Annotated in this window: 57 protein-coding genes (1 of these 57 only partly in view); 31 read left to right on the top strand and 26 right to left on the bottom strand. The window is 66.3% G+C overall.

The window, feature by feature from the left end:
• Positions 1-794, top strand: the 3' portion of a protein-coding gene (locus AC5Y7V_RS24850; protein WP_499882698.1) for an SDR family NAD(P)-dependent oxidoreductase. The gene continues 64 nt to the left of window position 1, outside the view; only the last 794 of its 858 coding nucleotides appear in the window; its start codon lies off the left edge, out of view; it ends in the stop codon at positions 792-794.
• Between the two features lie 3 nt (positions 795-797).
• On the opposite strand, the gene AC5Y7V_RS24845 is transcribed toward AC5Y7V_RS24850, so the two are convergent.
• The 7 genes from AC5Y7V_RS24845 to AC5Y7V_RS24815 form a co-directional block, all read right to left on the bottom strand.
• Positions 798-1,910, bottom strand: coding sequence for an acyl-CoA dehydrogenase family protein (locus AC5Y7V_RS24845; protein WP_499882697.1), 1,113 nt, complete (start codon positions 1,908-1,910; stop codon positions 798-800).
• 16 nt (positions 1,911-1,926) lie between these two features.
• Positions 1,927-2,568 carry a nuclear transport factor 2 family protein gene (locus tag AC5Y7V_RS24840; RefSeq protein ID WP_499882696.1) on the bottom strand — a complete coding sequence of 214 codons (642 nt, stop codon included), beginning with the start codon at positions 2,566-2,568 and terminating at the stop codon, positions 1,927-1,929.
• Positions 2,565-4,205: a class I adenylate-forming enzyme family protein gene (locus AC5Y7V_RS24835; RefSeq protein WP_499882695.1), complete on the bottom strand. Its 1,641-nt coding sequence runs from the start codon at positions 4,203-4,205 to the stop codon at positions 2,565-2,567. The genes AC5Y7V_RS24840 and AC5Y7V_RS24835 overlap by 4 nt, the downstream gene beginning before the upstream one ends.
• An 18-nt stretch (positions 4,206-4,223) precedes the next feature.
• Positions 4,224-4,991, bottom strand: coding sequence for an enoyl-CoA hydratase-related protein (locus tag AC5Y7V_RS24830; RefSeq protein WP_499882694.1), 768 nt, complete (start codon positions 4,989-4,991; stop codon positions 4,224-4,226).
• Between the two features lie 70 nt (positions 4,992-5,061).
• Entirely contained in the window at positions 5,062-5,811 is a 750-nt protein-coding gene (locus AC5Y7V_RS24825) for an SDR family NAD(P)-dependent oxidoreductase (protein WP_499882693.1), read from the bottom strand.
• Entirely contained in the window at positions 5,801-6,439 is a 639-nt protein-coding gene (locus AC5Y7V_RS24820; RefSeq protein WP_499882692.1) for a TetR/AcrR family transcriptional regulator, read from the bottom strand. The genes AC5Y7V_RS24825 and AC5Y7V_RS24820 overlap by 11 nt, the downstream gene beginning before the upstream one ends.
• 2 nt (positions 6,440-6,441) lie before the next feature.
• Positions 6,442-7,269 (bottom strand): MaoC/PaaZ C-terminal domain-containing protein, encoded by an 828-nt coding sequence (locus tag AC5Y7V_RS24815; protein WP_499882691.1) that lies wholly within the window; start codon positions 7,267-7,269, stop codon positions 6,442-6,444.
• 103 nt (positions 7,270-7,372) lie between these two features.
• Between AC5Y7V_RS24815 and AC5Y7V_RS24810 the strand changes: the two genes are divergently transcribed.
• The 5 genes from AC5Y7V_RS24810 to AC5Y7V_RS24790 are packed head-to-tail and all read left to right on the top strand — an operon-like array spanning position 7,373 to position 11,892.
• The gene (locus AC5Y7V_RS24810) at positions 7,373-8,446 is read left to right on the top strand and encodes an LLM class flavin-dependent oxidoreductase (RefSeq protein WP_499882690.1); all 1,074 of its coding nucleotides are present in this window, start codon (positions 7,373-7,375) and stop codon (positions 8,444-8,446) included.
• On the top strand, positions 8,443-9,942 hold the full coding sequence (locus AC5Y7V_RS24805; RefSeq protein ID WP_499882689.1) for a class I adenylate-forming enzyme family protein: 1,500 nt from the start codon (positions 8,443-8,445) through the stop codon (positions 9,940-9,942). The genes AC5Y7V_RS24810 and AC5Y7V_RS24805 overlap by 4 nt, the downstream gene beginning before the upstream one ends.
• Positions 9,939-11,105 (top strand): acetyl-CoA acetyltransferase, encoded by a 1,167-nt coding sequence (locus tag AC5Y7V_RS24800; protein ID WP_499882688.1) that lies wholly within the window; start codon positions 9,939-9,941, stop codon positions 11,103-11,105. Before AC5Y7V_RS24805 ends, AC5Y7V_RS24800 begins: the two co-directional genes overlap by 4 nt.
• Entirely contained in the window at positions 11,102-11,497 is a 396-nt protein-coding gene (locus AC5Y7V_RS24795) for a Zn-ribbon domain-containing OB-fold protein (protein WP_499882687.1), read from the top strand. The genes AC5Y7V_RS24800 and AC5Y7V_RS24795 overlap by 4 nt, the downstream gene beginning before the upstream one ends.
• The gene (locus tag AC5Y7V_RS24790) at positions 11,494-11,892 is read left to right on the top strand and encodes a nuclear transport factor 2 family protein (RefSeq protein WP_499882686.1); all 399 of its coding nucleotides are present in this window, start codon (positions 11,494-11,496) and stop codon (positions 11,890-11,892) included. The genes AC5Y7V_RS24795 and AC5Y7V_RS24790 overlap by 4 nt, the downstream gene beginning before the upstream one ends.
• On the opposite strand, the gene AC5Y7V_RS24785 is transcribed toward AC5Y7V_RS24790, so the two are convergent.
• Both AC5Y7V_RS24785 and lipL read right to left on the bottom strand, forming a co-directional pair.
• On the bottom strand, positions 11,889-12,332 hold the full coding sequence (locus AC5Y7V_RS24785; RefSeq protein WP_499882685.1) for a nuclear transport factor 2 family protein: 444 nt from the start codon (positions 12,330-12,332) through the stop codon (positions 11,889-11,891). The genes AC5Y7V_RS24790 and AC5Y7V_RS24785 overlap by 4 nt on opposite strands.
• Before the next feature lie 58 nt (positions 12,333-12,390).
• Positions 12,391-13,665: an esterase/beta-lactamase LipL gene (lipL, locus tag AC5Y7V_RS24780; protein WP_499882684.1), complete on the bottom strand. Its 1,275-nt coding sequence runs from the start codon at positions 13,663-13,665 to the stop codon at positions 12,391-12,393.
• Between the two features lie 116 nt (positions 13,666-13,781).
• Here lipL and AC5Y7V_RS24775 point away from each other — a divergent pair, with 116 nt between their 5' ends.
• From AC5Y7V_RS24775 to AC5Y7V_RS24755, 5 genes are read left to right on the top strand one after another with little or no spacing between them, the layout of a single operon-like run.
• Complete coding sequence (locus tag AC5Y7V_RS24775; protein ID WP_499882683.1) at positions 13,782-15,800, top strand: alpha-ketoacid dehydrogenase subunit alpha/beta; 2,019 nt, start codon at positions 13,782-13,784, stop codon at positions 15,798-15,800.
• A complete protein-coding gene (locus AC5Y7V_RS24770; protein WP_499882682.1) occupies positions 15,797-16,030 on the top strand; it encodes a lipoyl domain-containing protein in 234 nt (77 codons plus the stop codon). Before AC5Y7V_RS24775 ends, AC5Y7V_RS24770 begins: the two co-directional genes overlap by 4 nt.
• The gene (locus AC5Y7V_RS24765) at positions 16,027-16,878 is read left to right on the top strand and encodes an enoyl-CoA hydratase/isomerase family protein (protein ID WP_499882681.1); all 852 of its coding nucleotides are present in this window, start codon (positions 16,027-16,029) and stop codon (positions 16,876-16,878) included. Before AC5Y7V_RS24770 ends, AC5Y7V_RS24765 begins: the two co-directional genes overlap by 4 nt.
• Before the next feature lie 6 nt (positions 16,879-16,884).
• On the top strand, positions 16,885-17,685 hold the full coding sequence (locus tag AC5Y7V_RS24760) for an enoyl-CoA hydratase/isomerase family protein (RefSeq protein ID WP_499882680.1): 801 nt from the start codon (positions 16,885-16,887) through the stop codon (positions 17,683-17,685).
• Positions 17,682-18,440 carry an enoyl-CoA hydratase/isomerase family protein gene (locus tag AC5Y7V_RS24755; protein WP_499882679.1) on the top strand — a complete coding sequence of 253 codons (759 nt, stop codon included), beginning with the start codon at positions 17,682-17,684 and terminating at the stop codon, positions 18,438-18,440. The genes AC5Y7V_RS24760 and AC5Y7V_RS24755 overlap by 4 nt, the downstream gene beginning before the upstream one ends.
• A gap of 2 nt (positions 18,441-18,442) precedes the next feature.
• Here the strand turns inward: AC5Y7V_RS24755 and AC5Y7V_RS24750 are convergent, their stop codons facing one another.
• Together AC5Y7V_RS24750 and AC5Y7V_RS24745 are read right to left on the bottom strand one after the other, a co-directional pair.
• A complete protein-coding gene (locus tag AC5Y7V_RS24750) occupies positions 18,443-19,645 on the bottom strand; it encodes an acyl-CoA dehydrogenase family protein (RefSeq protein ID WP_499882678.1) in 1,203 nt (400 codons plus the stop codon).
• Between the two features lie 2 nt (positions 19,646-19,647).
• On the bottom strand, positions 19,648-20,460 hold the full coding sequence (locus tag AC5Y7V_RS24745; protein WP_044508157.1) for an enoyl-CoA hydratase-related protein: 813 nt from the start codon (positions 20,458-20,460) through the stop codon (positions 19,648-19,650).
• Positions 20,461-20,560: 100 nt separating this feature from the next.
• Between AC5Y7V_RS24745 and AC5Y7V_RS24740 the strand changes: the two genes are divergently transcribed.
• The 5 genes from AC5Y7V_RS24740 to AC5Y7V_RS24720 all read left to right on the top strand — a co-directional run bounded on the left by AC5Y7V_RS24740 (position 20,561) and on the right by AC5Y7V_RS24720 (position 24,945).
• Positions 20,561-21,757 carry a cytochrome P450 gene (locus AC5Y7V_RS24740; RefSeq protein WP_499882677.1) on the top strand — a complete coding sequence of 399 codons (1,197 nt, stop codon included), beginning with the start codon at positions 20,561-20,563 and terminating at the stop codon, positions 21,755-21,757.
• Between the two features lie 32 nt (positions 21,758-21,789).
• Positions 21,790-22,551 (top strand): enoyl-CoA hydratase/isomerase family protein, encoded by a 762-nt coding sequence (locus AC5Y7V_RS24735; RefSeq protein ID WP_499882676.1) that lies wholly within the window; start codon positions 21,790-21,792, stop codon positions 22,549-22,551.
• Between the two features lie 129 nt (positions 22,552-22,680).
• Positions 22,681-23,496 carry an SDR family NAD(P)-dependent oxidoreductase gene (locus AC5Y7V_RS24730; RefSeq protein WP_499882675.1) on the top strand — a complete coding sequence of 272 codons (816 nt, stop codon included), beginning with the start codon at positions 22,681-22,683 and terminating at the stop codon, positions 23,494-23,496.
• Positions 23,497-23,500: 4 nt separating this feature from the next.
• Positions 23,501-24,037, top strand: coding sequence for a nuclear transport factor 2 family protein (locus tag AC5Y7V_RS24725; protein ID WP_499882674.1), 537 nt, complete (start codon positions 23,501-23,503; stop codon positions 24,035-24,037).
• Positions 24,034-24,945 (top strand): SMP-30/gluconolactonase/LRE family protein, encoded by a 912-nt coding sequence (locus AC5Y7V_RS24720; RefSeq protein WP_499882673.1) that lies wholly within the window; start codon positions 24,034-24,036, stop codon positions 24,943-24,945. Before AC5Y7V_RS24725 ends, AC5Y7V_RS24720 begins: the two co-directional genes overlap by 4 nt.
• 18 nt (positions 24,946-24,963) lie before the next feature.
• Here the strand turns inward: AC5Y7V_RS24720 and AC5Y7V_RS24715 are convergent, their stop codons facing one another.
• Positions 24,964-26,259 carry an amidohydrolase family protein gene (locus AC5Y7V_RS24715; RefSeq protein WP_499882672.1) on the bottom strand — a complete coding sequence of 432 codons (1,296 nt, stop codon included), beginning with the start codon at positions 26,257-26,259 and terminating at the stop codon, positions 24,964-24,966.
• A gap of 117 nt (positions 26,260-26,376) precedes the next feature.
• Between AC5Y7V_RS24715 and AC5Y7V_RS24710 the strand changes: the two genes are divergently transcribed.
• A complete protein-coding gene (locus AC5Y7V_RS24710) occupies positions 26,377-26,595 on the top strand; it encodes a hypothetical protein (protein WP_499882671.1) in 219 nt (72 codons plus the stop codon).
• Between the two features lie 10 nt (positions 26,596-26,605).
• On the opposite strand, the gene AC5Y7V_RS24705 is transcribed toward AC5Y7V_RS24710, so the two are convergent.
• The 6 genes from AC5Y7V_RS24705 to AC5Y7V_RS24680 are packed head-to-tail and all read right to left on the bottom strand — an operon-like array spanning position 26,606 to position 32,922.
• The gene (locus tag AC5Y7V_RS24705) at positions 26,606-27,745 is read right to left on the bottom strand and encodes an acyl-CoA dehydrogenase family protein (protein ID WP_499882670.1); all 1,140 of its coding nucleotides are present in this window, start codon (positions 27,743-27,745) and stop codon (positions 26,606-26,608) included.
• Positions 27,746-27,747: 2 nt separating this feature from the next.
• Positions 27,748-28,791 carry an acyl-CoA dehydrogenase family protein gene (locus AC5Y7V_RS24700; RefSeq protein ID WP_499882669.1) on the bottom strand — a complete coding sequence of 348 codons (1,044 nt, stop codon included), beginning with the start codon at positions 28,789-28,791 and terminating at the stop codon, positions 27,748-27,750.
• A gap of 2 nt (positions 28,792-28,793) precedes the next feature.
• A complete protein-coding gene (locus AC5Y7V_RS24695) occupies positions 28,794-29,987 on the bottom strand; it encodes a cytochrome P450 (RefSeq protein ID WP_499882668.1) in 1,194 nt (397 codons plus the stop codon).
• A 51-nt stretch (positions 29,988-30,038) separates the two neighbouring features.
• Entirely contained in the window at positions 30,039-30,488 is a 450-nt protein-coding gene (locus AC5Y7V_RS24690) for a VOC family protein (protein WP_499882667.1), read from the bottom strand.
• On the bottom strand, positions 30,485-31,654 hold the full coding sequence (locus AC5Y7V_RS24685; protein ID WP_499882796.1) for a CoA transferase: 1,170 nt from the start codon (positions 31,652-31,654) through the stop codon (positions 30,485-30,487). Before AC5Y7V_RS24685 ends, AC5Y7V_RS24690 begins: the two co-directional genes overlap by 4 nt.
• A 29-nt stretch (positions 31,655-31,683) precedes the next feature.
• On the bottom strand, positions 31,684-32,922 hold the full coding sequence (locus AC5Y7V_RS24680) for a CaiB/BaiF CoA transferase family protein (RefSeq protein WP_499882666.1): 1,239 nt from the start codon (positions 32,920-32,922) through the stop codon (positions 31,684-31,686).
• Between the two features lie 108 nt (positions 32,923-33,030).
• Between AC5Y7V_RS24680 and AC5Y7V_RS24675 the strand changes: the two genes are divergently transcribed.
• The 4 genes from AC5Y7V_RS24675 to AC5Y7V_RS24660 all read left to right on the top strand — a co-directional run bounded on the left by AC5Y7V_RS24675 (position 33,031) and on the right by AC5Y7V_RS24660 (position 37,730).
• Entirely contained in the window at positions 33,031-34,233 is a 1,203-nt protein-coding gene (locus tag AC5Y7V_RS24675; RefSeq protein WP_499882665.1) for a cytochrome P450, read from the top strand.
• An 11-nt stretch (positions 34,234-34,244) separates the two neighbouring features.
• The gene (locus AC5Y7V_RS24670; RefSeq protein ID WP_499882664.1) at positions 34,245-35,465 is read left to right on the top strand and encodes a CaiB/BaiF CoA transferase family protein; all 1,221 of its coding nucleotides are present in this window, start codon (positions 34,245-34,247) and stop codon (positions 35,463-35,465) included.
• A 53-nt stretch (positions 35,466-35,518) separates the two neighbouring features.
• A complete protein-coding gene (locus AC5Y7V_RS24665) occupies positions 35,519-36,376 on the top strand; it encodes a mycofactocin-coupled SDR family oxidoreductase (RefSeq protein WP_499882663.1) in 858 nt (285 codons plus the stop codon).
• Positions 36,377-36,440: 64 nt separating this feature from the next.
• Positions 36,441-37,730 (top strand): phosphotransferase, encoded by a 1,290-nt coding sequence (locus tag AC5Y7V_RS24660; RefSeq protein ID WP_499882662.1) that lies wholly within the window; start codon positions 36,441-36,443, stop codon positions 37,728-37,730.
• 122 nt (positions 37,731-37,852) lie between these two features.
• On the opposite strand, the gene AC5Y7V_RS24655 is transcribed toward AC5Y7V_RS24660, so the two are convergent.
• From AC5Y7V_RS24655 to AC5Y7V_RS24625, 7 genes are all read right to left on the bottom strand, one after another.
• A complete protein-coding gene (locus tag AC5Y7V_RS24655; RefSeq protein ID WP_499882661.1) occupies positions 37,853-38,971 on the bottom strand; it encodes a thiolase family protein in 1,119 nt (372 codons plus the stop codon).
• The gene (locus AC5Y7V_RS24650) at positions 38,968-39,198 is read right to left on the bottom strand and encodes a hypothetical protein (RefSeq protein ID WP_499882660.1); all 231 of its coding nucleotides are present in this window, start codon (positions 39,196-39,198) and stop codon (positions 38,968-38,970) included. The genes AC5Y7V_RS24655 and AC5Y7V_RS24650 overlap by 4 nt, the downstream gene beginning before the upstream one ends.
• 3 nt (positions 39,199-39,201) lie before the next feature.
• Complete coding sequence (locus tag AC5Y7V_RS24645) at positions 39,202-41,304, bottom strand: CoA transferase (RefSeq protein WP_499882659.1); 2,103 nt, start codon at positions 41,302-41,304, stop codon at positions 39,202-39,204.
• A 14-nt stretch (positions 41,305-41,318) separates the two neighbouring features.
• Positions 41,319-42,281, bottom strand: a complete 963-nt coding sequence (locus AC5Y7V_RS24640) for an acyl-CoA dehydrogenase family protein (protein WP_499882658.1) — start codon at positions 42,279-42,281, stop codon at positions 41,319-41,321.
• Positions 42,282-42,393: 112 nt separating this feature from the next.
• Complete coding sequence (locus AC5Y7V_RS24635) at positions 42,394-43,590, bottom strand: acyl-CoA dehydrogenase family protein (RefSeq protein ID WP_499882657.1); 1,197 nt, start codon at positions 43,588-43,590, stop codon at positions 42,394-42,396.
• Complete coding sequence (locus AC5Y7V_RS24630) at positions 43,587-44,906, bottom strand: amidohydrolase family protein (protein WP_499882656.1); 1,320 nt, start codon at positions 44,904-44,906, stop codon at positions 43,587-43,589. Before AC5Y7V_RS24630 ends, AC5Y7V_RS24635 begins: the two co-directional genes overlap by 4 nt.
• Positions 44,907-44,939: 33 nt before the next feature.
• Positions 44,940-45,371, bottom strand: a complete 432-nt coding sequence (locus tag AC5Y7V_RS24625; protein ID WP_499882655.1) for an SRPBCC family protein — start codon at positions 45,369-45,371, stop codon at positions 44,940-44,942.
• A 77-nt stretch (positions 45,372-45,448) separates the two neighbouring features.
• Here AC5Y7V_RS24625 and AC5Y7V_RS24620 point away from each other — a divergent pair, with 77 nt between their 5' ends.
• The 3 genes from AC5Y7V_RS24620 (at position 45,449) to AC5Y7V_RS24610 (ending at position 48,729) form a co-directional block, all read left to right on the top strand.
• Positions 45,449-46,345: an enoyl-CoA hydratase/isomerase family protein gene (locus AC5Y7V_RS24620; RefSeq protein WP_499882654.1), complete on the top strand. Its 897-nt coding sequence runs from the start codon at positions 45,449-45,451 to the stop codon at positions 46,343-46,345.
• 78 nt (positions 46,346-46,423) lie between these two features.
• Positions 46,424-47,329, top strand: coding sequence for an SDR family NAD(P)-dependent oxidoreductase (locus AC5Y7V_RS24615; protein WP_499882653.1), 906 nt, complete (start codon positions 46,424-46,426; stop codon positions 47,327-47,329).
• A gap of 11 nt (positions 47,330-47,340) precedes the next feature.
• The gene (locus AC5Y7V_RS24610) at positions 47,341-48,729 is read left to right on the top strand and encodes an aromatic ring-hydroxylating oxygenase subunit alpha (RefSeq protein WP_499882652.1); all 1,389 of its coding nucleotides are present in this window, start codon (positions 47,341-47,343) and stop codon (positions 48,727-48,729) included.
• A gap of 86 nt (positions 48,730-48,815) precedes the next feature.
• On the opposite strand, the gene AC5Y7V_RS24605 is transcribed toward AC5Y7V_RS24610, so the two are convergent.
• Positions 48,816-49,409 (bottom strand): TetR/AcrR family transcriptional regulator, encoded by a 594-nt coding sequence (locus tag AC5Y7V_RS24605; RefSeq protein WP_499882651.1) that lies wholly within the window; start codon positions 49,407-49,409, stop codon positions 48,816-48,818.
• A 264-nt stretch (positions 49,410-49,673) separates the two neighbouring features.
• Here AC5Y7V_RS24605 and AC5Y7V_RS24600 point away from each other — a divergent pair, with 264 nt between their 5' ends.
• The 7 genes from AC5Y7V_RS24600 to AC5Y7V_RS24570 all read left to right on the top strand — a co-directional run.
• Positions 49,674-50,528, top strand: coding sequence for an SDR family NAD(P)-dependent oxidoreductase (locus AC5Y7V_RS24600; protein ID WP_499882650.1), 855 nt, complete (start codon positions 49,674-49,676; stop codon positions 50,526-50,528).
• Positions 50,529-50,584: 56 nt separating this feature from the next.
• Positions 50,585-51,451 carry an alpha/beta fold hydrolase gene (locus tag AC5Y7V_RS24595; protein ID WP_499882795.1) on the top strand — a complete coding sequence of 289 codons (867 nt, stop codon included), beginning with the start codon at positions 50,585-50,587 and terminating at the stop codon, positions 51,449-51,451.
• Positions 51,448-52,314, top strand: coding sequence for an alpha/beta fold hydrolase (locus tag AC5Y7V_RS24590; RefSeq protein ID WP_499882649.1), 867 nt, complete (start codon positions 51,448-51,450; stop codon positions 52,312-52,314). Before AC5Y7V_RS24595 ends, AC5Y7V_RS24590 begins: the two co-directional genes overlap by 4 nt.
• 50 nt (positions 52,315-52,364) lie before the next feature.
• On the top strand, positions 52,365-53,339 hold the full coding sequence (locus AC5Y7V_RS24585; RefSeq protein ID WP_499882648.1) for an enoyl-CoA hydratase/isomerase family protein: 975 nt from the start codon (positions 52,365-52,367) through the stop codon (positions 53,337-53,339).
• The gene (locus tag AC5Y7V_RS24580; protein WP_499882647.1) at positions 53,336-54,253 is read left to right on the top strand and encodes an alpha/beta hydrolase; all 918 of its coding nucleotides are present in this window, start codon (positions 53,336-53,338) and stop codon (positions 54,251-54,253) included. Before AC5Y7V_RS24585 ends, AC5Y7V_RS24580 begins: the two co-directional genes overlap by 4 nt.
• A 107-nt stretch (positions 54,254-54,360) precedes the next feature.
• Positions 54,361-55,380 (top strand): NADP-dependent oxidoreductase, encoded by a 1,020-nt coding sequence (locus AC5Y7V_RS24575; protein ID WP_499882794.1) that lies wholly within the window; start codon positions 54,361-54,363, stop codon positions 55,378-55,380.
• The coding region (locus tag AC5Y7V_RS24570; protein ID WP_499882646.1) for a GMC family oxidoreductase N-terminal domain-containing protein at positions 55,377-56,673 on the top strand (1,297 nt) is incomplete at its 3' end. The genes AC5Y7V_RS24575 and AC5Y7V_RS24570, both read left to right, overlap by 4 nt.

Raw genomic sequence — 56,673 nt, 5'->3', positions numbered from 1 at the left:
CGGGGCGCAACTTCGTTCTCGTCGGCGGCACCACCGGGATGGGGTTCGCCGCGGCCGAGCAGCTCGCCGCCAATGGGGCGAACGTGGCGCTGCTGGCTCGTGACGCAGAGCGGGCCCGAGCGCGTGCCGAGCGCCTGACCGAAGACTACGGGGTGGGTGCGGTCGGCATCGCCGTCGACGCCGCCGCCACCGGCGATGGCGTGGGTCGCGCCGTCGACCGCGCGGCCGCGAGCCTGGGTCCGTTGCGCGGGCTGGCCGTCACCGCGGGACCGATGAACCAGCAGGGGCCGTTCCTCGAACACGGCGACGAGTCGTGGGACTGGTATTACCAGTTGATTTTGATGGGGACAGTGCGGTCCTGCCGCGCCGTCATCCCGCACCTGCAACGCAACGGCGGCGGAACCATCGTGACGACGGCCGCGTACTCCGTTCGCGCGCCCAAGATCCTGATTCCGCCGTATAACGCGCTGAAGGCGGCGGTGTTGACGTTGTCGAAAATCCTGGCGAAAACGCATGGTCCGGACGGCATTAGGGTGAACACCGTGTGCCCGGGGCTATTCGACACCGAGGTGAACGACTTCATTCGCGCCCAGCGGGCAGCCGAGTACGGGGTGGCGCTTCAGGACGCGATCTACACGCACCTGGCCAGCAACCCGGACTGGAATATGCGGGTCGCCCTCGGCCGCGGCGGCCGTCCCGAGGAGGCGGGTGAGCTGATCGCGTTCCTGCTCAGCGACAGGGCGGCGTTCATGACGGGCGCGGCCATCAACATCGACGGGGGCACGGATTTCTGACGCTCAAATCCCGATCTCGTCGGCGAGCAGTCGCCGGTGAAAGGAGGCGTCGCCCAGCAGGTGCCCCGACGATTGAGCACGCTTGAAGTACAGATGAGCGGGATGTTCCCAGGTGAACCCGATGCCACCGTGGATCTGGATGTTGGCGGCGGCGGCCCGGGCGTACGCCTCCGAACTGCACGCCTTGGCCAACGACGCCACCGCCGGCAATTCGGGCGAGCGTTGGGCCGCGGCTCGGACCGCGTAATAGGCCGCCCCGCGGGCACATTCGATGTCGAGGAATACATCTGCGCACTTGTGGCGGATGGCCTGGAATGAGCCGATGGGCTTGCCGAACTGTCTGCGGGCCTTCGCGTAGGCAACGGCCATCTCGAGGCAGCGTTGCGCGCCACCGACCTGTTCGGCGGCCAGCGCGGCGCAGCCGAGCGCGAGGGTCAACCGCAACACCGCCTCCGCGCCGCCTTCACGGCCGACGAGCGACGCCGGCGTAGCGCTGAATTCGATACGGGCCTGCTTTCGGGTCTGGTCCAGGGTGGACAGCGCGCGCCGGGCGACGCTGTCAAAGCGTTCGACCGCGAACAGCGACAGTCCGGAGTCAGTCTGGGCGGCCACCAACAGCACATCGGCGCTGCAGCCGTCGAGGACATAGGCTTTGGCTCCGTCCACCACCCACCCGTCGGCCGTTTCTCGCGCCCGCGCTTGGATCGCGCCGGCCTCCCAGCGGCCCGACTCCTCGGTGACCGCGAGGCTGGCGATCGTCGCCCCGGACGCGATGCCCGGCAGGTATCGCCGCTGGGCCGCGTCGTCGCCGGAACCGAGGAGCGCGCTCGACGCCAGTACCGCCGAGGCGAAGTACGGAGAGGGAACCAGGGCCCGCCCCAGCTCCTCGGCGACGACGCCGAGTTCGACGAAGGTGGAGCCTTGTCCGCCGAATTCTTCCGGGATCGCGAGTCCCACCAGGCCCAGTTCGTCGGACATCTGCGCCCACAACAGCGGGTCGTAGCCCAGCGGTGACTCCATGTGGCGGCGCACCTGCGCCTCGTCGGACTTGCTCTCGAAGAAGCTGCGCACGACGCGGCGCAACGCGTTCTGCTCGTCCGTGAAGCCGAATCCCATTGCATTACTCAACATTTCAAGACTTCGCGGTTCCGCGTCCGGTCGGGCTGACCCGCGGCGCCGCGGCGCCCCGGCGCAAAGTGCGCAGCCACTCACCGACGGCAGCGGGGGCCGGCACCGGCGCGTCGAAGCGTCCGGGATCGGCCGCCCAGAACTCTTCCCACGAGGGAAACGCGTCGTGAAACGAGCCGTCGTGGTCGGGGCTGCCGGGCCAACGCACCTTCTGCGGACCGACCGGCGGGTCGGTGATGTCGCTCCGGTACCAGAACAGCGGGGTGCGGCGGGCGAAATACCAATGGCCGTCGCGCCGTTCGTAGCGGTCCAGATAGGCCAGCATCTCGATGAACCATGCGGCCTCGGTTTCCAAGTCGTTGCGCGAGTACACAAGTCCGCTCGCGGTATCGGCGCCATGGACGTCGATGACATGACCGAGGACACCGTGCGCGCTGCCCAGCAGCGTCGGACGCACCTCTGCGTCGTACCATTGGCGCATCGCGTCGCGGCCGCGGCGTTTGCCCGGCAACCCGACATCATCGACGAAAAGATTTGCCAGGGAATCGAAGTCACGCATGTCCAACGCCACCGCGTACCGCGCCGCCAGCTGACGAATTTCCTCGATGGCCTCCAAGCGGGAGATTCGCTCCTCCAGTCCGGTCACGCCAGCTCCCCCGACGTCAGCAACTGCACCAGGCGGGGCTTGTCGATCTTGTTCGTGGTGGTGTACGGCAGCCTATCGGCGTCGGAGAGGATCACCCACCGCTTGGGAATCTTGTATGCGGCCAGTTCCTTTCGGCACACGGCCGCAAGCTCGTCCTGCGACGTGCGCCGCCCTTGATTGAGCACGACCACGGCGCAGACGAGCGCACCCTTGTCCGGGTCGGGAACACCGACGACATAGGCGATCCGGATGCCGTCGACGCCGCCGATCACCGACTCGACCTCCACGGGCGCGACGTTGGCGCCCGAGGTCTTGATCATGTCGTCGGTGCGCCCGGCGAAATACAGAAACCCGTCGTCGTCGAGGTATCCGGCATCCTTGGTGTGATACCAGCCGTCGGCGTCGAACAGGGCGCTGTGCTGCCGTCCGACCATGCCGCGCATCATGGCCGTTCCCCGCACGCAGATTTCCCCTACCGTCCCGTTGGGCACCTCCACGCCCGACTCGTCGACAACCTTGTGCTGATAGCCGGGTGCGGCTACCCCGAGCGACCCGCGCTTGGATTCCGGCACCGGTTCGTGTGGTGGCCACCAGGTGTGCGAACTGCACGTTTCGGTCATCCCCAACTGCGTGACCAGCAGCGACGGGTCGACCGCGCGCAGCTCCGGCGGTAGCAGGACCTGGTGGTATCCCGCGCGCAGACTTGACAGATCGGCGTTCGCAAAATCGGGATGATCCGCCAGTGCGCGGCCCACGTGGGGGAATCCCGTTGCGTAGGTGGCCTGTTCGGTTTCGAGCAGGCGCAGCACGTCGCCGGCGTCGAACTTGTGCTCGGTGAGAATGGTGGCGCCGGTCTGCATCGGTCCGAGCAGACCGAAGACCAACCCGGCAACCCAGAAGAACACCATCGGGATGTAGACCCGGTCGTCGGGCTTCCACTCGTGCTGCGTGGCGACGAAGCGAGAGTGTGTGATCACGGTGCCGTGCGTGTGGATGACGCCCTTCGGGTCCGAGGTGCTTCCCGATGTGTAGATGACGACCAGGTCGTCCGAAGGGCGGACGGTCGATTCGCACGCGCGCAGAAACGCTTCAGGCGCCGGGTCCGGCCATGTGGTTGGCCATGGCCGGTCAGTATCGCCGAGGGGAAAGACGTTGCGCAACTGAGGTAGTCGTTCCAGGGCCAGCTGCGCGCCCGAGGTCGGAAAATCACCCGCGGCCTCCGTGACCCGCGCCAGCATGTCCTTGCCGAGCAGTGAGTCGACCGACAGCAGGGTGTGGATATCGGCGTCGCGGAGCAGCCACCTCAACTCCGGCGGCTGAAAGAAAGTGTTGATCGGCACCGCGACTGCGCCGATCCGCGTGGCCGCCAGGAAGGCAACCGCGAAATCGGGTCCGTTGGGCGCCAAGATTCCGACCCGAACGCCTTTGGTGATCCCCGCCGCCAGCAGCCGCCGCGCCATCTCGGCGGACCTAATATCGGCCTGCGCGTACGTGATCCGCTCGATCGTTCCCCCGCCGGCCGCGCTGACGACGAAGTCGTTGTCTCCGTACGCCGCGACCAGGTCGGCCAGCATCGACGGGACGACGGGTGCGTACGGCAGCGGGTCGTAGCTGAACGTTCGTGCGGATTCAGCCATGGCGCGTCATTTCATAACTCATTCCACTACCCACCGCGGTTCCCGCTTCTCCGCGAACGCGAGCATCCCTTCCCGGTAGTCGGGGTGGGTCAGCTGGTGTTGCAGCACGTAGCGATACGCGACGTCGTTGGCCGCCCGCAACCCGACATCGAGGCTGCTCCACATCGCCTTGATCGATGCCTGGACCGTCGCCGGCGAGAGTTTCGCGATGTCCAAGGCGATTTCGCGCGCCCGCTGTTGCAACCGGTCCGCGGGCACGACCTCGTTGATCAGGCCGATCTCGTAGCCCCGCTGCGCGCTGATCCGGCCCTGCTTGGTCATGAGACCCAGCTGCATCACCATTGACAGCGGCATTCTGCGCAGCAGCACCGCGGGCTCGAGCGCGAACACGTTGCCCACTGCCAAATGCGTGTCGATCAGCTCGGCATGCTCGGCGGCGATGATGAGGTCGGCGTCGGCGACCTGGTGCAGGCCGCCGCCGACGACCATTCCGTTGAGGGCGCAAATGACCGGCTTCCACACGTTGTGGTGCAGGCGCGAGCCGGGAATCTTGTTGCGGATGCCGCCCTCGGCCGTCGCCCGGATGTCCTGGCCCGCCGAGAATGCGCGGTCGCCGGCCCCGGTGATTATCGCGACCCGGATGTTCGGGTCCTCCCGCACCCGTGCCCAGGCGATGCCGAGTTCGGTGCGGGTCAGGTCGTCGGTGGCGTTGAGCCGCTCCGGTCGGTTGATCGTGATGGTGGCGACCTGCTCGCTGACGTCGAACAGGATTCTTTTCAGCTCCACGACATCCCCTGGCATCGATTCGTAGCAGTAAACACTACATCAGCATCTGTCTTGTCGTTCCGCGTCGGCCTCATGGCATCCACTGCCCACCCGACACCGAAATCAGCTGGCCGGTGATGTGTTTGGCCGCGGATGAACACAAAAATGCCACCACGCCGGCGACGTCCTCCGGTTCTCCGATGTTTCCGGTCAACGTTGTCCGGCGCATCTGTGCCAACTCGTCCTCGGTCTTGCGTGACAACAGCCACGGTGTCGCGGTGGTCCCGACCACGACGGTGTTGACCCGGATGGCGTGGACACCGAGTTGGACGGCCATCAACCGGCTCAACCCTTCAACGCCGGCCTTGGCCGCCGCATAGGCCGGCGGGCCGGTGCGTACCCCGTGGGCGGACACCGAGCTGACGTTCACGACGACCCCGCCGCCGTGGGCGACCATCTGCCGGGCGACGACCTGCGCCATCACGAAGGTGCCCTTGAGGTTGACGTCGACGATGCGGTCCCAGTCCTCGTCCGTTTGCTCGAGAAATGTTCCGGGCAGCGTCATACCCGCGTTGTTGACCAACGCCCGTACGGGCCCATACCGGTCAGCCAAGGTGCTCAGCGCGTCCTCGACCGCGTCACGGTCGGTGATCGATACGTTCATCGGGACGAGCAATCCCGATCTCGCCTCATCCGAATCCTCCGCTCGCGCAATGGCCTTCGCGTTCACATCGATCGCGGCCACTCGGTGCCCGCTGCACATGAGCGCGGCCACAATCGATTCACCGATGCCTCGCGCTCCCCCGGTGACGACCGCGAGGGGACGGGAATCACCCGACACGCTTGCCACCCCCCTGCCCCGGCCCGGAGGTGGCGCCGGTGCGCTCGATCGCGGCGATCGAGGGCCGCACCAACTCCACGGATTCGGCCATCAGTTGCGACAACTCACCCCGACCACCGGCGGCGACCCACGAATCGATCGCTGCGCGGTTGGCGGCGTTGATCAGCGTGGCGGCCAGCCGAGGCCGCAAGTCTTGTTGGGTGTCGCTGCCCAGCCAGCGCGCAACCTCGGCGGTGAGCTGATCGATCCAGTTCTCGTTGATCCGCAGCATGGTCGCGCGCAGCGCCGGCAGGCTGTGGTACATCCGCGCTCGGACCAGGAACATTTCGGGCTGATCGACGATCGCCCGCGCCACGGCCATCGACGTCTCGGCGAGGGCGTCCCACAGGGAGTCCGAGCGCGCGGCGCGGAAGCGGCGGATGGCCTCCTGCAGCCGCTCGGCGTAGCCGTCGAACAGGATGTCTTCCTTGCTGGCGAAGTGATGGAAGAACGTGCGCGGCGCGACCCCGGCCGCCGCCGAAATCTGGTCGACGGTGGTCCCCTCATAGCCCTGAGTGGTGAACAGCTCGATCGCCGCATGGATGAGCGCCTCTCGGTTGCGCAACCCGCGGGCCCGTCGTTGGTCCATGCTCATACCCCTGCCAGCGTGGCGGTTCCGGAGCTCAGGGCGACGACGTCACCCTGCAGCGTCCGGAAACGCACCGAATCTTCGGTTCGCCAGATCTCCGTCCGCAGCGGGGCATCGAGCTTTACCTGCTTGGAGAACCGGCACGCCAAGGATGTCAGCGACCGGGGGTTCCCGTCGCCGATCCGGTCGATCACCGCCCGCGCGGCGAATCCCAGCGTGCACAGCCCGTGCAGGAAGACGTCGTCGAAGCCGTACTTGCGGGCCGCCGCCGGGTCGATGTGCAGCTGGTTTCGGTCGCCCGAGAGCCGGTAAAGGGCGGCCTGCTCGGGCCGGACGACGTCGTCGAACACAGCATCCGGCGGTCCGTCGGGGTCCGGATCGGCAGCAGGTCCACGCTCACCGCCGAACCCCCCCGCACCGAGGACCATGGTCTGGGACCTGGCGACGAACACGATCCCGTCCGGGTCGGCGCCGCGGCTGGTCAACTCCACGGCGGCGTGTTTGCCCTTGTCCCACACGGCCGACACCTCGGCTCGCACCGAGATTTCCCCGCTGGCGCCGATCGGCCGGTGCAGTTCCAGCGACTGTGCGGAGTGCACGATCGGGTACGTCCCCAGGTCGAGCACACTGCGCAGGTCCTTGACGGCCCACCAGTTGGCCACCAATGCGAACGTCGGCAGCACATCGGGACCGCAGGCCTCGTTGAGCAGCCTCAGGTCAAAAGGTGGGCGAGCGCCCACCCCCAACGCATACAGGATCACGTCGGTCTCGCCCCAGCGGAAGGTGCTCGCCGGCAACGCCGTTCCGACCGCCGAATCGGACAGAGCCACGGCACCTCCTACTAAACGGATTGACGATATATGTTCAATCGTGCAGTATTGTCGCAGTGAGTGCAACTACTCTTTACCGATGCGAACAGCGGGAGGGACCGACATGAAGTTCGGCGTGTTCATCCTCGGCGACAAGCCCAACCACCTCAGCGAGCGGGAGGTGCTGGCCAACGTGCTGGAGGAGGCGCGCTGGGCGGAGGAACTCGGTTACGACGAGATCTGGCTGGCCGAGCACCACTTCTCCCCCTACGGCATGCTCCCGGACCTGCCGCAGATGGCGACCGCCATCGCCGCGCAGACCGAACGCATCCGCATCGGCACCGCGTGCATGGTGGCGCCCTTCCACGAGCCGATTCAGTTGGCCGAACGGATCGCCTTGGTCGACGTCCTGTCCGGCGGGCGCTTCGACGCCGGCTTCGGGCGCGGCTATCAGTCTCATGAGTTCAAGGGTTTCGGCATCTCGATGGACGAGGCCACCGGTCGATATCAGGAGTGCGTGGAGATCGTCAGTCGCCTTCTGACCGAAGAGAACGTCAGCTTTCAAGGCAAGTACTTTCAACTCGAGGACGTCACCATTTACCCGCGGCCGGTGCAGCAGCCCATCCCCGTGTGGGGCACCGTGATGAAGACGCCGTCGAGCTTCGAGTGGCTGGCAGAGAAGGGCTTCGGGGCGATCATCGGCAATCCCTACCAGGTGGACCCGGACCTCCAAGGAGCGCTGGACATCTATCTGAAGGTGCAGTCCCAGAAGGGACTTGACGCCGCCACCGGCAACGTGTGGGCGCTGCTGAACGCCTTTTGCCACCAGGACGACGCGTTCGCCCGCAGCTATCCGCGCGAGAGTGTTGAGTTGTCCATTCAGACCCATCGCAAGTATTCGAGCCCGTTCGAGCGGGGCGGGGAAATTCCGGCCGACTACAAGGCTTACTCGGACTGGTTTGAGAAGCACGACAAGCAAAGCTATGAGCAGGTGCTGAATTCGCACCTGACGCTGATGGGCGACCCGGACCGGATCGTCGGCAAGATGCGTACCGTCATCGACATGGGCTGGCGCAACATCATTTTGCGCATGTCGCGCGGCGGAGCCATGGACCGCACAAAAGTGTACGAGTCGATGAAGTTGTTCGCCCAACAGGTGATCCCTGCGGCGACCGAGCTCGCGGCAGCCGCGGCTTGAGCCAGCAACTCGCCGAGCGCATCCGCGCGGTTCTCTCACTCGATCCGCGAGCGCCCGCGATCGAGTTTCAGGGCCGATGGGTGGATTGGCAGGAATTGTCGGACGTTGCCGCGGGCGTTCAAAATTGTTTGGGACCAGCCGGTTTGGGTCAGGGTTCCCCCGTCGGCCTGGTGCTGCGCAATCATCCCGCAATGGTCGGGGCCGTGCTCGGCGTGTTGGTGGCCGGTGGTTGCGTGGTCACGATCAACCCGTCACAGGGCGACGCCGGGCTCTGTGCGGACATTGGCGAGCTGCGGTTGCCCGCAGTGGTGGCATTACAGACGGACTGGGAGCGCTTGGGCGTCGTCGACGCTGCGGCCGGGTCGCTGGGCGTCAGGGTATCGAGTGCGCCAGCCGGCGTCGCCGCTGTGGACGGTCTCGAACATCCCGGACCGGGTCCGTTCCGCCCACCCGCCGAGGGTATCGCCGTCGAGATGCTGACGAGCGGCACCACCGGTCCCCCCAAGCGAATACCGCTGTCCTACAGCTCCTTCGAGCACACCGTCGCAGCGGCGGGCGCACATTACAGTGTTAGGCCCGGGCATGCCTCGGAGCTGAGACTGCGTTCGGGCGTCGCCATCGTCTCATCTCCCCTGGTGCATATGTCCGGGCTGTTCCGCACCCTGCTCAACATCTGCGAGGGAAGAAAGATCGCGCTCCTGGAGCGATTCCGGGTTCCGGACTTTGTGGATTTGCTACTCCGGCACCGACCGAAGGCCGTGAGCCTGGTGCCGGCGGCGATGGCGATGGTGCTCGACGCGGGCGTGGATCCGGAGGCCTTTTCGAGCGTCGAGGTGGTGACCTCGGGTACCGCACCCCTGCCGGTCGACCTACAGACACAGTTCGAGTGTCGCTACGGCGTCGCGGTGCTGCCATCCTACGGCGCAACGGAATTCGCCGGCGGCGTGGCCGGCTGGAATCTCGCCTTGCACCGGCAGTGGGCGACCGCCAAGCGCGGAAGTGTGGGACGCCCGCAACGCGGCCGGGAGATCCGCGTCATGTCCCTCGAGGACGACACGGAGATGCCGCCCGGCGAGCCGGGCCGCATCGAGGTTCGCACGACGGGCGGGGACTGGGTGCGGACCACCGACCTCGGCCGAGTCGATGCCGACAGTTTCGTGTTCATCGACGGGCGCATCGACGACGTCATCATTCGCGGGGGTTTCAAGGTCAATCCGGCCGAGATCGTCGGCGTGCTCCGGAGCCATCCGGCTGTCCGCGATGCCGGCGTGACCGGCCTGCCCGATGAACGGCTCGGCCAGGTGCCGGTCGCGGCGGTCGAGTTGACCGACGGCGCGCACGCCACGCCGGAGGACCTGCTCGCCTACGTGCGTGAACGGGTGAGCCGTTACTGCGTCCCCGCCCGGGTGATCGTGGTCGAGGAGTTGCCCCGCACGCCGTCGCTCAAGGTCAGCCAACCAACTCTGCGCGAACTCTTCGAAGGGACAGCAAGTTGACGACCCGAAGTGTGGCCGCGATTGTCGGTGTCGCCGAAGAGGTTTCGGCCAGCGGGGTGATCGATGTCCCACTGCGCCAGCTCGAGGCGCGCGTGATCACCGCCGCCCTGGCCGATGCGGGGTTGTCGCTGCGCGACGTAGACGGGCTGTGCACCTGCACCGGCGGAACGCTCATGCATTCGGTGGAGATGGCCGAGTACCTGGGGATAGTTCCGCGCTTCACCGACGCGACGCAGACCGGCGGCGCCAGCTACGGGTTGTACGTCGAGCACGCCGCCGCGGCGATCGCGGCCGGCGAGGCGGAGACGGTGGTGATCGTCTATGCGTCGACGCCGCGCGCCGCCCGCAAGCGTGGCGAAAAGGGCCTCGGCGTCTTCGCCACGCCCGAGCGGCTGGAATGGGAGACGCCGTTCGGGGTGATGCTACCCATCAGCGCCTACGCCCTGGCGGCCAACCGACACATGGCGACGTACGGGACGACGCCCGAACAGCTGGCGCAGATTGCCGTCGACACCCGGCGGTGGGCGGCGCTGAACGAGCGGGCTCACCTGCGCGAGATGATCACCGTCCAGGACGTCCTGGACTCCGGCTTCATCGCAGAACCCGTGCACAAGCTGGAGTGCTGCCTGGTCACCGACGGCGCTGCGGCACTGGTGGTTACGAGCGCCGAGCGCGCCCGCGAGTTGGCCAAGCCGCCGGCCTTCGTCCTGGGTGCGGCGTCCGCGGCCTCGCACGCGATGATCTCGCAGATGCCCGACCTCACCGTCACCCCGGGGGCGGTGTCCGGGCCGGCCGCTTTCAGAACCGCGGGGTTGACGCCTGCCGACATCGACGTGGTCGAGCTCTACGACTCTTTTACCATCACGGTGTTGCTGGCGCTCGAAGACCTGGGCTTCTGCCCCAAAGGCGAAGGCGGACCCTTCGTCGGTGACGGCGCATTGGGCCCCGGCGGTACGCTGCCCGGTCAAACGTCCGGCGGCGGCCTCGCCTACACCCACCCCGGGGCCTTCGGGGCCTTCCTGCTCGTCGAAGCCACGCGCCAATTGCGTGGCGAGTGCGGCGAACGTCAGGTCCCAAACGCGAAAACGGCTGTGGCACATGGCACCGGCGGAGTGCTCTCGGCGACATCGACGGTGATTCTGGGAACCGAGGCCGCGCTATGAGCGAAACCGTCCCGGTTCCCGCGCCCAGCCCGGCGCCCGCCCCCTTCTGGGACGCCACCCGCCGACGCGAGCTCACGGTCCAGCGATGCGAATCCTGCACTCGGCTCGTCTGGTATCCAAGGTTCGTCTGCCCGCACTGTGGCGGATCGTCGCTGCTGTGGGAGAAGTTGAGCGGTGACGGGGTCGTCTACGCGGTCAGCGTGCACCATCGGGCCGCGATCCCGGCACTGGCCGACAAGGTTCCCTACTCGGTGGTCCTGGTCGATCTGGACGAAGGAGTTCGCCTGATGTCGAACGTGTTCGGTCCACCTCCCGCGGTCGGTGACCGCGTCACCGTGGCGTGGGTGCCGCTCGAAGACGGCCGCAACCTCGCGGTCTTCGAACCGAAGTGAGTCCCGATACCGCGCTGCGCAAGTTCCGCGAAGAACTGGTGCTGCGGCACGTCGCCGCCGAGAATGCGCGAGACCTGGAGGCGGCGATGGCCACGTTCACTCATCCCCGCTACGAGATCATCCCTACCGGAATGGTTTTCGATGGTGACGAGGCGGTACGCGCCATGCTGCTGCAGCAGTGGGAGGATCTGCCGATGCTGCAATACTCCGCGGCGGCGATCTACCACGGGGAGGACGGGCTTGCCGTTGAGACCCGAACCACCGCGCCCGGCACGCCGCTCGACATGCTGAGCGTCAACCTCTTCGGGTTCCGTGGGCCGGATCTGGTCTTGGAACGTTGCTATTTCGATCGGATGCTGCTCGCTGCGCAGCTCGATGCGATCCGCGCGCCCTAGCCGATCGACGCAGGTCGGTCTTCGGTGGCATCGACGACGACCCTGCGGTGCACGATCCGCCACCGCCCCCCGCCGTCGAGCGCATATTCGTCCACGTAGCGGATGTGCATGACGTGGTTGCGGCCGCCCGGCTCGCCTCCGCGAAAGTGATTGGCTGTGCAGTAGATTTCGCCGACCGCCGACTCTCCCTCGACAACATACAGGCCCTGGGCGATGAGGTGCGCCGTGCGCGGCCAGCGCGCAACGATGTCGATGACTCGCTTGATCTCTTCGTGGCCGGTCAGCGTGCCCGGTTCGCGTCCGGGCCTTTCGACGAGCATCGAAGCGTTGGGCGCGAACACCGCCAGGAGCGCGTCGCGGTCTCGACGGTCGACCGCCGCCGCATACCTGCGGGACAGCGCTTCGAGCTCCGCATGGGGAACTGCCCGCGAGATATCCATCTGCTTCCCGTGCCGGCCGGATAGAGACCCGTAGACGATACCGCCCGGGGTTGTCGAGTCAGCGGCCGGCGGTTTCAGTGCGCGCCTCGTCGGACATTCGTGCACCGAAGCGTGGCACGCTGACGAGATCACTGCCGTGCGCCTCGTTGACGGCACGCTGCAGCGGTATCAGCAGCGGCACGAAGAGGAGCTGGTCGGCAACCATCGGCGTCAGCAGCCGGTTGTGTACGAAGCCGAATGAGCTCTTGCTGATCGGGTCGGCCCAGCCGATGGTCCCGCCCAGACCGGCATGCCCAAAGCCCCGCAGCAGTCCCGGCACCGGTGATCCGTGGTAGCCCAGATGAAATGACATTGGAAAGAAGACGTTGAGGTCCGGCCGCAGGCTGCGCCTGCCCGTGAGCGACGCGACCAAACCCTCTGAGAGGAAACGCCGGCCGTCGATACTTCCGCCGTTGGTGAGCGCTCCGTACATCTTGGCCAGCCCCCGCGCGCTCACCACCGCGTTCACCGCGGGAATCTCGCTGTCCAGCAGCGCCATGTCGCCCTGCACCAGCGAGGTGATACCGGGTACGTAGGTCGCGCCGAGCGGACCCGGAAGCGGCAGTCTGGCCATCAGCGAGATCAGCCGGCCGAGCACCGGGCCGCCCGAGAAGCGTTGCGGGAACATCGTTTGCGCGGCCTTCGTGGGCCCGTCGGCCGGCGGCCGCCCCAGGTGAATACCGTCGGTGTCCAGTGGTCCCGCGATCTCCGTGCGGAACAGCTCCCGCATGCCTTTGCCGGTGATCGCGCGGGCCAATCCGGATACCAACCATCCGAACGTAAACGCGTGATACGCCGCCCGGCCGGCGAGGCGGTCGACCGGCGCCGCGGCCAGTCGCTCTTCCATGTAGCGGTGATCGAGCAACTGCTCGGTGGTGATTGTGCCGAGCCGGGACAGGCCCGTCGTGTGACGCATCATGTCACGCACGGCGATGCCGGCCTTACCGTTGGCGCCGAACTCGGGCCAGTAGTGCGCGATGGGGTCGTCGTAGGACAGCAACCCACGGTCGGCGAGCCGGTGCAGGACCGTCGACGCCACGCCCTTGCCCGCGGAGAAGACCATCGCGCCGGTGTCCGCCGACCAGGGCACCCGTCCCTCGCGATCGGACCAGCCGGTCCACACGTCGACGACGGGTTCCCCATCGACATACACGGACAGCGCCCCACCGCCATACCGTGGGCCGGGAAACAGCGTGGCGAAGGTTTTCACTGCGCAGGCAAATCGAGGGTCGGCGGCACCGTTCACGTGGGTGGGCAGACCATCACCGGCCCGCAGGGCTGGTCGCTCGGGCATAGCGGTCGACGTTCTCCTCAACTGACGCTTGAGTCGCCCCCATCGAACGACTGAACAGATATCGTCATATTGTATTGTATGCTCGTCGGCGGAGTGCACATCGCGAAGGAGTGGTGATGGCCACGCAAGTAGACACCGGAACCCGGGCCCTGAGCAGCGACCGTGCCGTCGAGTTGTACCGACTCATGAGCAAGGTGCACCACAGCGACCAGCGCGTCCGAAAGGGCCTGTCTTCCGGTGAAATCGCGATGAGCTACTGGCCGGTGGACGGCCAGGAGGCGATGTCGGCCGGGGCCGCGCTCGCCCTGTCAAGCACCGACCAATTGGTCACCACGTATCGCGGACTTGGCGACGTGGTGGCCAAGGGCATCGACCTGCCTGGGTATTTCGCCGAGATCTTGGGCCGCGGCACCGGCCTGTCGAAGGGCAAGGCCGGCGCCATGGGCATTTACGACCCCGACCACGGCATCGCGTGGACCACCGGCATCGTCGGTGCGGGCCCGCTGATCGCGAACGGGATCGCATTGGCGGAGGCCATCAAGGGCAGTGACCGCGTGGTGCTGGTGAGCTTCGGCGACGGGGCGACCAGCATCGGCTACGTCCACGAAGCCATGAACATGGCGGCGCTGTGGGCGCTTCCGGTGGTGTTCTTCTGCCAGAACAACGCGTGGGCCGAATGCACGCCGGTGGCGGGGTATACCCGATCGACGCGGCTGTCCGACCGTGCCGCCGGGTACGCGATGCCTGGCGTCACGGTCGACGGCACGGACCCGCAAGCGGTGTACCAAGCCGTGGCCGAGGCCGCCGAGCGCGCACGTTCCGGAGCCGGCCCGTCGTTCGTCGAAGCGGTCGCCTACCGCCTGCAGGGGCACTACTTCGGCGACCAGATGCCGTACGCCGACCCGGACGAACTGGCAGCCAAGCGCGCCGACCCGCCCTTCGCCCGGTATCGGCAGCGGCTCATCGACGCGGGTCTGGCCGATGAGGCCGACCTTGATCGCCTCGACGCGGATCTCGTTGCCGAGATCGACGCAGCCTTCACCGCCGCGCGCGACGCCGAGTTCCCCGACGCCGACGAACTGACCCGCGACGTGTTCGCCTCGCACGGCGTCGAGATCGCGGCACCGGTCACAGAACGTGCCGCGATTCCCGACGGCGAAACGGAGACCCTCGGCCTCGTGCAGGCGATTCACCGCACTCTGGACCGCGCGATGGCGGCCGACGATTCGGTCGTGCTCCTGGGCGAGGACATCGCCGACCCGTCGGGCGGCATGTTCAAGATCACCGCGGGGTTGTCCACCAAGTACGGCGCCCACCGGGTGCGCGACACTCCGATTGCCGAGTCCTCGATCATCGGCGCCGCCGTGGGTGCTGCCCTGGGCGGGCTCCGTCCCGTGGCGGAGCTCATGTTCGTGGACTTCCTGGGCGTGGCGATGGACCAGATCGCCAATCACGCCGCGAAGATCCGCTACATGTCCGGCGGCCGACAGGGCGCACCGCTCGTCATCCGCGCGATGGTGGGCACGGCAGCCGGCCCGCAACACTCCCAAGCGTTCGAGGCCTGGGCGATGCACACACCGGGCATCAAGGTCGTGTGGCCGAGCACCGCCGCCGACGCGGTCGGGCTGCTCAATGCCTGCCTGGCAGAACAAGACCCATGCCTGTTCATCGAGTCGATGAAGCTTTACTACGGCGGCGGCAAGGGGCCCGTGCCCACGGCCGACTATGTGATCCCCCTCGGCCAGGCCGACGTCAAACGCGCCGGCACCGACGTCACGATCTGCACTTACGGCAGCCTGGTGCACGCCGCGCTCGATGCCGCCGATCAGCTTGCCGCCGAGGATGTTTCGGTGGAGGTGGTCGACCTGCGCAGCCTGGTGCCATTGGATCTGGGGACGGTCCTCGACTCGGTACGCAAGACCCGTCGCCTGGTGGTGGCCCACGAGTCCGTCGGCTTCTGCGGGCCCGGTGCCGAAATCGCAGCGGCGGTCGGGACAGAGCTTTTTGGCGTGCTGGTGAGCCCGATTCAGCGCGTAGCGGGAACGTACACGCCCGTTCCCCGGGCGGCGACATTGGAAGCCGCCTGCCGTCCGGACGCCGCGCGGCTTGTCGAAGCGGTCAGGAGGATCGCGTGACGGAGGTGCGGATGCCGAAACCGGGCGACGCAATCACCGAGGCCGAGGTCACCGACCTCTACGTAGCGGACGGTGCGCACGTCTCCGTGGGGGATCCCCTGTACCAGATCGCCACCGACAAAGTCGAGATGGACATCGAAGCACCGGCCAGTGGCATCGTTACATGGAAGATCAGCGCCGGGACGACCTATGACGTCGGCGAACTGGTCGCAGTGATCGAGGCACGGTGAACGCGCTACCGGATTCCGTCGACGTCGACCTCTGCGCCCCAGAGCTCGAAGGCAGGATCGACGGCGACACCCTGACCGTCACCATCAACCGACCGGAGAAGAAGAACGCCGTCACCGCGGACGGCTACCACGGGATCAAACGGGCAGCGATGATCGTCGCCGACGAACCGGACCTGAACTTCCTGGTGATCACCGGGACGGGCGACGTGTTCTGCGCGGGCGGCGACATGAACGCGGTGCAGAATCCCGACCGCAGGTGGGACGCGTTCACCGAGTCCTACGACGGAACACCGTTCGAAACGCTGGGCAAGATACCGAAACTCGTCGTCTGCGCGGTCAACGGCATTGCCATGGGTGGCGGGTTGGTGATGACGTTGTTCGCCGATCTGGTCGTCGCCTCCGATCGCGCCCGGTTTCGCGTCCCGGACCTTACCCGCGGCGTATATGAGGCGTTCGTCGCCGCCCGCCTGCCGCAGCGGCTGGGTACCCTGCGCGCCAATCACCTGATCTACGGCAATGATTGGATCGACGCAGTTGAGGCCGAGCGTCTCGGGCTGGCCGGCAAGGTCGTTGCGCACGACGCCCTGCGGTCGGAGGTCGATGCGTTGCTTGAAAGGGTCCGGAAGACGGGCCCGGCCGCGCGCGCTGCCGTCAAACGCGAAATGGCGCGCGCGTTACCGCCCGTCGACGTGACGGGCTACTGGTCCTCAATAGGAACCGCCGAACAGATCGAGGCCTTCACGGCGTTCCTGCAGAAGCGATCTCCAGATTGGGCCGTCAACCATGATCGCGACGCGTTCGTCCAAACCAGACGATCGGCGTGGCTGGCGCCGCAAGAGGACGGCTGACCGCCCATGACCGAGCTACCGCAGGGCACGTCGGAACTGACCGGCTGCGAAGAGATCCTCGTGGCCGCCGACGGTCCCGTCCGGATCGTGACGCTGAACAATCCCGACGACGCCAATGCGGTCAACAACACGATGCACACGGCATTTACGAGACTATGGGCGACCTTGGCTGAGGATCCCGAAGCGCGCGCGGTGCTGATCACCGGCACGGGCGATTACTTCTCCGCCGGTGGAAATTTGGTGGAGTGGCTGGAAACCCATGTCAATAATCCGGTCACTCGCCGTGCCGGGATGCGCGACGCCCGACGCATCGTGCGCGACATGATCGACTTTCCGCTGCCCGTCGTCGCCGCTGTCAACGGGCCCGCGGTCGGGTTCGGGTGCAGCATCGCGGTCTTGTGCGACATCGTCCTGATGTCCGACCGGGCGTTCTTCGCCGATACACATGTCGCGAGCGGGCTGGTGGCCGGCGATGGCGGTTCGGTGCTGTGGCCGTTGCTGATGAGCCTGTTGAAGGCCAAGGAGTACCTGATGCTCGGCGAACGCATCAAGGCCGACAAGGCGGTCGAGTTAGGCTTGGCCAACCGGGTCGTGCCGCACGCGAATGTCAAGCAGGAGGGGCTGTCGATTGCTCACCGCCTCGCCGCGTTGCCGCCACGGGCCGTGCAGGACACGAAGCGGACGCTGAACTTGCACGCCCAGCGCGCGATCACCGGCATCCTCGAATACGGGATCTCCGCGGAGACTGAGTGTTTCACCACGCCCGAACACCGGGCCGCCATCGACAAGTTCCTCGGCCGACAGTGACATTCAGCGATCCATTGATCCGCCGCGAGGACCGCGACGGCATCGCCGTCGTGTTGCTCAACCGGCCGCGGCAGCGCAACGCCCTGCGCTACGAGTCGTGGACCGAACTTTCGCATGTGCTTTACGCCGTCGTCGACGATAACGTGCGCGGCGTGGTGTTGGCGGGTTCGGATGGATTCTTCTGTGCGGGTGGCGATTTGAAGACCGGGCCGGCTCACGGACCTGGCCCGTTGGGCCCGGCAGGCCGCGTCGAACATGCCCAACGGGTGATGGAGCAACTCAAAGCACTGCCGGTGCCGACCATTGCCGCGGTCGAGGGCGCGGCCGTCGGCCTCGGCTGGAGCCTTGCCCTGTCATGCGACCTGGTTGTGTGCGCTTCCGACGCCTTCTTCGCCGCGCCGTTCGTGGCGCGCGCCGTTGTTCCCGACGGCGGGTTGGCGTGGCGCCTTACTCAGCAGTTGGGGAAGCATCGCGCGGCCTCGCTGCTCCTGCGCGGAGTCCGAGTGACGGCAGCCGAAGCCGAGACGCTCGGACTGGTGACTGACGTGGTGGCGCCAGGATCGGCGATTGCGCGTGCGCAGGCCATCGCCCTTGAGCTGGCGCAAGCCGACACCGGGGCGGTCGAAATGACCAAGCGGCTGATCAATTCGGCCGAGGCCGCGCAGCTCGCCGCCTTTCATCCGCTCGAGCTGGCGATGGCGACCGTGGCGCAGCAACGCTCGGCGGCCGCCCAAGGGCGAGCCGCCTACTCCTGACATCAGCGTGGCAGTCCCAACCCGACCGTCGAGATCAGGTCGCGTTGGATCTCGCTGGTGCCCCCGCCGATCGTGTGCAGCAACGACAGCAAGAGGCCTTCTGAGAAGTGCCCGTCGAGCACGGCGTCCGGATCGTCCGGCATGAGTTCGCCTGCCGGACCGAGGATTTGGGCCCCGAGTCCGCGCAGCTCGGCGGTCAATTCGGAGTGATAGAGCTTCGACAACGACGGCAACACGGGGTCCAGCGCGCCCGCCGCCTGCAGGTGCGCCACGCGATACGACAGGGCGCGGCCCACCTCGACGCGCTCGACGGCGCGGGCCAGCGCGATGCGGTTGGCCGGGTCGGACAGGGGGTCGTGCGCGGATCCTTTCTGCGCGTGGCACCAGTCGACGAGCTCGTCGAGATAGCGCTGCGCCTGGGATGCCCGGGTGATGTTCGACCGCTCGGCGTCGAGCAACGCCTTCCCCACCGTCCAACCCTCCCCCTCCGCCCCCACGAGGTTGGTGGCGGGCACGCGCACAGCGTCGAAGAATTCCTCGGCAAACGTCGGATAGCCGGTCATGGCTCGGATGGGCCGGCGCGTGATCCCCGGACTATCCAGGTCCACGAGGAAGAACGAGATTCCGGCTTGGCGCTTGTCCGCCACGGGCGAGGTGCGCGCCAGGACGAAGATCCAATCCGCGAGCACGCCGTTGCTCGTCCAGGTCTTCTGTCCGTCCAGGACGTACTCGTCGCCGTCCCGCCGGGCCGTCATGCGCAGCGACGCCAGGTCGGAACCGGCCTCCGGCTCCGAATAACCCTGTGCCCACATCCTTTCCGAGCGTGCGATGGCCGGCAGATGCTCCGCTTTTTGTTCGGGCGTCCCGTATCTGAACAAGACCGGCGCCAGCATGTTGACTCCGTTGGTGTTCACCAGCGGTGCGCCCGCATAAGCGAGTTCCTCACGAATGACCACCTGTTCGACGATCCCGCGTCCGCCGCCTTCGTACTCGGCGGGCCAGTGCGGCACGAACCATCCCTGCTCGTGCAACTTTCTGCAGAACGAGACCGCACGCTCGTGGGCGTCGCGCGGCAAGTAGTCGGGATTCGCGGCGCTGCGGCGGAACTCGTCGGCCAGGTTGTGCGCCAGCCACTCGCGGATCGAAGCCCGCAGTGACTCGGTGCTCTCGTCACCGCCGAATTGGATGATGGGCTTGCACGGCATGGCTAGATGCGCTCGGTGGGTTTGGAGCCCTTCTTCATCAGCTCCGCCATGAACTGCTGGAACTCCTTGCTGCCGGTCACCATCGCCTGCAGGTCGTTGGTGGCCTGCTGATGGGTCCGGAACCCCATCGTCTCCCACGCGCGGATGACGCCAGACTTGACGGCCTGCAACGTGATCAGCGGCGCCTTGGCGATCTGTGCGGCAAGTTCCTCCACCGTGGCCTCGAGCTGGTCGGCAGGCACCACACGGTTGACCAATCCGAATTCGAGCGCTTCCGCCGCGCTCAACCGCTGGGCGGTGTACAGGTATTCGGCGGCCCGCTTGTAGTTCATGAAGACCCATGGCTCGAACATGGTCTCGGCGCCCGGCAAGCCGAACCCCGGCACCAGGGGCATCTGAAACCACGCGTCCTCGGAACACACGGTGATCTCGGGGATCAGCGCCCAGGTGGTACCTCCGCCGATCGCGTACCCGTGCACCTGGGCGATCACCGGCTTGGGGAATTCCCACAACTTGAGCACCGGCCACAGGAACAATTGCGCGGCGGAGCGCCACACCTTTCCGGACGCTTGCAGTTCGGCCATGAACTCCGGATACGCGCCGGTGGGGATGTGACCGGAGCAGAACCCCTTGCCGTTGGCCTTGATGATGACGACCTTGATGTCGTAGTCGTACTGCGCGTCGTCAAGCGCCTCGTTGACACTGTGGACCATTTCCGAGCTCTGGGCATTGGCGGCGTCCGGGTTGTTGAGGATGATCCGCGCGATCGGGCCGTCCTTCTGGTAGATCACGTGCTCGAGTTCTCGCGTTTCCATCGTTCGTCCTCCTCAACACCGGGCAGACGATCGCCGCGCCGTCAGCATGGTGCAACTATACAGATAATGTATTAGTGTTCTCCGGGAAGGGACGATGCCGATGACGACGATCGAGTTACGTTGGGATCCGTTCGACCGCGCGTTGCACCAGAATCCGTACGGAGTCTGGAAACGGCTGCGCGACGAAGCGCCAACTTACTACAACGACCAGTACGGCTTCTACGCTTTGAGCCGGTTCGCTGACGTGTTGGAAGCGTCGCTGGATACCGAGACGTTTTCCTCGTCGCACGGGATCACCCTCGACGCGATCACCGACGAGCCGTGGCCGTCGCCCCGGGCGATGATCATGATGGATCCACCCGACCACACCGCAATGCGAAAAATGGTCAATCGCACATTCTTTCGCACCCAGATCGCCCAGCTCGAGGACCGGGTGCGCTCGCTGTGCTGCGACTACCTGGATGCTTTTGTGGGAACGGACGGTTTTGACTACGTGCGCGACTTCTCGATGAAGCTACCGGTGATGGTGATCAGCTCGCTACTCGGCTTCCCCGAGGAAGACCACGACAACCTGCGCGAGTGGTCGGATGCCCAGCTACACCGCGACGAGGGCGCGACCCAGCTGAGCGAGGAGGGCCAGCAGGCCAACGCGAAGCTGCTGGGCTATTACGCCGATCAGATTCAGCGACGGCGGGCCGCACCGACCGACGACATCGTCGGCAACCTGATGACTTCCGACCTGGTCCAGGCGGGCCGCGAGACCCGTCGCCTGGACGATGGCGAAGTGTTGATGTTCATCGCGATGATCAACGTCGCCGGCAACGAGACCGTTGCGCGCCTGCTGGGATGGGCCGCGCTGACGCTGGCGCAGTACCCCGACCAGCGGGCCAAGCTGGTCGACCGCCCTGACCTGATCGGCAACGCCGTGGAGGAACTGCTGCGTTACGACGCCCCGTCGCCCGTGCAGGGCCGCTACACGGAACGCGACGTCACCTACAACGGGACGCTCATCCCGGCGGGTTCGCGCGTTGCGCTGCTGACGGGGTCGGCGGGCCGCGACGAACGCCAATACGAGAACCCCGACGTGCTTGACGTCGAGCGCACGGGGATCCGGCACATCAGCTTCGGCCATGGTTCACACTTCTGCCTGGGCGCGGCGCTGGCCCGCCTCGAGGCCCGGGTAGCGCTCGAGGAGACGTTGAAGCGTTTCCCGACCTGGGACGTCGACCGCGGCGCGGTGACGTACGTGCACACCAATTCCGTGCGCGGCCCCGCCAGCGTGCCGATGCGGCTGTGACCCCCGGCCTTACTGTCCGCACGGAAGGCGCGGTGCTCTGGTTGGTCTTGGACCGCCCCGAGGCCGGCAATTCGGTGACGCGGGCGGTGCAGCAGGCCCTCATCGAAAACCTGAGGTCGGCCTCCGACGAGCCAGGTGTCAGGGCGGTGGTCCTGACCGGCCGCGGGGACAAGCATTTCTGTACGGGACCGAATCTGCGGGACCCCGGAATGCAGCCCAAGAAAGATCGGGTTGCGGGCGACGCCGCCCGCATCTTGCGTACCGGGTCTCAGGCGGTGGTGTCCGCGTTGCTCGACTGCGAGAAGCCCGTTGTATGCGCGCTCAACGGGATCGCCGCCGGCGTGGGCGCGAGCATGGTGCTGGCGTGCGATCTCATCGTGGCCTCCGAAAATGCCCGAATCATCGAGCTTTTCGCGCGGCGCGGGCTCGCCCCCGACGGGGGGGCCGCCTATCTGCTGGCGCGCAAGGTCCCCTTCAACGTCGCAAAGCAGCTGCTGTTCTTCGGCGAGGAGCTGTCCGCGGCGGAGGCCGAACGCCTCGGCTTGGTCAACAAGGTCGTCGCCGCCGCCGACCTCGAAGCCGAGACCGCCGCCTGGGCCCGCCGCCTCGCCAGCGGGCCCACCCGCGCGCTGGCGGCGGCCAAGGCGATGCTGAATCAGGCGTTCGACGTCGACCGCGAAGCCGCGTTTCGGACCGAGGCGCTGTTGGTGGAGCAGGTCGCCGCGACCGACGACGTCGCCGAGGGCATGGCGGCTTTCACCGAGCGACGCGACCCGAACTTTCGTGGACGCTGAGCTCTCGCGGTTGCCCGATGCCGCGATGACTCGATTGGATAATGGAACACTCAGTGTTAATCTGTCACTCGCCGCGAGCCGGTGGAGGCCCGCTCCCCGATGCCGTCCCGTGGGCGTGAGGAGAAGCGAATGACGCTGCACCGGAACGCCGCTTCGCTCGACGGCCGCGTTGCCGTGGTGACGGGCGGTGGGGGCGGGATCGGAAGCGCGATCGCCCGGGCCTTCACGGAATTCGGTGCTCGGGTGGCCATCTGGGAGAAGGATGCGCAGACGGCGACGTCCGTGGCCGCGCAGGTCGGCGGCCTCCCGTGCGTTACCGACGTACGTAACGCCGAGCAGGTCGACGCCGCCCTCAAGGCCACGGTCGAGGAGCTGGGAATACCAACCGTTCTGGTCAACAACGCCGGCGGCGTCTTCTGGTCTGGCCTTCTCGAAACGTCACTGAACGGCTGGGAGGCCCTGATCAGGGTCAACCTAACCCAGGTCCTGCTCTGCACCCAACGGGTCGCGCGCGCCATGGTCGAGGCAGGACAGGGCGGCAGCGTCATCAACATCAGCACGATCGAGGCGGTACGGGCCGCGCCCGGGTTCGCCGCCTATGCCGCGGCCAAAGCCGGGCTCGTCAACTTCACGAAAACCGCGGCGCTGGAGCTCGCGCAGCACAATATCCGCGTCAATGGGCTCGCGCCCGACTTCACGCTCACCGAGAGCCTGCAGCAGATGGCCCCCAACGGCGTCGAGAACGCCAAACTCATGGTGCCGATGGGCCGGGCCGGCCACGTCGACGAAATGGCCGGAGCCGCAATATTCCTCGCCAGCGACCTCAGCGCTTACGTGACCGGGCAGACGCTGCACGTCGACGGCGGGACATCGGCGGCCGGCGGCTGGTATCACCACCCGCAATCGGGGCACTACATACTCGGCCCGCCGACGCCGGTGCCGTAGCCCCATGCACGACGCGCAAGTCCGAGACCTGTTGGCGAAGGAAGAGATTCGTCAACTGCCCTACCGCTACGCCGTCGCGATCGAAACGCGGGACGTCGATGCGATGGCCGAATTGTTCGTCCCGCACGCCCGGTTCGGCGACCACGGAGAGGGCCCCGAGGCGCTGCGCCGGCTGATGTCGGCCAGCGTCGACGGTAGCGTATTCGCGGTCATCCTCATCGCTAACCACCTCGTCGAGCTGGACACAGCGGATCGCGCCCGTGGACAGGTTTGGGCCCAGTGTTTCGCCCAGACCCACGCCGAGGGGTTTGTCGAACAGCTCATCAAGTACGAGGACCGCTACGAGCGGCACAGCGGGCGTTGGCTTTTCCTGCATCGACGGCATCGCCTGTTCTACGGCGTGAGCCGCCGGCCGTCGCCCCTGACGCAAGAAGCCGCAGCCTGGCCACGAAACCAGACCGGCGTCGGTGACCTGCCGCTGGCCGACCCGGTCTTCACGGCTTGGTGGCAGAGCAAGGCCGACGGGGAAACGCGGCCGTGAGCTCCGGCCGCTGCCTAGCCGAGGGGCTGGCCTTCCCCGAAAGCCCGATCGCATTCGACGACGGCTCCGTCGTGGTGTCGGAGATGGCTGCCGGCAGGATCACGCGCGTCCGCCCGGACGGCGTCACCGAGACGGTTGCCGAGACCGGCGGCGGCCCCAACGGGGTGGCCCGGCTTCCGGACGGGCGGCTGGTGGTATGCCAGAACGGCGGCTCCACCTTCGGGCTCGGCCCGTGGCCGTACGACTTCGCCGGCTGCGCAACCCTTTTCCGGCCGGTGGGGCCGCCCGACCACCCCGTCGCTCCCGCGCTGCAGCTGGTCGAAGCCGGCGGTCAGGTCAGCACCCTGTTCACCGAATTCACCACGCGCTCCGGCAGCACGCTGGCGCTGATGCGGCCAAGCGACATCTGCGTCGACGGCGATGGTGGCTTCTATGTCACCGACGGCGGAGCCACGCGCAACCGCAACCGCGGCATGACCGGACTGCTCTACGGCACCGTCGACGGTGGACTTCGCGAGATCGTCTACCCACTCGAGATGCCCAACGGCGTGGCCCTATCCCCGGACGGGGCGTTGCTCTACGTGGCCGAGACGCGCACGCGCCGGGTCTGGGAATTCACCCTCGACGGGCCCGGAGTGGTGTCCCGGGCGCGCGGTCTGGCAACAGTGCCCAGCGGCGGTCCGCTGAATGTCGGAGGGGCCGACGGGCTCTGCGTGGACGCTGCCGGCCGGATCCTCGTCGCAACGCTCGGGACGGGCGGGGTCACCGTCTTCTCCCCGGCCGGCGAACTGCTGGACGCGATTCCCGCCGACGACCCGATGACCACCAACGTCGCACTGAGCCCCGATGGCCGCACCTTATTCATGACGCTCGCATCGTCGGGACGATTGGTCAGCGTCGAGACCTGACTGGGCGCGTGAGCCAGATCAAACCTTATGCGACTTCTGCTCTTCCATCTTGTTCAGAAAGGCCTCCAAGCCGATGCCACCGTGGTCGGCCATGACCTCGTCGTAGTCATACTCTGGCGGGTTGCCGCCATTGGGGCGCCACCCGGCATCCGCGGTACAGGATTTGAAGCCGTCCTCGGGGAAGGCGTACCAGCGCCGCGTGTTGAGTTCGACGATCTTGGCGGCCTCCTCGTCGGGCACGTCCGCGAGCATCTCCTCGGCGCGCGCGCGGCTCTTGGGCCAGAACGAGTCGGAGTGCGGGTAGTCGCATTCCCAGGTGATGTTGTCGATACCAATCTGGTGGCGCATCGACATGCCGACTTCGTCTTCGATGAAGCATCCGGCGATGTTGCGCCGGAACAATTCCGACGGCGCCACCGTGGGATGGATGTTCTGGTAGAACTTGTGCTTGCGCCAGACGTAGTCCGCGCGCTCGACGAGGTACGGCATCCAGCCGACGCCGCCTTCGGAGAACGCGACTTTGAGGTTCGGGTGCTTGTGGAACACCGGCGAGAAGATGAGCTCGGTCGCCGCGGCCATGGACGTGGTACCCATCAACGTGATCATCACCGCGAAGGGTGCCTCGGGCGCGGTCTGGGGTGGGAATCCGCCACTGCCGAAATGCATCACCGCGGTCAGGTTGGTCTCTTCGAGCGCCGACCACACCGGCTCCCAGTACGCCGTGTGGTAGCTGGGCAGCTTCAGGTTGGTCGGGTTGTCCGGCAGCCCGATCGCTCTCGCCCCCTTGGCCGCCACCCGCTCGATCTCGGCGACGATCAGGGCCGGGTCCCACAGCGGCGTGATCGCCATCGGGATGAAGCGGGCGGGGTCGGTGGCGCACCACTCGTCGAGCGAGAAGTCGTTCCACGCCTGGACGGACAGATGCGCCAGTTCCTTGTCCTCGCCTTCCAGGAACACGGTGCCACAGAAGCGCGGGAAGGACGGAAAGCACAGCATGGCGTGCACGCCGTCGATGTCCATGTCCGCCAGCCGGGCTTTCGGGTCATAGCACCCGGGGATCATGTCGGCGTAGCGGATTGGGTCGACGCCGAACTCCTCCGGCGACTTGCCGGCGACCGCGTTCAGCCCGATGTTGGGATAGGGCCTGCCCTCGTACACCCACTGCTGTACCGGCGGGGCCCCGTCGCGCGGAAAATCGACGATGTGGGGACCGTCGTCGACGAATTTCTTCGGCAGCCTGTCCGCCCAGACCTGCGGTGGCTCGATCAGGTGGTCGTCGACGGACAGGAGCTTCATCGAAGGTTGCAGCGGCATTGTGGGAGTCGTTTCTCGAAATCGTGCGATACGGTACAAGTGAACAGATTATGACTAGTTGACTATAGCGCCGATCGTGGCCAGAGCTCAAACGAACACGGCGCATCAAGGAGAGCCATGACACAACCGGATACCCCACAGTCGCGCATCCCGCACGACGATTGGGCCGACCAGGACCTGCTCACCAAAGGTGAGGCGGCCGCACGCCTCGCCGCCGAAATAGCCGACGTCAGTGCCAAACTCGGCGCTTCGGATGACAACGACGAGACCCTGATGCGACGACTCAAGGGGCTCAAGGAGGCTTACAAGCACCTGGCCGGGGACCCGCAGGGCTGACCCGGCCCACTCAGGCCCGCGGCAAGCCCAGCACCCGTTGCGCGACGATGTTGCGCTGGATTTGAGCGGTTCCGCCGTAGATGCCGGCGGCGCGCGACCACACGTAGATGTCCCACTCGAGGCCTTCGGTGAGGAGTGGGCCACTGGCCGAAAGATCCATCATGACGTGGGCGAAGAACTGGTCGGCGCGCGTCATGAGCAATTTGTCTACTGACCCCTCAGGCCCGGGAAGCCTGCCGTTTTGGCGCTCCGTGAGAGATCTCAGAACCTTGATCTGCAGCGCACGCAACTCCACGTAAGCCTGCCCGAGTCGGGCCCGCGCCGATGGCGAATCTTCGAGCCAGCCAACGCGAACGTCGTCCTCGAGGCGCCGTAGCTGGGTTTTGAGCCGGCCGATCCAGTTGATGTCGCTGGGACCGCGCTCGTAGGCAAGCAACTGATTGGCGATGGACCAGCCCTCCCCGCGTTTGCCGAGCAGGTTGCCCGCGGGTACGTCCACGTTGTCGAACGTGATCTCGGTGAACTCGCGGTTGCGCGCGGCGTTCACGATGGGCCGCACGTCGATGCCGGGCGTCGACATCGGCACCAACAACACGGAAATGCCCGCGTGCTTCGGTGCCTCCGCCTCGGTGCGGCACAGCAGGAAGCACCAGTCGGCAACCGCACCGAAGCTCGTCCAGATCTTGCGGCCGTTGACGCGAAACATCTCCCGCCCGCCGGTGGCGATGAAATCGGCCCGGGTCTTGAGGCCGGCGAGGTCGGATCCGGCCTCGGGTTCGGAGAACCCCTGACACCAGCGCACGCGGCCGGACAGCAGGCCGGGCAGCAGCGTGTCGCGCTGCTCGTCGGTCCCGAACAGACGCAACGCGTTGCTGAGGTGACCGACCCCCTCGATGGGCGCGGCACCGGCCCGCCCGAGCTCGTCGTTGAGGATCGCCTCGTACACCGGCGCCTTACCATGCCCCCCATACTCGACAGGGAAGGACAACCCGATGTATCCCGCTTCGTAAAGCGTTTGGTGCCAAGCATTTTGCGCGTCAGCCCGCGCAGCCGGGTCGTCGGGGATCGCGGCGTCGGCAGCGTGGTCGGACAGCCACTGCCTCAGCTCGGCGCGGAACTGCGCTTCGGGTGCGCTGTCGTCGAAATCCATGGCTAAGCAAGATCCCAGTTCGCCAGCCGCAGCGCGGCGATGGCCTCGTAGTGGACCGTCTCGTCGCCGAACAACCGCCGGTCCAACAGCGCCCGGCGCAGCCGCAGGTGTGAAACGTGCTCCCAGGTGATCGCGATGCCACCAAAGACCTGAACCGTGGTCTCCACCACCTCCCGGCCCGCGGCCGAGGCGTATGCCTTGGCCGTCATCGCCGCCAGCCGCGCCTCGTCGGCCGGCGAGTGGTCGATCGCCCACGCGGCGTGCCAGAGGCAACTCCGGGCGCCTTCCACCTGCACCAGGGCATCGGCGAGCAGATGGCCCACGGCCTGAAACGAGCCGATCTTCGCCCCGAATTGAGCACGCTCACCCGCATAGCGGACCGCGTCGTCCAGGGCACCCTGCATGACACCAACCAGGTCGGCGGCGACGGCGGTCATGGCCAGCGACTCCACCCGCCGCCACCGTTCGTCATCGATGGGTTCTCCGGTCACCACCGCCGAGGCGGCCGCATCGGCTGCAAAGCAATGGAATTCACGCGTCAGGTCCAGCGCGCGGTGCTCGGCGCCGCCCAGCGGTGCGCACACAAGCCGGCGTTGTCCGTCGGTGTGGGTGGCCAGTAGTCCGTGGGTGGCGCCCGCGGCGTCGAATGCCACCCCCGGTCGGTGAGCCGAGCCGAAACCCACAAGGTCGGGGCCCAGCACAGGCGCCAGCCGAAGGCCGCCTTCCGCGATGAGCTCCAGTTCCTTCTCGGCTCCGGCCGCCTCCAAGAGTTCGGTGGCCAGCACCGCTTGGCCCACCACCGGAACGGCGCTGAGGGTTCTGGCGAGTTCTTCGACGACTATGACGGTTTCCACGCCGCTCGCCTCGAGTCCGCACAGGCGCGGCGAACGCAGCGTTGGCACACCGAGATCCACCAGGCGGCACCACTGGGCGTCGAGCGCCTCGCCGGTCGGGATCTCGTCCGCACTGGTGACCCCCACGCCCTCCCCCAGCTGCGCGGCGGTGTCACGGAGCAGTTGCTGCTCGTCGGTGAAGGCGATGTCCATGGTCAGCGCAGGGCCATCTCCACGCTGGTGTATCCGCGCACCGTCGCGGTGAGCACGCGCTCGCGCGCGCCGATGGCGTAGTCGGGGAACTTGTCAGCGACATATTCGAACACCAGCTGCGCCTCCCGGCGCGCCAACCACTGCCCGAGACAGATGTGGATTCCCCACCCGAAGTACACATCGGTGCCGCGCGGCCTGCCGACGATGAAGCGGTCGGGGTCGTGGTAGCGCCGTTCGTCGCGGTTGGCGCTGCCCAGGAGCAGCAGCACCCAGTCGCCGGCGTCCATGGTGACGCCGTGACGCTCGATGGGCCGGGTCAAGGTGCGGGCCACCCAGTGGCTCGGGGTGTCGTAGCGCAGCGCCTCGTTCACGGCGGCGGGAATGAGGCTGCGGTCCTTCACGATGCGCTGCCACTCCTCGGGGTGCTCGGCGAGCGCGACGAGGCCGTTGGAGATCAGCTTCTGCGTGGTTTCCGAGCCGGCGGCCGACAGGAGATTACAGAACATCAGCACCTCGTGCGGGGTCAAGGCGCGCTGGCCGCCGGCTTCGGGGTCGTCGAACGTGGCTTGCAGCACGACGCTGACGAGGTCGTCGCCGGGGTCGGTGCGGCGCCGCTCGATCAGGTCCCCGATGTACTGGCCGATCAGGCGGTTGGCTTCAATGGCCTTGGCCGGCATCGCGACCTGTCCTTCCTCCCTGGTGAGAAAGGCCTCCCACCAGACCCGGAGCTGCGCCCGGTCGCTGTGCGGCACACCGAGGAGATCCCCGATCACGTCCGTGGGCACCGAGAACGCGAAGGCCTCCATCGCGTCGACGGTGGTACCCGATCGCAGCCGGCCCAGGTGAGTGTTGACCACCGCCCGCAGGGCAGACTCCATGGCAGCGACCGCTTTTGGGGTGAAGAAACCTTTGAGGACGCCGCGAATGCGATCGTGGCGGGGCGGATCCATCGAGATCACCGAGTATTTGCGGCCGTCGTTGTCCGGGTTCTCCGGCGCCGGCCCGCGCTTGGACGAAAACGTCTCCCAGTCCCGCAAAGCCTGCGAAACGTCGTCGAACCTGGACAGGACCCACCAGCGGTTCTCGGGATCCCGGTAGACCGGCGCCTCGTCGCGCAATCTCCGGTACACCGGGTATGGATCGTCGAAGATCGCCTTGGAGAACGGCGAATACATCAACTCGCTGGTCGCTGGCACAGCACGACTCTATCATCGCGATGAACAATCGAACGCTCAGTGACTAATTGATCAGCCGCCCGGCGGCGTGCGTTCGATCAACTCGATCCAGTTGCCGTCGGGGTCGGTGGTCATCAGTCCCCGGTTGCCGCCCTCGAAAGTGACCGTTCGTTCCGGTCGGGCTTGGCCACCCAGGCGCTCGATGCGCGCGACGTGCGCGTCCGGGTCGTCAACTCGGAACGACAGGTGCGTAAAGCCCACCGCGTTCATCCGGCGGGGCCGGCGCTTTTCCCGAACGCCCGGCGCCGGGTAGCTGAGCAACTCGAGGCGAAACCCGTCGCGTTGCAGGTAGACGAGGTCGAGCACCAGCCCGGGCACACCGAGCAGCCGCGCCGTCTCGGGGCTGTCGACGCGCAGCCGACCGCATTCGTCGAATCCCAATGCCACGCAATAGAACTGGACCGACCTTTCCAGATCGCTGACGCACAACCCGATATGCGTGAGGCGGTCCCCGGAACTCATGCGGTGTCGTCGGCGAGTTCGTCGAGCAATGCATTGTGTTCCCCGAGCAGGGGTGGCCGTGCGCGGCCGTCTGCGGGATCGGCGCTGAACAGGTATGGCATGCCCGGATAGCGGAAGGTCTCCCCCAGTTCGGGGTGGTCGACCGGCACATGAAACCCACGGGCGGCGATGTGTTCGTTCTCGAAGGCCTCATCGGGGGACAGCACCGCTCCCGCGGGGAATCCGCGTCGCTGGCTTTGCAGGAAGTACTCGTTGGCCGGCATGCGGGACGCGATCAAGGTGATGGCGTCGCGGGCCGCCGTCAGGATCGCGGTGGTCTCGTCGTCGGCGCCGATCATCGCGATGTCGACCGGCTCGTCGCGAGAGGCGGCCATTTCCAAGAACACCGCCTCGGGAAGCTCGTCGGTGAGGCCGAGGTCGGCGAGCCAAGTCAGCAGGTTCGCGAATTCGTGCGGCTTGCGGGGTAGCACGCCGGTGGTGGCGTAGGCGCCGTCCACGCATCGGACCTGGGTCGGTTGGCTCCGCGTGAAGTATGCGTGACGGCCGGTCTGCCGGACGCACGTCTCGTTGTTGACCAGCCAGTGATACGTCGTCTGCTCGGAGCTGACGTTGCAGGCCGCGTTGACGCTGACGTCGACGAGCTGACCCTCGCCGGTCTGGTCGCGGTGCGCCAAGGCGACCAGCGCGCCGATCGCGCAATACAGGCCGGCGATGTTGGCCGACTGCTCGCCGGCGCCGCGAATCGGCGGGACCGAGTGGTCGTCGTAGCCGCAGTTCCAGACCGGCCCCCCGCCGGCGAGCATGGTGAGGTCGGTGACCGGTTGGTCGGCCCGCACGCTGTCGAGCCCGAAGGGGGTGACCGCCACCCAGATCAGGGACGGGTGCCGGACATCGCCGAGGGGGCCGGCACCGGATATCACGACGTCGGCGCTGGCGATCAGGCGCCCCAATGCGCTGACACCGTGCGGGGTGTCGAGGTCGACGGTCACTGACCGCTTGCCCACGTTGCCGCTCCACCAGCGCAGGCTAGTGTCCGGCCCAATGTTGTCGTGCGCGAACGGCGGTCGCGACCGGTGTGAGGATCCCGTTGGAGGTTCGACCACGACGACCTCCGCGCCGAGTTCGGCGAGCAGCCTTCCCCCGACGGGGGTGAACTGGCCGCTGATCTCGACGACGCGGAGCCCGCTCAGCGCGTTCAGATCACACCCTGCTTCGTCAATTCGCCCAACTCCTGATCGCTGCGCCCGAGCAGCCCGCCCAGCACGTCACGGTTGTGTTCGCCCAGACAAGGCGCGGCCCGCGAAATGCTCCACGGCGAGGCCGACATTCGCAAGGGCAGCCCTTCGACGCGCACCGACCCGATTTCGGGGTGCGTCACGGTCGGAAAGAGCCCCCACTCGGCGAGGTCCGGGTCTTCATCGATCCGTTCCCGGGGCGACTTGACGACGCTCGCCGGAACCCCGGCCGCGCTGAGTTCGGCTGCCAGCGAGGAGGCTTCGCGGGTCCGGGTGCAGGCGCCGACGAGTTCGTCGAGTGCGGCGGCACCGAGCAACCTCTGCTCCAGGGTGGCGAACCGGTCGTCTGTCAGGCGCGGTTCGTCGATGACCTTGGACAGCAGCGCGACATCCCGGTCGTCGCGGCAGGCGATCGCTATCCACCGGTCCTCGCCCAGGCAGGGGTAGATCCCATGCGGGGCCATCTCACCGAAGTCGGCGTGGTTGCCGGCCGGGAGCCCCGCCCTGCGCGTGGGCCGCTCGTTGACGGTCCAGTCCAACACCTCGGCGGGCAGCATCGCGATACCCGCCGGCACCGTGGCCAAATCGATGTGCTGGCCCTCGCCGGTGCGTGCGCGCTGATGCAGTGCCGCCAGAATGGCGACCGTCATGTAGTACGCGGCGATGTGGTCCATATACGAGTAGCCCCATCCCGCGGGCTCGTGCTCGGGCAGCCCGGCGGTGAAGGTCAGGCCGCTCAGTGCCTGAACGATCGGACCCCAGGTCTTGAAATCGCGGTACGGGCCGCTCTGTCCGAAGCCGCAGTTGGAGACGTAGATGATGTCCGGCTTGATCCGGCGCAGCTCGTCGTAGCCGAAACCCATCCTGTCCAGCACGCCGGCCGCGAAATTCTCGCAGACGATGTCGGAGACGGCGATCAGTTCACGCAGCAGCTCCTTGCCTGCCTCCACACGCAGGTTGATGGTCACCCCGAGCTTGCCCACGTTGTGGTTGTTGAAGCCGGCGCCCAGATTCACGCCCCGCCGCTCGTCGACGAACGGGCCTACGCCGCGCAACGCATCCCACATCCCGCGGGTGACTGGGTCTTCGACTCGGACGACCTCGGCGCCGAAGGCCGCCAGGATTTTCGTCGCCCCGGCACCGGCCAGTTGACCGCCCAGGTCGCACACGCGAAGGTGGGACAAACCAGCGGGCACCATGCAACAATAGAACATTATTTGTTCTGCTGCCAACGGGCCCGGGCGCGTCCCGGTCGACAGGCCCTTGCTCGCAGATTGACAATAGATGTTCTATTGTTCAGTACTATGGTGACGATCACAGCCGCCCGGTTCGACGAGCCGGCGTTCTACCTCGGCGACCCGAACGGCGCGTTCGCGCAGCTGCGCGAGCACGACCCCGTGCATTGGTACGACGAGGGGAAATTCTGGGTCATTACCAAATACGAAGATATCAAGGGCATCTCGGCTCGACCCGAGAAGTTCAAGTCGGAGCGCATTGGGATCATGATGGATCTGATCGCGCACCGGGAGGGCCGCGACCCTCAGGGGTACGGCAACCGCGGCATCATGTTCATGGATCCGCCGGTGCACCGAGCGCACCGCAAGGCTGTCGGAGTGCGGTTCACCCCGGCCGCGGTCGCCAAGATGGAGGCCCGGGTACGCCAGGTCGTCAACGATGTGCTCGACGACCTGCCGAACGGTGAATTCGACTGGATTCAACGGGTGGCCGAGCCCATCCCCGTGTATGTGTTCGCGTACCTGCTGGGAGTGCCCGAAGAAGACTGGCCCAAGGTCGCGGGCTGGGCGACCACCATCGCCAACGTCGGTGGTGGGGCCGCTAGCGATGAGGACTACGCGTTCATTTTCGAACACATCGGCCCCTATCTGATGGGCCTCGTCGCCGAACGCAAGGAGCATCCTCAGGATGATCTGCTCACGATGCTCTCCCAGGTGACCGTTGACGGGGAACCCTTCGACGACATGCAGGTGATGATCTACGCGCTCACCTTGCTCGCCGCCGGCAGTGAGACGACGCAGAGCCTGGTCGCGGGAATCGCCGATTGTCTCGACACTCATCCCGACCAGTCGGCGGTGTTGTTCGCCGATCCGGGCCTCAGCGGCAACGCCGTCGAGGAGGTGCTGCGTTACTGGACGCCGGTGATGAGCATGGCCCGGCAGGCGGCCCGCGACGTTCGGCTACGCGGTGCGGAGGTCAAGGAAGGCGACGGGGTGTTGCTCGCCTATGCGTCCGCGAACCGCGACCAGGAGCACTGGGGCCCGACCGCCGAACAGTTCGACATCCACCGTCAGGACGCCGCCAATCACCTCGGCTTCGGAGTCGGCGAGCACTTCTGCATGGGCGCCGCCCTGGCCCGACGCGAAGCCCGTCTGCTGCTGGAGGAAGTAGCGCGGCGCGCCAAGGGGATTCACGTGGTCGGCGACCGAGTGCCCCGCGTGTCGACGCTGGTGCACACACACGACCACCTGCCTGTTGTGCTGGACTACCGCTGAGGGGCGTGCCCATGAGCGGACCCATGGCGGGCGTACGTGTCCTCGAGGTTGCCCAGTGGACCTTCGTGCCGGCCGCCGGCGCGGTGCTGGCGGACTGGGGCGCTGACGTACTGAAGATCGAACATCCGCGCACCGGCGATGCCCAGCGGGGCCTACGTCAGCTCGGCAACGTACAGATCGCCGGCGATCGCAACCCCGTCATGGAGCACGCAAACCGCGGCAAACGATCTATCGCCCTGGATATCTCGACACCGGCCGGCCATGAATTGCTGATGGACATTGCCCGCACGAGCGACGTGTTCCTGACGAACTTCTTGCCCGACGCCCGCGCCAAACTGCGGATCGACGTTGATGACTTGCGGACGGCGAATCCCGACATCGTCTATGTGCGGGGCAGCGCATACGGAACGCTCGGCGACGAGGCAGGCATCGGAGGCTACGACATGACGGGCTTCTGGAGCCGAGGCGGTAGCGCGGCAAGCGTCACCCCGCCCGATATGGCTGGCGTCGTCGCACAACCCGGACCGGCGTATGGAGATTCCCTGGGCGGCATGACCATTGCCGGCGGAATCGCCGCGGCGCTGTTCGCACGTGAACGAACCGGTGAGGCCAAGGTGGTGGATGTTTCGCTGCTCGGAGTGGGGGTGTGGGCGATGGGGGTGGCCGTCAACGCTGCGCTGATCTCCGGGGAGCCGTGGCAGGCAAACCCGGCCGGCGCCAACGTCACCGCGCACAATCCGCTGGTGGGCTTCTACCGGACCGGCGACGGCCGTTACCTGGGATTGTCGATGATGCAAGGTTTCCGCTACTGGGCAGACTTCTGTGTGCGGGTCGGGCTCGCCGAGCTTGCGACCGACGACCGCTTTGCAAGCCATGAGCTGCTGACGCGCAATGCGGCGCAGGCGACTGCGATCCTGCGCGAGGTGCTCGGGAGCCAAACGCTCGAGCACTGGCGCAAAGCACTGGCCGGTTTCGAAGGGCAATGGGCGCCCGTACAGAACACGATGGATGTCGCGGCCGACGAGCAGGTCAGGGCGAACGGCGTCATCGTGCCCATCGAAGGCAGCGGCGGTGCCCTCGAATTAGTCTCGAGCCCCGTGCTTTTCGATCAGACACCGTTTGCTCTCGGCCCGACACCGGAGTTCGCGGAACATACCGAAGCGCTGTTACTCGAACTGGGCAAGGACTGGGACGACATCCTTGTCCTGAAGGACAGTGGAGCCATCGCCTGACCAAGACGACCTTCAAGGCCTGACGGCGAAAGAGCCAGCAACGGAGGAAGCACATGAATCGAGTCAGCGGCAAAGTAGCGGTCGTCACGGGCGCCGCGCGCGGACAAGGACGCAGTCATGCAGTCCATCTCGCCGACGAGGGCGCCGACATCATCGCCGTTGACATATGCGACGACATCGCGACCAACGACTACCCGATGGCGCGCAAGAGCGACCTCGACGAGACGGCGAAGTTGGTGGAGAAGGCAGGCCGACGTGTCGTCACCGCTGTGGCCGATGTGCGGGATCGGGCGGCCCTCAAGAAGGCGATCGATGACGGCGTTGCCGAACTGGGCGGGCTGCACATCGTCGTCGCCAACGCCGGCATCTGCCCGCACGGAGAGAACAAAGGCTATCCAGCATTCCGCGACGTAATCGACGTGAACTTTCTCGGCGTGGTCAACACCGTCAACGCCGCGTTCGACCATCTCGACACCGGAGCGTCGATCATCGCCACCGGCTCAATCGCCGGACTGGTCGCCCAACACGATATGTTCAACGGCGGCGGCAACTCGGGCCCCGGCGGACTCGGCTACGGTCTAGCTAAGAAGTTCGTCCGCGACTGGGTCAAATCGATGGCGATGACGCTGGCGGCGCGCCAGATACGCGTCAACGCCGTGCACCCGACGAACGTCAACACCGCGATGATGAACAACCCGATGATGTACAAGACGTTTCGGCCCGACCTGGAGGCTCCCACACACGACGATGCCTTTGTGATCTACCCGATGCTCCAGGCAATGCCGGTGCCCTGGGTGCAGCCCGAGGACATCTCGCACGCCGTGGTCTACCTCGCCTCCGACGAATCGCGATACGTCACCGGACTGCAGATGTTCATCGACGCCGGCGCCGCGCTGAAAATGGGTTTCTGACCTCCACGCCGACATGACACCCGATGAGGCGGTACGTAGCTGGCTCGAGAGTCACCTCGGGCCCGTGCGGACCTTCGAGCGCCAACCACGTTGGCGTCCGGCCTGGTTCGCCGACGTCGAACGTGACGGCACAATCATGCCGCTGTATGTGCGTGGCGACCGCGTGGGCATGGAGTTCTCGTTGTCCACCTATCGGGAAGCGGAAGTCCTTGAAGCCCTGGAGAAGCAAGGAATTCCAGTTCCACACATTCACGGTCGGATTGACGCACCACCGGCCATCGTCATGGATCGCCTGCCCGGCGCCACCAATCTGTCAACCTCGCCGAGCGCAACAGAGCGCAACTCGGTCATCGACGAATACATGGAAATCCTTGCGCGGATCCATCGGCTGGATCCAGGTGAATTCTCCGCCGTCGGACTCAAGTTACCCAAAGACCCTCAGCAGCACGCGTTGTCGAGCTTCGAAGGGTCCGTTGCGCGGTATCGGTCGACAAAAAAGCGCCCGGAGCCGTTTCTGGAATTCGGCATCGGCTGGATTCGCCGCCACGTTCCCGCGCATCGGTTCGATCCTCGCTTCGTTCTGGGCGATCCCGGACAGTTCATGTTCGCCGATGGGCGCGTGACCGGACTGCTGGACGTCGAACTGGCCTACCTCGGCGACACCGCGCATGACCTCGCAGGACTGCGCCTGCGCGACATCTCCGAGCCCTTCGGCGACCTAGAGCGCGCGTTCCGGCGCTATGAGGAGGTCTCCGGCGTACAACTGGACCTGCCGGTGGTCGAGTTCCACACCGCACAGTTCGCGCTGACGACGCCTCTCTCGTTAGTCATGATCCTGCACAACCCTTTTCCGATGAGCGACTTGCTGCAATATGAGGAGTGGTTTCAGCAATGCTCGCTCAACGCCGTCGAAGCAATGGCCGCGGTCCAGGACGTCGCCCTCGACGATTACCGACTTCCGCAGGCGGCAGATGTCCGCCACGGCGGCCTTGTCGACGCGTTGGCGCCCATCATCGAGGAATTGCCCGCCGAGACCGAAGTTGAGCGCTTTCGCCAGCATCAAACCGCGCAAACCGCACGCTACGTCGCGGATCTCTGCCGGCAAGGTCCCGCAATCGAATCCGAAGACCTCGACGATCTCAAGCGCCTGCTCGGCTCCCGATACCCAGATTGGCGTACAGGGGATGAGGCGCTGGAGGCATTCGTCTTGCGCGCACCCGAAAAAATGGATGCCGAGCTCATTCGGCTGTTCCACCGTCGAATTATGCGGCAAATGCGTTTGCTGGAACCGGTTCTCAACCGCGGTGGCGGCGTGCAGCCGCTGACACCCCTGGCCCGGTTACTCGGCCGCTGACGCTTGCGTGATCACCGGCCGCGGCGAATTCCGTCGGCACAATGATCTACCGGCACGCCGGCGAAAAGGCGGCGATCAGGCTTTCTCGGCCGGTCTTACGGAGACCCCAGCTGATAGCCGAGTCAGCGACCCAGTACGGCCACCACGCAGGAACCACCGCCGCCCATCGCCTGGGCGAGCCCGACGCGGGGATCGGCGACCTGTCGCGAATCCGCCTCTCCGCGAAGCTGACTGACCACCTCGGCGACCTGGGCCAGTCCGGTCGCACCGAACGCGTGACCGCGAGCAAGGCAGCCGCCGTCGGTGTTGGTCGGCAGCCCGCCTTTGGATCCCAGGCCGCCTGTCTGGGCGAGCTCGGCCACATCGTTGACGCCGACGAGGCCGAGCGCGATCAGTGCGGTGACCTCCTCGCTGGCGCACATGTCATGCAGGGAGACGATTCCGACGTCGCGCGGCGCCGCCTGCGCCGCATCGAAGGCACGCTGAGCGGTCAGCGCGATTTGCGACGGCGGACCGACACACGGACCGGCCAACGGCCAGCCCGCGTCTTCGGGCCAGCTGGTCTGCTCGATGGCATTGATCGCAACGGACCGAGGGCGGCGTTCGGAAGTCACGACAATCGCCGCACCGCCATCGACGGACGCGTGACACATCATCTTGGTGAGCGGCTCGGCCACCATCCGCGCCGCCATCACCTGCTCAACGGTGACCTCATCGTCGTTGCGCCGCGCCGCCAGCGGATTGCGGCGCGCCTGGTTGTACGACTTGGCCGCGACGGCTCCGAAAACCTCCGGGCCGCAACCTGCCTCATACAGCCAACGATTCGCCTCGATCGCGTAGTGGATCTGCGGCGGGAACCGGTCCCAGAATTCGACGGCGGCCGGCACCACGCCGCCGGGTTCCAGCGCCGTGGTCTTCTCGTAGCCGATGGCCAGCGCGGTGTCGCAACGACCGGAGGCCACCGCCCACACGGCGTGCCGCAAGGCGACCATGCCTCCCGCCGAGGCGCTCTCGATGGCGGTCACCGGAACCCCCGTGCGGCCCAGGCGAAGTGCCACCTTGAGGCCGGTCTGGGGCGGCGCCATCGAGGATGACGTAAACACCTCGCCCACAGCGTCATAGCCCATACCCGCGTCGGCGAGTGCAGCCTCGGCGGCCTCGACGCCGAGCGCCGCCAGCGCGGTGTCGGCGAATCTGCCGAACGGTGTGACGCCGATGCCGGCGACGTGCGTCCCCGTCATTCCGATTGCGCCTCGAAGAAGAGGATGACGTTGTCCTCCAACGTCTTCTCGACGACTCGGCCGACGGTGCCGGGCGCCGGACGAGGCCCGGCTACCAACACTTGAAGCCGCCCGTCGGAGTTGTCGACCCAAGCGACGCTGTAGCCGTCCTGACCGTACCCGGGGATGGGTGACTTCCCGGGAACGAAGGTCGACGCCCACACGGTCGCGGGGCGATCAGCGGACATTGGTCATCCTCCTTTGTGCGCGTTCGCGTTGCCCAGGGCCGGCGGCGGCATGAGTGGGACGGGTCCCTGACCGACGAACCGCCACGGCAACCCGACGAGGCGGGCGGTACCGATGTCCGGGTTTGGGTGAGCGATCTCGGGGAAGAAACCGCGGATCGCCAGATGCGGATCCGAAATCAGGTCCTCGGCCCGTTGCACCGCTGCGGCGCGCAAACCCGACGTGCTCAGACGCGCGGAGACATCGTCGGCCGACGCGGCGGCAACCAGGCCCGCCAGCTTCTCGATCACCGTGGTATGCCGCGAATCGTCGGATACTGCAAGGATTTCTGCCAGGCATGTCCACTCGTCGGGCTCCGCGATTTCAATGGCGACCCAGCGGCCGTCCGCGGCGCGATAGACGCCGCGATGCGCGGAATCGCCGATGCCGGAGCTACCCGGAGCGGCGGCGGCGGTGACGAACTCGGCCACGGTCGACGCGACGACCTCGGCCATGGAGAGATCGATGACGGCGCCGATGTCACGCGCCGGCCCGACGGCCCATGCGGCGACCACCACGGCGGCGACGACCGAGGACAGCGGGTCGGCTATCACGGTGCCGAGGCGCGCCGGTGCCCCATCCGGTCCGACGGTCAGTCCGGCCAGCCCTCCATAAGCCTGAACATTGTTGGCGTAGACCCGATATCCGGCCATGGGGCCTTCCGAGCCGAAGCCGGAGACCCGCAGGGCGAGCCTGCCCGAGCCGGCCACGTCGGCCGGGTCCACCTTAAGTCTGGCGAGTCGCCCGCTGCCGACGTTCTCGATGAGGACGTCAACGTCGGATAACACCGCGGCGACGTCGTCCAGGATGCGGGCGGGATCGATCAACAGGCTCTGCTTGGAGTGATTGGCCACCGCGAAATACGCACCGCGGTCGACGCCGGGCTTACCCCGGGCAAAGGGGCCCGTACGCCGATAGATGTCGAGGCGCTGAGGATCTTCGAGCCGCAACACCCTGGCGCCCATCGCGCCGAGCAGGGCACCGACGATTGGCCCGGCCAAGACGTGGGTCAGTTCGCCGACCCGCAAGTCGCTCAGGCGGCCGGTTCGACGGTGATCCGACCGGTGTCCAACGTTGGTGAGCCACGGCGACTCAAGCACGGGGAGTTCGACACCGCCGAGCTTCGTCGTCGACAGAGCGCCGCGGAAGGCGAATTGCGGTGATGTCAGAATCTCCTCGGCGGCATTCACCGGTGTCGACGGCACGCCGTGGGCCTGGAGCATTGCCGCGCACTCTTCCTTGTCGTGCGTTGCCGCCCATGCTGTTACGTGTTGGTTGATCAGATCGGCGTGGTCGATGCGGGCCTGGCGTTCGTCGAGACCGGTGGCCCAGGCCGGATGGTCAAGCGCCGCAAGTAATCCCCGCCACTGGTGGTTCTCGACCGCGGTGATGCGGACCATACCGTCGCGACACGGAAACAGTCCCGACGGCGCGAGGTACCGCCCGCTGCCCGCCCGTCCGGGACACGCGTATAACACGTGGGCGCATTCCGGGAGGGCAGCGGTGAACGCGACCGCCTCCTGCACCGACACGTCGACGCTCACCGCCTCGTTACCGTCGTTGCGCCGATCGAGGCCATGCAGTGCCGCCAGTGCGGCGACCGCGCCCGCCGCCTTCAGCGCGACATAGCCCGGCGCCGGTACCGGCGCTCCGTCGGAGCCCTCGATCGTGGCGAGCAGTCCGCCGGCCGCCTGGGCGACGAGCTCGCCGCCGGGCTGCGACGACCGCGGCCCGTCGAGGCCGAATGGGCTGACTGTAACGACGACCGCGTTCTCGACGAACGGTGGCGTCAGGGCACGGCCGTCATCGACGATCACGATGTCGTGTTCGCCGATCAATGTTGAGAGATCCGTGGGCGGTTGGACGATCCGCTTATCCCGATCAAGAGTGAGGTCCACGGCAGCGACCGGTCCGGCCGGGGTGGTGATCACCGGTCCCACCCGACCCGATGCGCCGGCGTCAGCCACCTTTGTGGCCTCCGCGCCGAGGCTGGCGAGCAGCGCCGCGGCCGCCGAACCGGCGATCCCGTCGCCAAGTTGGAGCACGCGCACGCCCGAGAGGAAAGACATGTCGCCTCTTCGGTTCACGTAGCGCTCTCCCCGGTCTCGGTCGCCGGATAACGGGCGCTGAGCCAGCGCGTGACTATCCCGCGGTGAATTGCGCGCGTGCCGAGGTTGGCCGCGACGCTCGCGGCGCGCCGAAGGTGTACGTGCGCGTCGTGCTCCCAGGTGTAGGCGATCCCGCCGAAGACCTGTGTGGCGCCCTCCGGCACGGCCCGCAGCGCGTCGATGCCCCAGAAGGCGGCGAGCGATACCAGCGCCGCTGCGTCGGGATGCTCCTGTTGGCAGGCGTCGGCGGCACGGTTGACGAGCGCACGCCCGACTTCGATTGCGCACCGCTGGTTGACCAGGCGGTGTTTGATCGCCTGGAAGGTGCCGATCGGGCGGCCGAATGCGACGCGCAGCTTCGCGTACTCAATTGCGGCCTCGTTGGCGGCCGACGCGATGCCGACCAGTTCGGCCACCTGGGCTACCTGTCCCCGCAGAGCGGCCTCACGGTGCCGACGTCCGGCGCACTCACCCCTCGCCAGGATCTGAATGGGTGCGCGGTCCATAGTGATTCGTGCCGCCGGATTATGGTCCAGCGGGATCAACGGCTCACGCTTTACCGCCGCTCCGGCCGGATCGACCACGCCCAGCACGGTGCCGTCTGCCTCGCCCGCAATAATCAGCAGCCTGGTGGCGACCGCACCGAATGGCACGAGCGGCCAGACCCCCGAGACGCCCGCCGCAGTGTATTTACCGCGTTCGGGCAGCAGCAGGCTGACGCCATCGGCACAGCGGTCCTCACACCATGCCGCCGCCGCGGCCGCGGCGAGCGGGACAGGTGCCGAGGCTGCTCCAGCGGCCTCGGCGAGCACGCACAGGTCACGGGCGCCGCCGCCTCCCCCGCCGCTCGCCTCGCTTACCAAGACGTCGGCCCACCCGGCCTCGATGACGGTCTGCCACAGCTTCGGGTCGAACACCGGCCCCGGTCCGTCGAGCAAGCTGCGAAATGCCTGCGCCGACCACGCCTTTCGGAGGATGCCCTCGGCTGCTTCGCGCAGGCGGCCGAGTTCTTCCGGGCTCGGGGCGGTTTCGCTCGACGGCGACGGGCTGTCAGGTATCACGGGGCAACCCCAGCAGCTTCTCGGCGATCACGTTGCGCTGGATCTCCGACGTGCCCGCACCAAACGTTGCCGCCCGCATCAGCAGGTAGCTCTTCGCGACATTGCCGTTCTTCGCCGCCCCCGGCGAGCCGCGCTCCAACGTTCCGGCCGGTCCGGCGAGGTCCAGGCCGAAGTTCGCCATCGCCTGGTCCACCTCCGAGGTCAGCAGTTTGGCCACCGACGCTTCGGGGCCGGGGCTGAGACCACGGACGCCGGCGGCGGTTGCCTGCGCCGCGATCTGACGCAATGCCTCCACTTGCGCGGCGAACCCGACGATCCGATCGGCGACGTAACCGTTGCCGTCGCTGCCATCGCGGGCTACTGCCCCCTGCTCCTGCGCCATTCTGACCAGGATCGCCAGCCTGCGTTCGATGCGGTGGGTGCGGCTCTGTCCGACCCGCTCGTAGCCCAGCGTGGATTTGGCGACCTTCCAACCGTCGTGCAGGGGCCCGACGACATTGCCAAGGGGCACACGAACCGAATCGAAAAACACCTCGTTGAACTCGGCCTGACCGGTGATCTGCCGGATCGGGCGCACCTCGATCCCGCTCGTCCTCAGGGGTACGAGGATGTAACTGATCCCTTGATGTTTCTCAGCTGCCGGATCGGTGCGCGCCAGGATGTAGATCCAGTCGGCGTACTGGGCTTTGGAGGTCCAGACCTTCTGCCCGTTGATGACCAATTCGCCGTCGTGATTCTCGGCGGTGGTCTTCAGGGCGGCGAGATCGCTGCCGGCCTCGGGCTCGCTGAAGCCCTGGCACCACACCTCTTCTCCGGAGAGGATTTTTGGCAGATAGCGTTGGCGTTGCTCGTCGGAACCCCACTGAATGATGGTCGGGCCAAGCTGATTGACGGCGCTGCGATTGATCGGCTCCGGCGCGTGTGCGGCTGCCATCTCGGCGTTGAAGATGAGCTGCTGCACGGGAGTAGCGCCGCGACCTCCGAATTGGACTGGCCAGGAAATCGCGGCCAGACCGGCGTCGTGAAGCCGGCGCTGCCACAGCCGCATTCGATCAAGTCGGTCAGAATCGTCGCGCCCGGAACCGCGGACCTCGTCTGTCAGTGCGGTTGCCAGGAAGGCGCGAACCTCGTCGCGGAACTGCTGATCGGCCTCTGTGAGGATGACCCCGTAATCTGGTTCGGTCACGCCCCACCACGAAGGATTGACGCCATCCGTATCTTCATGTCGCCGTACGTGATCGCGCTGGCGCCAGCCCTGGGTGCGCGGCCCGCGTCGACCTTCGGCGCCGACAAATCCAGGCCGGAGATCCTCCCCCGCAGCGCGGCAACGGTGCAGTCTTTTCTGCCGCGTCGCTCGACGCCGGTGTAGCCGAAGACACGCGCGGCATTACCCCAGGTGATGGCCTCGACCTCGTCGGGTGTGCAGCCCTCCAACTGGGCGGCGAGCTGCTCGGGCGCGTCGGGCCAGCTGCTGTCCGAATGCGGGTAGTCCATCTCCCAGCAGATGGTCTCCACTCCGATGCGCTCCCGCATCTCGATGCCGACCCGGTCGCGGATGAAGCACGACATGAAGTTGCGGCGATACACGTCGCTGGGGCTCAGGCCGTCACCCAGGTCGTCACCCGTCCAGGCCCGCTGGCGCGAGTAGATGTCCTCGAATCGCTCCAACAGGAACGGAATCCACCCGATGCCGCCCTCCGACAACGAAAACTTGATGGACGGAAACTTCCGGACGATCGGCGAGAACAACAGGTCGGCCACGAACCGTTGGGTGTCGATCGGCAACATCGAGTTGTAGGCCAGATAGGTGGTCAGGTCGGACGGCACGGGCAACCCGCCGCCCGTGCCGATGTGGATGTTCACCACCGTGTTCTCTTCGCAGATCGCCTCCCACAGCGGATCCCAGTGCGGATCCTGCCAGGGCGGCTGGCCGTAGCTTCCGATGTGTTGCGGAGCCGTCACCGCGCGACAGCCCCGCCCGGCCAACCGGTGCACTTCGGCGGCGGCCAGGGCCGGGTCCCACAACGGCAAGATCCCCATCGGGATGAACCGGTCGGGGTGCCGACCGCACCAGTCCTCGATATGCCAGTCGTTGTAGGCGCGGACCATCGCCTCGGACACCTCGCGGTCTCCGCGGTACGTGAACAGCGCACCCGAGATAGTGGGGAACGACGGAAAGCACAGTGACGCAAGCACGCCGGAGGCGTCCATGTCGTTCACCCGTGCGTCGACGTCGTAGCATCCTGCCCGCATGTCGGTGAATCGGGACGGCTCGAATCCCCATTCATCGTTGGGCCGGCCCGCTACCGCGTTGAGCCCGATGTTCGGTAGCTGAAGGCCGTCGTACACCCAGAAACACACGCCGTCGGCGTCTTCGACGATGCGCGGCGCGTCGTCGGCGAAGCGGCTGGGCACTCGGCCGACGAACATGTCGGGTGGTTCCACGGTGTGGTCGTCGACGCTGATCAGTACCAGATCGAGAGGATCAATCACTTCAAGCATCTTAGACTAATAGACATTCTCTGTCTAAGTGTTCTATCTTGGTTCGCGCGCCAGGGCGAAGTCCTGAACCCAGCCCGCCATCAAGCCGTAGACGGACTCCATGGCATCGCGAGCGGCGGCATCATCAGCAATGGGCACATAGTCGATGTCCCAGACGACGATCGATTCTCCGGGGGCATCTTTGCTTTCGGAGACGGTATTGACGGCCACGAAGCGGCTGACCGGCATTGGATTGTTGGCGATCTCGTACGACAGCGCGCGCTCGTCGGGCTTGATCCAGATGAGGGTCTCGATGACCGGCTTCTCACTGCTCGCGGCGATGAACCGCCGCATGCCGGGCCCGTCGCCCTCGACCCTGACATCGCTGGGTCCGGGGATCCAGTCGACGTTGCCGAAGTCGGCGAGAACGGCCCACACCGCGTCCGCTGGCGCGGCGAGCCGCTTGGTGACCGTGAATGTTGGCATTCGCTGACCGTATCACCAGATGTGACAGTTGATCGACTAGTGTACTTATGTACTGCGGAAGCGCGAAGGAGAGTGATATGAGCACCGACGCCGCCGCTGGAGGCGAATTCGAGGTCGATGACGACTGGGTCCGCTATGAAGTCGTCGAACCGCACATCGCGCAGATCACCATCAACCGGCCGGACCGGCGCAACGCCATCCTCTCGCCCGGAATGCATGACCTGTTCAAGGAGCGACTGGACCGCGCGGAAGACGACGACGAGGTAAAAGTCGTCATGTTGCTGGCGGAGGGGAAGGACTTCAGCAGCGGCGACGACGTGCGCCGGCTGCCGGTGGAAGAAGCGGGACTGCGTAAGGGCGAGCGATTGCCGCAGACCGCGCGCCTGGGCAACGCCCGGCGCCTGCACCGGCACCTGACCAACTGGCTGGAGTTCCCCAAGACGGTGATCGTCGGCTGCCAGGGAGCCACGCTGGGAGCGGGGATGAATCTCGCCCTGGCCGCCGACATCCTGGTCGTCTCGGATGACATGTACCTTGCCCGGCCGCAGGCCCGCATCGGGTTCGCCGGGTTCTCCACGGCCATGCCGCTCGCGCTGCTCAAACTGGGCCCTAACCGCGGCTATGAGGCGATGATCACCGGCCGCAAGGTGACTGCGGACGAACTGCGCGATTGGGGGGTGGCCTCCTCGGTGGTGTCGCCCGAGTCCCTCCGGGACGAGGCCCTGCGGTACGCCCGCGCGATCGCCCACCACTCGGCCGACGGCCTGATGGTGGGAAAGCACGCACTGATCGCGTTCTGGCATGCCGTCGGGATGGCGCAGTTCGGCGACTGGGTTCCCATGGGCCACACGGTGTTCAGCAATCTGTCTTGGCGTGACGACGAGTTCAATTTCATGAAGGAGCGGAGCGCTCGTGGCGGCCGAGAGGCCATGGCCGAGCTAGAGCGGCGATATTCGGAGTGGGGATTCGAGTGACCTTCGCTGATTAACAGCTATACAGATGTTGTGTTGATGTTCTGTATGCTAGCCAGACGGGATGGGAGCTGACTGACGATGGGTGTGCTTGACGGACGTACCGCGCTGGTCACCGGCGCCGGGCGGGGTATTGGCGCGGCGGTCGCCCAGGGCCTGGCCGCCGAGGGCGCGACGGTTCTGGTGTCAGACGCCGGTGTCAGCGTCGACGGGACAGGCTCTGACGCAGGCCCGGCCGAGAGTGTGGTCGCGACGATCACGAGCCAGGGTGGTAAGGCGTTCGCCGATACCACCGACATCACCGACTTCGCGGCTTGCGCGGACCTCATCAACCGCGCGGCCGAAACGCTCGGCGGCCTCGACGTCGTGGTAAACGCAGCGGGGATCCTACGCGACGCCATGGTGTTCAAGATGAGCGAGCAGGACTGGGACGCGGTCATCTCGGTCCACCTCAAAGGCACGTTCAACGTCACGCGGCACGCGGCCGCCTGGTGGCGAGAAAACCGCGGCGGACAGTACCGACTGATCACCTTCACCTCGATGTCGGGGCTGCAGGGCGCGCCAAGTCAGCCCAATTATGCCGCGGCCAAGATGGGTATCGTCGGCCTGACGTTCTCTTGCGCCAACGCATTACGCAACTACGGGGTGCGCTCCAACGCCATCGCGCCGATCGCCGGCACCCGCATGACGCAGGGCATCAAGGGCGGCGGCAGCATGGACTACTCGGACTCCAACGTTCGCCTATCACCCAAGAATTGCGTGCCGCCGGTCGTGTATCTGGCCAGCGTGCAATCCGACTGGCTCAATCGGCGCGTCATCTTCGCCGGGAATGGGCGGATCAGCCTGATGTCCAATCCGGTCGTCGAACGCGAAATCGTGTCGGCGTCGGGAACGTGGGACATCCCTACCGCATTCGCCGAGATCGAAACGTCGTTCAAGGAAGCCGTGCTCTACCCCAACATTTTCGACAAACCACCCGCAGGCTGAAGGGGGTGACCATGACCGAGCTTGCGACGGGAAGGGTGCCCGAAAAGTTCGCCTGCGGCGAGACGTTTGTGCCGAAGAGCCGCTACATCGACCCCGAATATCTGCAACTCGAGTTGAGCCGGTTGTTTACTCAGGTTTGGCAGCCCGCGTGCCGGGAAGAGGAAATCCCCTCCCCCGGTTGCTATTACGAGTACACAATCGGTCGGCAGTCCATCATCGTGGTGCGCCAGAAGGACGGCAGCATCAAGGCGTTTCACAACACGTGTGCCCACCGCGGGATGAAGATTGTCCGCGGCAGCGGATGCGCGGAGGGCAGGGAATTCCGCTGCGAGTTTCACGGTTGGCGCTACGGGTTGGATGGCCGATCGTCGTTCGTTCCATGCCGTGAGGAGTTCGCCGCCCGCCCGCGTGAGCAGTGGGGTCTTCGTCCAGTTGCCGTCGACACATGGGGCGGGTGGGTGTTCGTCAGCATGGCGGACAACCCGCCGGATCTGATCGATTGGCTGGATCCGCTGCCGACCGCGCTGGCGCCATTCCGGTTGCAGGACATGCGCTACCGCTGGCGCAAGCGAACTTTCCTGCCGGCGAATTGGAAGACCGTTATCGACGCATTCATTGAGGGTTACCACACCCCCGGTACTCATCCGCAGACGATGCGGTCCGTGCAAGGCCCACGCCCCTCCGCGGAACCCGCAGCCCCGCAAGAGTACGCCTACGCCCCATACACCCCGACCATCACGTATAAGAACCACTCGAGATTCGTCTACACGCAACGTCCCGAACACGCCGCCCGCGACAGCGGTCGGCAGGAACTGGCGGCGCGACCCGAGGTGTTCGCGAATTCGATGCAATACCAGTACCTGGAGGTCGGCTCGCTGGTCACAGAACGCGACTACCGCGCCGCGCAAAAGCTGGCCGCGATGGAACCCAGCGAGGTTCCACCCTTTGTCCTCTATCACCAGATGTGTGAGGACCTCGCGCGCGCCGAAGGCGTTGACTTCCCCCAGATGTCGATGGAGCAGTACTTCGCGGGGAACGGCGACTGGCACGTGTTCCCCACCATGGTCATCCTGGTCGAGAAGTTGTGCCTACTCGGGTATCGCATGCTGCCCGACGCCGAGGACCCGAATCGGTGCACGTTCGAGATGTTCTCGTTGGAACATTTCGCGCGGGGCGAGGTTCCTGAGACGCAGTGGCAGGTCTTCGAGCGGTGGCAGGACCACGACGGGTGGGGCGAGCTCCCTTCACAGGACCTTAAGAACATCGGGGCCATCCACGCCGGCATGCACTCCGCAGGTTTCGACGGGCTTTGGCTGAACACTGTCCAAGAGATGTCGATACGCAACGAGCATGCGATCGCCGACAGATACCTGTTCGGCGGCGGAGACCATGACGAGTAAACGGTTCGCGTAGCGTCGCTGACGGCGTTACTCATGCTCATCGCCAACACGCGGCTGATACCTCTGCTCGGCCACGCTCAACTCCATCAACGACCATCGAACTCTCCGCAATCAAGGAGGATCTGTGCATTGCGAATGCCTGATTCGAGTATCTCGTCGGAGAGCTGCCCATCGGAGACGGCGCGTGAGAGTTGCAGGGTGGCAACGAGAAGCGTGAACAACCCGAGTGCCTTGGTGCGGGCGGCGGAAGGGTCGCGTGGGGACAAGTGCGTCGCAACCATGTCGATGATGGATTGCATTCCCTCGGTGTAGGAATCGCGGACGGCGTCATCGCAGCGGCCGATTTCATCGAGCAGGGCCGCAGAGGGACAGCCCGTGCTCGGATCGTCCCGATGACGTGGCGAGAGGTAGTCGCGCACGTATTCCTCCAGTGCCGCGCGGCCCGCGGGTAGCGAGCCGAGGTTGGCGTGCTGGGCGCGCAGTTGGTCGGCGACCACGTTGGCCACAAGGTCATCCTTCGATTTGAAGTGCGCGTAGAACGCGCCGTTTGTCAGCCCCGCGTCAGACATGAGGGCAGCGACACCTGAACCGTCGATGCCGTCCTCTTTGAAACGCCGGCCAGCGGAATCGATAATCCTTCGCCGCGTTTCGCCTTTGTGCTCCGCGTCGTACCTCGCCACAGTCGCGTCCTCCGTTCGCCTCAAAGTCGCCCTTGCGCATCATAGCCGATTACCTTACAGTCATAATATTATGATCGTTAGTCAATCGGCCGCTCCACCGAGAAGACCCATGGCTCCTCTGAATGAACCACGGCATGTGGCCTGCGGACTTGTGTCACCGCGCCTGCTTATGAAGGCCGCCATGAGCGCGGCCCTCGCCGTCCCGGGGAAGCCGCGCGGCCCCCACCTTGGGCGGCGCTACCCGACGTGGAGTCCGGATAGCCGATGACACGTCTGTCCTACGACATTCGCGACAAGGTCGTGCTCATCACCGGCGGAACCGGCGGATTCGGCAGCGCTACCGCGCGCGAACTTCTCGGCCGCGGCGCGAAGGTCGCCCTGGTGGACGTCAACCCGCAGACACCACAAATTGCTGCGCACATGTCCTCACACTCGGCCTTCGGCTCAATCGCCGACGTGTGTAACCGCGACGGACTCGACCTTGCCGTTGCCGAAGTCGTTGACCGTTTCGGACGGGTTGACATCGCGATCGCCAACGCCGGCATTCTCTCTCGAGCCGCCACTTTGCGGACCACGCCGAAGCCATCGATCGACTCCGTGCTCGCAATCAACGTCACCGGCGTCGTGAACACCATCCAAGCCGCCATGGATCAGGTCATCGCTCACCGCGGCCAATTCGTCCTCATCAGTTCGGTTTTCGCGTTTCTCAACGGCATGGGCGCGATTCCTTATGCCATGAGCAAAGCAGCGGTTGAGCAGCTCGGCCGCGGGTTACGCGTAGAACTTGCCGCGCACGGCGTCTCGACCACGATCGCCTACTTCTCACTGATCGAAACCAACATGATCAGGCAAGGCGTCGACGCCGACCCCGCTGTCGACGATCTGCTCGCGACCTTGCCGCGGCCCCTGTTGAAACGCCTTCAACCCGAGCACGCTGCAACAGCACTCGCCCACGGCCTCGCTCATCGGTCACCACGCGTGGTGGAGCCATCCAGATGGAAGCCCCTTTCGGCGCTGCGAGGACTCCTCGCGCCTGCAATGGATTCGCATCTGGCCCGTGACCGGCGAACCCTTTCCGCGCTGTCCAAACTCGACGCGCAACCCCACATCGCACGGTGAGAACCAACCATCCCAATGTCCCCGCGTGGACGCACGATCACATCGAAAGGCACGAAATGGCTCCGTGGATAGACACACCGACTCGCAAGATCGACGTCGGCGGCGTCGAGTTCGCATATCGCGAACTCGGCACCGGGTCAGACGTTCCCGTGGTGTTTCTCCACCACTTCACCGCGGTTCTCGATGACTGGGACCCGCGAATCATCGACGGTATCGCCGCGCACCATCGCGTGATCGCCTTCGACAATCGCGGTGTCGGCGCGACGGGCTCCTCGGTGCCACCCACGGTCGAGCAGATGGGCACCGACGCCATCGCCTTCATCCGCGCCTTGGGCCTTAAACGCGTTGATCTATTCGGCTTTTCGCTCGGCGGCGGCGTCGCGCAGATGATCGCCCTCCAGGCACCAGACCTTGTGCGGCGCATGATCCTCGCCGGCACCGGCCCACGCGGCGGCGGCGGCATCGACAAGATGGCAACCATCGTCGGGATCGCCTACCTCAAAGCGGCACTCACTTTCAGCGATCCTAGAAATTTCCTGTTCTTTCCCCGCACCGCCGAGGGCAAACGGGCCGCGTCGGACTATCTCACCCGCCTCAAGGAACGCACTCAAAACCGTGACAAACGAATCTCGATGCAGGCCCGCATCGCTCAGCTCAAAGCCATCCGACACGCCGGACAAAGCGAACCCGACGACCTGTCAGTCATCGCCCAGCCCGTCTTAGTGGCCAACGGCGACCACGACCTCATGGTCGCCAGCAGCCACTCAGCCGACATGGCACGCCGACTGCCGAACGCCCAACTGAAGATCTACCCCAACTCGGGACACGGCGGAGTGTTCCAGCACCACCGGGCCTTCGTACCCGACGCCCTGCGCTTCCTCGCCGAGGAAAGCGCTTCCGAGACCAACAGGAGAACGGCATGAACGCAAAACAAAATCAGCGCAGCGACACGATCACGTCGTACACGCGTGCGCCATCGCGCACAGTCACCGCAGCGGGTGTCACCTACGCCTACCGCGAACTTGGGCCGACGGGCGGGGTTCCGGTCATCTTCTTTGTCCATCTCGCCGCCACGCTGGACAACTGGGATCCCCGGATCATCGATCCGATCGCTCAGCACCACCACGTCATCGCTTTCGACAACCGCGGCGTAGGAGCGTCCACCGGCACCGTGCCCGACACCGTCGAGTCGATGGCCGACGACGCCTATACCTTCATCACCGCACTCGGTTTCAACACCGTCGACATCCTCTCCTTCTCCCTCGGCGGGATGGTCGCCCAAGCGCTGGTGCTCAAACATCCTGAACTCGTCCGCAAGCTGATCCTCACCGGAACCGGACCCGCAGGCGGAAAGGGCATTGACAAGGTTGCCGGTACCACCTACTACGACACACTGCGTGCCGCACTTGCTCGAAAGGACCCCAAGGAGTTTCTGTTCTTCAATCGCGACGACATCGGCAGACGCGCCGCACGCGCGTTCGTCGAGCGCCTCGAAGAACGGACCGAGGATCGGGACGCGCCGATCACGGTGAAGGCCTTCCGAACCCAACTCAAAGCGATCAAGCGGTGGGGGCGCTCGACACCCGCAGACCTGTCTGTGATCACCCATCCGACGTTGATCGCGAACGGCGACAACGATCGCATGGTCCCCACGGCTCTCTCCGAAGACATGCATCGTCGGATCGCTGACTCGAAACTCGTCATCTATCCCAACTCTGGGCACGGCGCGATCTTCCAGTACCACCACGAGTTCGCATCTACTGCAATTCAATTCATTGATGCGTGATCTGCATCAACGGCAATATCACCTCCCGGCGAAATCACAACGGAAGAAACATGACCCAGCAACATAAGAGCTACCTCGAGATCGAGGACCGCGGAGCCATTCTGATCGCGCGAGTGGATGGCGGCCCGCACAGCCTGTTCGGCCTGGACATCGCCAACGAGCTCGACGCGCTGGTGAGCCGCGCCGACCGCGACCCCAAGGTTCACGCAGTGGTGTTCACCGGCGCCCGCGAGGGGCGGTTCGTCAGCCACGCCGACGTGCGGTGGCTGCAGGCCGAAGGCGCGGCGGTGCCGGAGTTGAACCGCCGTGCCGCCTCGGCGGCGCTGCGGCTGGCCCGTGGCATCGATCGGGCCCGGGCGCTGGACACGGTTGTACAGAAGACCCCGCTACGCGGCGTCGCCCAACTGGACCGCCTGCACAACACATTCCTGCGGATGAACGCCAGCGGCGTCATCTTCGTCGCCGCCCTCAACGGATCAGCGCTGGGACTGGGTGCGGAGTTCGCCTGGGCGTGTGATCTGCGGATCATGGCCGACGACGCGAACTTCTTCATCGGTCAGCCCGAGGTGCTGTTGGGCATCATGCCCGGCGGCGGCGGCAGCCAGCGCCTGACCCGGCTGATCGGCACCCACAAGTCGCTGGTCGCCATTCTGGAGGGCAAGCCGTTCACCCCCGCCCAGGCACTGGCCAACGGCGCGGTCGACGACGTGGTGCCCACCGACCAGGTCGTGGAGCGGGCGGTCGAGGTGGCCGAGTACTTCGGCAAGCGAACCAAGGGGTCGGTCGAGGCGATCAAACGCTCGGTCTACTTCGGCGGATCGATGTCGCTGACCGAGGGCCTGCACGTGGAGCGCACCGAGTTCCTGGGCACCGACCAGTCCCCGCGGGGCCAGCAGCTGATGCTGCAGTACCTCGACGACATCGACTCGGTCGGCGAGTTGCCGCTTTATCACGGCGACACCTACGACCGCGCCCTGCAAGCCGGCACAGTGCCCGCTCTCGGCGCGGAGGTGATGGTCAAGTGAGTGCCACGCAGTCGTTCACCCGCCACGACGTGTCCTTCACCTCTGGTGACGACACCTGCGCCGCCTGGCTCTACCTGCCAACCGGGGTGACCGCCCCGCCGGTGGTGATCCTGGGCCACGGCCTGGGCGGTACCCGCGAGATGCGCCTGGACGCCTTCGCCGAACGCTTCGCCCAGGCCGGGATCGCGGCGCTGGCGTTCACGTACCGGCACTTCGGTGACAGCACCGGCCAGCCCCGCCAGTTGTTGTCGATCAAACGCCAACTGGCGGACTGGGATGCCGCCATCGCCTTTGTCAAAGGCCGTCGCGACGTCGACCGCACCCGAATCGCGGTGTGGGGCAGCTCGTTCGGCGGTGGGCACGCCATCACCGTCGCGTCACGGCATCCCGAACTCACCGCGGCTGTGGCGCAATGCCCGTTTACCGATGGGTTGACGTCTGCGCTGGCACTAGGGCCGCTGGCATCTCTGAAGGTGCTGCCCTCGGTGGCCAGGGACTACGTCTCCATCCTACGCGGTAAGGCCCCGGCAATGATCCCGCTGGCCGGGCCGCCCGGCTCGCTGGCCCTGATGAACGCCCCGGACGCACTGCCCGGCTATCTGGCACTTCTGCCGGCGGACACGACGTTCCGCAACGAGGTGGCCGCCCGCGTCGCCCCGACGATCACGACCTATCGGCCCGGACGGTCGGCCAAGGAGATCGCCTACCCGATCCTGTTCTGCATCAGCGACACCGACACTGTCACCCCACCCGCGCAGACCGAGCGCTATGCCTGTACCGCGCCGCGCGGGGAGATCAAGCACTACGACGCCGGGCACTTCGAGTTCTACCTCGGCGAACCCTTCGAGCAACTGGTCGGCGATCAGATCGAGTTCCTTAACCGCCACCTGCAGCCAGCCGGGGCACCGTCGTGAGCGCCGATCCCGCCGACGCACTCGGCGGGCGCACCGCCGGGCTGTCCGAGCAGGCCGCCCGCCCACGCCGCACCGCCGGCACCCGCACCCGATCAGGAAGCGACACGATGAAGGCGTTCACGCTGACCCGTTACGGCAAGACCGACAACGTCGCCGCTGTTGAACGAACCCAGCCCGCCCTGGGCCACGACGACGTCTTGGTGCAGATCCACGCCGCCAGTATCAACCCACTGGATCTGAAGATCCGCAACGGCGAACTCAAACCGCTACTGCGCTACAAGCTTCCGATCGTGCTGGGCAACGACCTGGCTGGCGTCGTGGTTGAGACCGGTCCCCGGGTGCGCGGATTCGCACCCGGCGACGAGGTGTACTCCAAACCCCGGCAGGACCGCATCGGCGCCTTCGCCGAATACCTCGCCATCGACGAGAGCGACGTCGCCCCCAAGCCCGAGCGACTCGACATGGCCGAAGCCGCCTCCCTGCCACTGGTCGCGCTCACCGCCTGGCAGGCGCTGGTCGAGAAGGCCCACGTTCAACCCGGTCAGAAGGTGCTGATCCACGCGGGTTCCGGCGGACTGGGCAGCATCGCCATCCAGTTGGCCAAACACCTCGGCGCGACCGTCGCCACCACGACCAGCGCCGCCAATGCCGGCTGGGTCAGGGACCTAGGTGCCGACGTCGTCATCGACTACAAGACCCAGGACTTCGCCGCCGAATTGTCCGGTTACGACGTCGTTCTGGACACTCAGGGCGGGCAGACGCTGCAGAAGTCGCTGCAGGTGCTCAAACCCGGCGGCACGGTCATCTCGGTCGCCGGCCCACCCGACCCCGTGTTCGCCCGCGATTTCGGCGCCAACTGGATTCTGGTGCAGGCGATGCGCGCCCTGAGCTTCTCCATCCGGCGCAAGGCCAAACGACATTCGGTGACTTACTCGTTCCTGTTCATGACCGCCAACGGCCAACAGTTGCGCCAACTGGGTGCCCTCGTCGATGCCGGGGTGATCCGCCCCACTATCGACCGGGTGTTCCCGTTCGCCGACACGTTGGAGGGACTGTCCTACGTCGAGAGCGGACGCGCCAAGGGCAAGGTCGTCGTGTCCGTCACTAGCGAAGAACCGCGGTCGTGACCGCAGAGGCGTTCGACTTCGACTGGCTGGTCGTCGGATCCGGGTTCGGCGGCAGCGTCTCCGCGCTGCGGCTGTCGGAGAAGGGATTTCGCGTCGGCGTCCTCGAACGCGGCCGCCGCTACGAGCCCGCCGACCTACCCGCCTCAGCGTGGCAGACCGACAGGTACAACTGGCTGCCGCGGCTGGGCAAGCTGGGAATCATGCGGACCTCGATGTTCCGCCACGTCTTCTTCCCGTCCCAGAGCGGGGTCGGCGGCGGCAGCCTGGTCTACGGCGGAGTGCTCTACCGCGCCAAGAAGGAGTTCTTCGACGCCGACCAGTGGAGTCACCTCGGCGACTGGGAGCACCTGCTGGCCCCGCACTACACCACCGCCGAACGGATGCTCGGCGCCGCACCGGTCCCCTTCGATTCGATGCACCAGCAATGGATCCGGGAGATGGGCCGCCACTTCGGCACCGAGGACACCGTCACCCGCGCCCCCACCGGGGTGTTCTTCGGTGAGCCCGGCAAGACCGTGCCCGACCCCTACTTCGGCGGCGCCGGTCCCGACCGCACCGGCTGCACCCGCTGCGGGGCCTGCATGGTGGGCTGCCGCGTGGGGGCGGTCAACTCGCTGACCAAGAACTATCTATGGTTCGCCGAACGCAACGGTGTGCAGATCCTGCCCGAACATCAGGTCGTCGACGTCGCTCCGCTGGGCAGCCCCGACGGCAGCGACGGGTACCGCGTCACCACCGAACATCCCCGCGGCGGTCACCGCGACCGCCGCACCTACACCACCGCCGGGGTGGTGTTCGCCGGCGGCGCGCTGGGCACCAACGAACTGCTCGCCACCTGCAAGCACGGCGGCTCGCTGCCCCGCATCAGCGACCGGCTCGGCGAACTGGTGCGCACCAACAGCGAATCCGTGCTGACTGTGCTGCTGCCCGAGGACCGCGGCAGCTGGCGCGACGTCACCGCCAGCAGCAGCGTGCACGTCGACACCGACACCCACATCGAGTTTCTGACCTACGGACCGCACGCCGACATGCTTAGCCTGCTCTACACCGTGCTCGTCGGTGACGGCACACGAATTACCCGACCGCTGAAGTGGCTCGCGGCGATCGCACGCCACCCGCGGCGCTGGCTGCAGACGCTGTGGCCGATAGGGTGGAGTCGGCGCATGGTGATGCTGCTGGTGATGCAATCACGAGACAACGCGATTTCGTTTCGCGCCCGCAAGCGCCGTCTCGGTCGCGGCTATCGGCTGTCCACCGTGCAGAACGGCGATAATCCCAGCCCCACCTACTTAG

This window comes from Mycobacterium sp. NGS34 (assembly GCF_059812845.1).
This window is presented reverse-complemented; position numbering and strand designations above follow the sequence as displayed.

Coding starts and splice junctions, on each gene's coding strand:
- AC5Y7V_RS24845 (WP_499882697.1), bottom strand. CDS start 1,910: ATGGGATTCGGCTTCACGGACGAGCAGAACGCGTTGCGCCGCGTCGTG.
- AC5Y7V_RS24835 (WP_499882695.1), bottom strand. CDS start 4,205: ATGGCTGAATCCGCACGAACGTTCAGCTACGACCCGCTGCCGTACGCA.
- AC5Y7V_RS24820 (WP_499882692.1), bottom strand. CDS start 6,439: ATGGACCAACGACGGGCCCGCGGGTTGCGCAACCGAGAGGCGCTCATC.
- AC5Y7V_RS24810 (WP_499882690.1), top strand. CDS start 7,373: ATGAAGTTCGGCGTGTTCATCCTCGGCGACAAGCCCAACCACCTCAGC.
- AC5Y7V_RS24795 (WP_499882687.1), top strand. CDS start 11,102: ATGAGCGAAACCGTCCCGGTTCCCGCGCCCAGCCCGGCGCCCGCCCCC.
- AC5Y7V_RS24785 (WP_499882685.1), bottom strand. CDS start 12,332: ATGGATATCTCGCGGGCAGTTCCCCATGCGGAGCTCGAAGCGCTGTCC.
- lipL (WP_499882684.1), bottom strand. CDS start 13,665: ATGCCCGAGCGACCAGCCCTGCGGGCCGGTGATGGTCTGCCCACCCAC.
- AC5Y7V_RS24775 (WP_499882683.1), top strand. CDS start 13,782: ATGGCCACGCAAGTAGACACCGGAACCCGGGCCCTGAGCAGCGACCGT.
- AC5Y7V_RS24760 (WP_499882680.1), top strand. CDS start 16,885: ATGACCGAGCTACCGCAGGGCACGTCGGAACTGACCGGCTGCGAAGAG.
- AC5Y7V_RS24750 (WP_499882678.1), bottom strand. CDS start 19,645: ATGCCGTGCAAGCCCATCATCCAATTCGGCGGTGACGAGAGCACCGAG.
- AC5Y7V_RS24745 (WP_044508157.1), bottom strand. CDS start 20,460: ATGGAAACGCGAGAACTCGAGCACGTGATCTACCAGAAGGACGGCCCG.
- AC5Y7V_RS24740 (WP_499882677.1), top strand. CDS start 20,561: ATGACGACGATCGAGTTACGTTGGGATCCGTTCGACCGCGCGTTGCAC.
- AC5Y7V_RS24730 (WP_499882675.1), top strand. CDS start 22,681: ATGACGCTGCACCGGAACGCCGCTTCGCTCGACGGCCGCGTTGCCGTG.
- AC5Y7V_RS24725 (WP_499882674.1), top strand. CDS start 23,501: ATGCACGACGCGCAAGTCCGAGACCTGTTGGCGAAGGAAGAGATTCGT.
- AC5Y7V_RS24715 (WP_499882672.1), bottom strand. CDS start 26,259: ATGCCGCTGCAACCTTCGATGAAGCTCCTGTCCGTCGACGACCACCTG.
- AC5Y7V_RS24710 (WP_499882671.1), top strand. CDS start 26,377: ATGACACAACCGGATACCCCACAGTCGCGCATCCCGCACGACGATTGG.
- AC5Y7V_RS24705 (WP_499882670.1), bottom strand. CDS start 27,745: ATGGATTTCGACGACAGCGCACCCGAAGCGCAGTTCCGCGCCGAGCTG.
- AC5Y7V_RS24700 (WP_499882669.1), bottom strand. CDS start 28,791: ATGGACATCGCCTTCACCGACGAGCAGCAACTGCTCCGTGACACCGCC.
- AC5Y7V_RS24690 (WP_499882667.1), bottom strand. CDS start 30,488: ATGAGTTCCGGGGACCGCCTCACGCATATCGGGTTGTGCGTCAGCGAT.
- AC5Y7V_RS24680 (WP_499882666.1), bottom strand. CDS start 32,922: ATGGTGCCCGCTGGTTTGTCCCACCTTCGCGTGTGCGACCTGGGCGGT.
- AC5Y7V_RS24670 (WP_499882664.1), top strand. CDS start 34,245: ATGAGCGGACCCATGGCGGGCGTACGTGTCCTCGAGGTTGCCCAGTGG.
- AC5Y7V_RS24665 (WP_499882663.1), top strand. CDS start 35,519: ATGAATCGAGTCAGCGGCAAAGTAGCGGTCGTCACGGGCGCCGCGCGC.
- AC5Y7V_RS24655 (WP_499882661.1), bottom strand. CDS start 38,971: ATGACGGGGACGCACGTCGCCGGCATCGGCGTCACACCGTTCGGCAGA.
- AC5Y7V_RS24650 (WP_499882660.1), bottom strand. CDS start 39,198: ATGTCCGCTGATCGCCCCGCGACCGTGTGGGCGTCGACCTTCGTTCCC.
- AC5Y7V_RS24645 (WP_499882659.1), bottom strand. CDS start 41,304: ATGTCTTTCCTCTCGGGCGTGCGCGTGCTCCAACTTGGCGACGGGATC.
- AC5Y7V_RS24630 (WP_499882656.1), bottom strand. CDS start 44,906: ATGCTTGAAGTGATTGATCCTCTCGATCTGGTACTGATCAGCGTCGAC.
- AC5Y7V_RS24625 (WP_499882655.1), bottom strand. CDS start 45,371: ATGCCAACATTCACGGTCACCAAGCGGCTCGCCGCGCCAGCGGACGCG.
- AC5Y7V_RS24620 (WP_499882654.1), top strand. CDS start 45,449: ATGAGCACCGACGCCGCCGCTGGAGGCGAATTCGAGGTCGATGACGAC.
- AC5Y7V_RS24615 (WP_499882653.1), top strand. CDS start 46,424: ATGGGTGTGCTTGACGGACGTACCGCGCTGGTCACCGGCGCCGGGCGG.
- AC5Y7V_RS24610 (WP_499882652.1), top strand. CDS start 47,341: ATGACCGAGCTTGCGACGGGAAGGGTGCCCGAAAAGTTCGCCTGCGGC.
- AC5Y7V_RS24600 (WP_499882650.1), top strand. CDS start 49,674: ATGACACGTCTGTCCTACGACATTCGCGACAAGGTCGTGCTCATCACC.
- AC5Y7V_RS24595 (WP_499882795.1), top strand. CDS start 50,585: ATGGCTCCGTGGATAGACACACCGACTCGCAAGATCGACGTCGGCGGC.
- AC5Y7V_RS24590 (WP_499882649.1), top strand. CDS start 51,448: ATGAACGCAAAACAAAATCAGCGCAGCGACACGATCACGTCGTACACG.
- AC5Y7V_RS24585 (WP_499882648.1), top strand. CDS start 52,365: ATGACCCAGCAACATAAGAGCTACCTCGAGATCGAGGACCGCGGAGCC.
- AC5Y7V_RS24575 (WP_499882794.1), top strand. CDS start 54,361: ATGAAGGCGTTCACGCTGACCCGTTACGGCAAGACCGACAACGTCGCC.